This window comes from Rhizobium terrae, from assembly GCF_003425685.1.
Lineage (GTDB): Bacteria > Pseudomonadota > Alphaproteobacteria > Rhizobiales > Rhizobiaceae > Neorhizobium > Neorhizobium terrae.
Map to the genome: position 1 here is coordinate 286,492 of NZ_QJKM01000006.1, position 54,868 is coordinate 341,359.

The 54,868-nt window shown below is 62.1% G+C and carries 56 protein-coding genes, 1 tRNA gene and 1 pseudogene (2 of these 58 running past the window's edge); 33 read left to right on the forward strand and 25 right to left on the reverse strand.

Annotated features, from left to right (window positions below; translation table 11 throughout):
- A protein-coding gene (locus DMO26_RS13350) for an ATP-binding protein (protein ID WP_117192558.1) crosses the window boundary here: on the reverse strand, window positions 1-2,012 show its 5' portion. Its footprint begins 142 nt before the window's first position; only the first 2,012 of its 2,154 coding nucleotides appear in the window; the start codon lies at window positions 2,010-2,012; its stop codon lies beyond the left edge, outside the window.
- A gap of 396 nt (window positions 2,013-2,408) precedes the next feature.
- On the opposite strand from DMO26_RS13350, the gene DMO26_RS13355 reads away from it, so the two are divergent.
- The 3 genes from DMO26_RS13355 to DMO26_RS13365 all read left to right on the forward strand — a co-directional run bounded on the left by DMO26_RS13355 (window position 2,409) and on the right by DMO26_RS13365 (window position 5,898).
- Window positions 2,409-4,202, forward strand: a complete 1,794-nt coding sequence (locus tag DMO26_RS13355; RefSeq protein ID WP_117192559.1) for an acetolactate synthase 3 large subunit — start codon at window positions 2,409-2,411, stop codon at window positions 4,200-4,202.
- A 50-nt stretch (window positions 4,203-4,252) separates the two neighbouring features.
- Window positions 4,253-4,825 carry an acetolactate synthase small subunit gene (gene ilvN / locus DMO26_RS13360; protein WP_117192560.1) on the forward strand — a complete coding sequence of 191 codons (573 nt, stop codon included), beginning with the start codon at window positions 4,253-4,255 and terminating at the stop codon, window positions 4,823-4,825.
- Between the two features lie 65 nt (window positions 4,826-4,890).
- The gene (locus DMO26_RS13365; RefSeq protein WP_117192561.1) at window positions 4,891-5,898 is read left to right on the forward strand and encodes a capsular polysaccharide export protein, LipB/KpsS family; all 1,008 of its coding nucleotides are present in this window, start codon (window positions 4,891-4,893) and stop codon (window positions 5,896-5,898) included.
- 64 nt (window positions 5,899-5,962) lie between these two features.
- On the opposite strand, the gene DMO26_RS13370 is transcribed toward DMO26_RS13365, so the two are convergent.
- Window positions 5,963-6,523 (reverse strand): GNAT family N-acetyltransferase, encoded by a 561-nt coding sequence (locus DMO26_RS13370; protein ID WP_117192562.1) that lies wholly within the window; start codon window positions 6,521-6,523, stop codon window positions 5,963-5,965.
- A gap of 29 nt (window positions 6,524-6,552) precedes the next feature.
- Window positions 6,553-7,395: an aldo/keto reductase gene (locus DMO26_RS13375; protein ID WP_117192563.1), complete on the reverse strand. Its 843-nt coding sequence runs from the start codon at window positions 7,393-7,395 to the stop codon at window positions 6,553-6,555.
- A gap of 173 nt (window positions 7,396-7,568) precedes the next feature.
- Between DMO26_RS13375 and DMO26_RS13380 the strand changes: the two genes are divergently transcribed.
- The 4 genes from DMO26_RS13380 to DMO26_RS13395 are packed head-to-tail and all read left to right on the forward strand — an operon-like array spanning window position 7,569 to window position 9,822.
- A complete protein-coding gene (locus DMO26_RS13380) occupies window positions 7,569-8,162 on the forward strand; it encodes a LysE family translocator (protein ID WP_117192564.1) in 594 nt (197 codons plus the stop codon).
- 10 nt (window positions 8,163-8,172) lie between these two features.
- Window positions 8,173-8,808 (forward strand): nitrile hydratase subunit alpha, encoded by a 636-nt coding sequence (gene nthA, locus DMO26_RS13385; RefSeq protein WP_117192565.1) that lies wholly within the window; start codon window positions 8,173-8,175, stop codon window positions 8,806-8,808.
- A complete protein-coding gene (gene nthB, locus DMO26_RS13390) occupies window positions 8,805-9,464 on the forward strand; it encodes a nitrile hydratase subunit beta (protein WP_117192566.1) in 660 nt (219 codons plus the stop codon). The genes nthA and nthB overlap by 4 nt, the downstream gene beginning before the upstream one ends.
- Window positions 9,451-9,822, forward strand: coding sequence for a nitrile hydratase accessory protein (locus DMO26_RS13395; RefSeq protein WP_117192567.1), 372 nt, complete (start codon window positions 9,451-9,453; stop codon window positions 9,820-9,822). Before nthB ends, DMO26_RS13395 begins: the two co-directional genes overlap by 14 nt.
- Window positions 9,823-10,063: 241 nt before the next feature.
- On the opposite strand, the gene DMO26_RS13400 is transcribed toward DMO26_RS13395, so the two are convergent.
- The 3 genes from DMO26_RS13400 to DMO26_RS13410 are packed head-to-tail and all read right to left on the reverse strand — an operon-like array spanning window position 10,064 to window position 11,770.
- Window positions 10,064-10,849, reverse strand: coding sequence for an anti-sigma factor family protein (locus tag DMO26_RS13400; protein ID WP_117192568.1), 786 nt, complete (start codon window positions 10,847-10,849; stop codon window positions 10,064-10,066).
- Window positions 10,846-11,379, reverse strand: a complete 534-nt coding sequence (locus DMO26_RS13405) for an RNA polymerase sigma factor (RefSeq protein WP_117192569.1) — start codon at window positions 11,377-11,379, stop codon at window positions 10,846-10,848. Before DMO26_RS13405 ends, DMO26_RS13400 begins: the two co-directional genes overlap by 4 nt.
- A 16-nt stretch (window positions 11,380-11,395) precedes the next feature.
- The gene (locus tag DMO26_RS13410; RefSeq protein WP_117192570.1) at window positions 11,396-11,770 is read right to left on the reverse strand and encodes a COG4315 family predicted lipoprotein; all 375 of its coding nucleotides are present in this window, start codon (window positions 11,768-11,770) and stop codon (window positions 11,396-11,398) included.
- Between the two features lie 159 nt (window positions 11,771-11,929).
- Here DMO26_RS13410 and DMO26_RS13415 point away from each other — a divergent pair, with 159 nt between their 5' ends.
- Together DMO26_RS13415 and DMO26_RS13420 are read left to right on the forward strand one after the other, a co-directional pair.
- Window positions 11,930-12,274 (forward strand): ArsR/SmtB family transcription factor, encoded by a 345-nt coding sequence (locus DMO26_RS13415; protein ID WP_117192571.1) that lies wholly within the window; start codon window positions 11,930-11,932, stop codon window positions 12,272-12,274.
- Entirely contained in the window at window positions 12,271-12,747 is a 477-nt protein-coding gene (locus tag DMO26_RS13420) for an SRPBCC family protein (protein ID WP_117192572.1), read from the forward strand. The genes DMO26_RS13415 and DMO26_RS13420 overlap by 4 nt, the downstream gene beginning before the upstream one ends.
- Before the next feature lie 2 nt (window positions 12,748-12,749).
- Here DMO26_RS13420 and DMO26_RS13425 read toward each other — a convergent pair whose 3' ends face one another.
- Together DMO26_RS13425 and DMO26_RS13430 are read right to left on the reverse strand one after the other, a co-directional pair.
- Complete coding sequence (locus DMO26_RS13425) at window positions 12,750-13,229, reverse strand: DUF2269 family protein (RefSeq protein WP_117192573.1); 480 nt, start codon at window positions 13,227-13,229, stop codon at window positions 12,750-12,752.
- A complete protein-coding gene (locus tag DMO26_RS13430; protein WP_117192758.1) occupies window positions 13,229-14,509 on the reverse strand; it encodes an SDR family oxidoreductase in 1,281 nt (426 codons plus the stop codon). The genes DMO26_RS13425 and DMO26_RS13430 overlap by 1 nt, the downstream gene beginning before the upstream one ends.
- Window positions 14,510-14,619: 110 nt before the next feature.
- On the opposite strand from DMO26_RS13430, the gene DMO26_RS13435 reads away from it, so the two are divergent.
- The gene (locus tag DMO26_RS13435; RefSeq protein WP_117192574.1) at window positions 14,620-15,744 is read left to right on the forward strand and encodes an ATP-dependent DNA helicase; all 1,125 of its coding nucleotides are present in this window, start codon (window positions 14,620-14,622) and stop codon (window positions 15,742-15,744) included.
- A 25-nt stretch (window positions 15,745-15,769) separates the two neighbouring features.
- Here the strand turns inward: DMO26_RS13435 and DMO26_RS13440 are convergent, their stop codons facing one another.
- Window positions 15,770-16,444: a MerR family transcriptional regulator gene (locus DMO26_RS13440; protein WP_117192575.1), complete on the reverse strand. Its 675-nt coding sequence runs from the start codon at window positions 16,442-16,444 to the stop codon at window positions 15,770-15,772.
- 350 nt (window positions 16,445-16,794) lie between these two features.
- Between DMO26_RS13440 and DMO26_RS13445 the strand changes: the two genes are divergently transcribed.
- Window positions 16,795-17,547 carry a pyridoxine 5'-phosphate synthase gene (locus DMO26_RS13445; RefSeq protein ID WP_117192576.1) on the forward strand — a complete coding sequence of 251 codons (753 nt, stop codon included), beginning with the start codon at window positions 16,795-16,797 and terminating at the stop codon, window positions 17,545-17,547.
- A gap of 19 nt (window positions 17,548-17,566) precedes the next feature.
- Here DMO26_RS13445 and DMO26_RS13450 read toward each other — a convergent pair whose 3' ends face one another.
- The 3 genes from DMO26_RS13450 to DMO26_RS13460 form a co-directional block, all read right to left on the reverse strand.
- On the reverse strand, window positions 17,567-18,511 hold the full coding sequence (locus DMO26_RS13450) for a bifunctional helix-turn-helix transcriptional regulator/GNAT family N-acetyltransferase (protein WP_117192577.1): 945 nt from the start codon (window positions 18,509-18,511) through the stop codon (window positions 17,567-17,569).
- Between the two features lie 59 nt (window positions 18,512-18,570).
- Entirely contained in the window at window positions 18,571-19,284 is a 714-nt protein-coding gene (locus tag DMO26_RS13455; RefSeq protein ID WP_117192578.1) for an aspartate/glutamate racemase family protein, read from the reverse strand.
- Between the two features lie 79 nt (window positions 19,285-19,363).
- Window positions 19,364-20,248, reverse strand: coding sequence for an SDR family oxidoreductase (locus DMO26_RS13460; protein WP_117192579.1), 885 nt, complete (start codon window positions 20,246-20,248; stop codon window positions 19,364-19,366).
- 166 nt (window positions 20,249-20,414) lie between these two features.
- Here DMO26_RS13460 and DMO26_RS13465 point away from each other — a divergent pair, with 166 nt between their 5' ends.
- On the forward strand, window positions 20,415-20,810 hold the full coding sequence (locus DMO26_RS13465; RefSeq protein WP_226951294.1) for a winged helix-turn-helix transcriptional regulator: 396 nt from the start codon (window positions 20,415-20,417) through the stop codon (window positions 20,808-20,810).
- Between the two features lie 204 nt (window positions 20,811-21,014).
- On the opposite strand, the gene DMO26_RS13470 is transcribed toward DMO26_RS13465, so the two are convergent.
- Window positions 21,015-22,061, reverse strand: a complete 1,047-nt coding sequence (locus tag DMO26_RS13470; protein WP_117192581.1) for an NAD(P)-dependent alcohol dehydrogenase — start codon at window positions 22,059-22,061, stop codon at window positions 21,015-21,017.
- Between the two features lie 205 nt (window positions 22,062-22,266).
- Here DMO26_RS13470 and DMO26_RS13475 point away from each other — a divergent pair, with 205 nt between their 5' ends.
- Complete coding sequence (locus tag DMO26_RS13475) at window positions 22,267-23,172, forward strand: AraC family transcriptional regulator (RefSeq protein ID WP_117192582.1); 906 nt, start codon at window positions 22,267-22,269, stop codon at window positions 23,170-23,172.
- 8 nt (window positions 23,173-23,180) lie between these two features.
- Here DMO26_RS13475 and DMO26_RS13480 read toward each other — a convergent pair whose 3' ends face one another.
- Complete coding sequence (locus tag DMO26_RS13480; protein WP_117192583.1) at window positions 23,181-23,543, reverse strand: DUF4087 domain-containing protein; 363 nt, start codon at window positions 23,541-23,543, stop codon at window positions 23,181-23,183.
- A 163-nt stretch (window positions 23,544-23,706) separates the two neighbouring features.
- Between DMO26_RS13480 and DMO26_RS13485 the strand changes: the two genes are divergently transcribed.
- Both DMO26_RS13485 and ilvC read left to right on the forward strand, forming a co-directional pair.
- A complete protein-coding gene (locus tag DMO26_RS13485; protein WP_117192584.1) occupies window positions 23,707-24,345 on the forward strand; it encodes a TetR/AcrR family transcriptional regulator in 639 nt (212 codons plus the stop codon).
- Window positions 24,342-25,403 carry a ketol-acid reductoisomerase gene (gene ilvC / locus DMO26_RS13490; RefSeq protein WP_226951295.1) on the forward strand — a complete coding sequence of 354 codons (1,062 nt, stop codon included), beginning with the start codon at window positions 24,342-24,344 and terminating at the stop codon, window positions 25,401-25,403. Before DMO26_RS13485 ends, ilvC begins: the two co-directional genes overlap by 4 nt.
- A gap of 113 nt (window positions 25,404-25,516) precedes the next feature.
- Here the strand turns inward: ilvC and DMO26_RS13495 are convergent, their stop codons facing one another.
- Entirely contained in the window at window positions 25,517-25,969 is a 453-nt protein-coding gene (locus DMO26_RS13495) for an RbsD/FucU family protein (protein WP_117192586.1), read from the reverse strand.
- Window positions 25,970-26,155: 186 nt separating this feature from the next.
- Between DMO26_RS13495 and DMO26_RS13500 the strand changes: the two genes are divergently transcribed.
- A complete protein-coding gene (locus DMO26_RS13500; RefSeq protein WP_117192587.1) occupies window positions 26,156-27,385 on the forward strand; it encodes an aminotransferase-like domain-containing protein in 1,230 nt (409 codons plus the stop codon).
- A 23-nt stretch (window positions 27,386-27,408) separates the two neighbouring features.
- On the opposite strand, the gene DMO26_RS13505 is transcribed toward DMO26_RS13500, so the two are convergent.
- Both DMO26_RS13505 and DMO26_RS13510 read right to left on the reverse strand, forming a co-directional pair.
- The gene (locus tag DMO26_RS13505) at window positions 27,409-28,452 is read right to left on the reverse strand and encodes a DUF2278 family protein (RefSeq protein ID WP_117192588.1); all 1,044 of its coding nucleotides are present in this window, start codon (window positions 28,450-28,452) and stop codon (window positions 27,409-27,411) included.
- Window positions 28,453-28,542: 90 nt separating this feature from the next.
- Window positions 28,543-30,444: a CASTOR/POLLUX-related putative ion channel gene (locus DMO26_RS13510; protein WP_117192589.1), complete on the reverse strand. Its 1,902-nt coding sequence runs from the start codon at window positions 30,442-30,444 to the stop codon at window positions 28,543-28,545.
- 236 nt (window positions 30,445-30,680) lie between these two features.
- On the opposite strand from DMO26_RS13510, the gene DMO26_RS13515 reads away from it, so the two are divergent.
- Genes DMO26_RS13515 through DMO26_RS13525 form a run of 3 tightly spaced genes read left to right on the forward strand, consistent with a single transcriptional unit; the run spans window position 30,681 to window position 34,387 of the window.
- Entirely contained in the window at window positions 30,681-31,664 is a 984-nt protein-coding gene (locus DMO26_RS13515; RefSeq protein ID WP_117192590.1) for an ABC transporter substrate-binding protein, read from the forward strand.
- Window positions 31,665-31,676: 12 nt separating this feature from the next.
- Window positions 31,677-33,371, forward strand: coding sequence for an ABC transporter permease (locus tag DMO26_RS13520; protein WP_117192591.1), 1,695 nt, complete (start codon window positions 31,677-31,679; stop codon window positions 33,369-33,371).
- A complete protein-coding gene (locus tag DMO26_RS13525) occupies window positions 33,359-34,387 on the forward strand; it encodes an ABC transporter ATP-binding protein (RefSeq protein WP_117192592.1) in 1,029 nt (342 codons plus the stop codon). Before DMO26_RS13520 ends, DMO26_RS13525 begins: the two co-directional genes overlap by 13 nt.
- Window positions 34,388-34,394: 7 nt before the next feature.
- On the opposite strand, the gene DMO26_RS13530 is transcribed toward DMO26_RS13525, so the two are convergent.
- Complete coding sequence (locus DMO26_RS13530) at window positions 34,395-34,763, reverse strand: DUF4189 domain-containing protein (protein WP_117192593.1); 369 nt, start codon at window positions 34,761-34,763, stop codon at window positions 34,395-34,397.
- A gap of 182 nt (window positions 34,764-34,945) precedes the next feature.
- Between DMO26_RS13530 and DMO26_RS13535 the strand changes: the two genes are divergently transcribed.
- From DMO26_RS13535 to DMO26_RS13560, 7 genes and pseudogenes are all read left to right on the forward strand, one after another.
- Window positions 34,946-36,055 carry an endonuclease/exonuclease/phosphatase family protein gene (locus DMO26_RS13535; protein WP_117192594.1) on the forward strand — a complete coding sequence of 370 codons (1,110 nt, stop codon included), beginning with the start codon at window positions 34,946-34,948 and terminating at the stop codon, window positions 36,053-36,055.
- Window positions 36,052-36,801, forward strand: a complete 750-nt coding sequence (locus DMO26_RS13540) for an NUDIX hydrolase (RefSeq protein WP_117192596.1) — start codon at window positions 36,052-36,054, stop codon at window positions 36,799-36,801. Before DMO26_RS13535 ends, DMO26_RS13540 begins: the two co-directional genes overlap by 4 nt.
- 64 nt (window positions 36,802-36,865) lie before the next feature.
- Complete coding sequence (locus DMO26_RS13545; protein WP_117192598.1) at window positions 36,866-37,783, forward strand: PhzF family phenazine biosynthesis protein; 918 nt, start codon at window positions 36,866-36,868, stop codon at window positions 37,781-37,783.
- 237 nt (window positions 37,784-38,020) lie between these two features.
- A tRNA-Lys gene (locus DMO26_RS13550) sits at window positions 38,021-38,096 on the forward strand.
- Between the two features lie 623 nt (window positions 38,097-38,719).
- Window positions 38,720-38,800: pseudogene (locus tag DMO26_RS35075) on the forward strand (BA14K family protein); the annotation flags it as partial.
- Between the two features lie 18 nt (window positions 38,801-38,818).
- A complete protein-coding gene (locus DMO26_RS35080; protein WP_404947050.1) occupies window positions 38,819-39,106 on the forward strand; it encodes a BA14K family protein in 288 nt (95 codons plus the stop codon).
- Between the two features lie 23 nt (window positions 39,107-39,129).
- Window positions 39,130-39,315: a hypothetical protein gene (locus DMO26_RS13560; protein ID WP_162894851.1), complete on the forward strand. Its 186-nt coding sequence runs from the start codon at window positions 39,130-39,132 to the stop codon at window positions 39,313-39,315.
- Window positions 39,316-39,341: 26 nt separating this feature from the next.
- Here the strand turns inward: DMO26_RS13560 and DMO26_RS13565 are convergent, their stop codons facing one another.
- The gene (locus DMO26_RS13565) at window positions 39,342-40,538 is read right to left on the reverse strand and encodes an MFS transporter (protein ID WP_117192601.1); all 1,197 of its coding nucleotides are present in this window, start codon (window positions 40,536-40,538) and stop codon (window positions 39,342-39,344) included.
- A 44-nt stretch (window positions 40,539-40,582) separates the two neighbouring features.
- Window positions 40,583-41,563, reverse strand: a complete 981-nt coding sequence (locus tag DMO26_RS13570) for a LysR family transcriptional regulator (RefSeq protein WP_117192603.1) — start codon at window positions 41,561-41,563, stop codon at window positions 40,583-40,585.
- 112 nt (window positions 41,564-41,675) lie between these two features.
- On the opposite strand from DMO26_RS13570, the gene DMO26_RS13575 reads away from it, so the two are divergent.
- Window positions 41,676-42,536 carry an NmrA family NAD(P)-binding protein gene (locus DMO26_RS13575; protein ID WP_117192606.1) on the forward strand — a complete coding sequence of 287 codons (861 nt, stop codon included), beginning with the start codon at window positions 41,676-41,678 and terminating at the stop codon, window positions 42,534-42,536.
- On the opposite strand, the gene DMO26_RS13580 is transcribed toward DMO26_RS13575, so the two are convergent.
- Window positions 42,533-43,468 carry a LysR family transcriptional regulator gene (locus tag DMO26_RS13580; RefSeq protein ID WP_117192608.1) on the reverse strand — a complete coding sequence of 312 codons (936 nt, stop codon included), beginning with the start codon at window positions 43,466-43,468 and terminating at the stop codon, window positions 42,533-42,535. The genes DMO26_RS13575 and DMO26_RS13580 overlap by 4 nt on opposite strands.
- A 155-nt stretch (window positions 43,469-43,623) precedes the next feature.
- On the opposite strand from DMO26_RS13580, the gene DMO26_RS13585 reads away from it, so the two are divergent.
- From DMO26_RS13585 to DMO26_RS13595, 3 genes are all read left to right on the forward strand, one after another.
- Window positions 43,624-44,418, forward strand: coding sequence for an alpha/beta hydrolase (locus DMO26_RS13585; protein ID WP_117192610.1), 795 nt, complete (start codon window positions 43,624-43,626; stop codon window positions 44,416-44,418).
- Between the two features lie 61 nt (window positions 44,419-44,479).
- On the forward strand, window positions 44,480-45,664 hold the full coding sequence (locus DMO26_RS13590; protein WP_117192612.1) for an efflux RND transporter periplasmic adaptor subunit: 1,185 nt from the start codon (window positions 44,480-44,482) through the stop codon (window positions 45,662-45,664).
- Between the two features lie 144 nt (window positions 45,665-45,808).
- Window positions 45,809-48,994 (forward strand): efflux RND transporter permease subunit, encoded by a 3,186-nt coding sequence (locus DMO26_RS13595; protein WP_117192614.1) that lies wholly within the window; start codon window positions 45,809-45,811, stop codon window positions 48,992-48,994.
- A 111-nt stretch (window positions 48,995-49,105) separates the two neighbouring features.
- Here the strand turns inward: DMO26_RS13595 and DMO26_RS13600 are convergent, their stop codons facing one another.
- Entirely contained in the window at window positions 49,106-49,876 is a 771-nt protein-coding gene (locus tag DMO26_RS13600) for an SDR family NAD(P)-dependent oxidoreductase (protein WP_117192616.1), read from the reverse strand.
- 162 nt (window positions 49,877-50,038) lie between these two features.
- On the opposite strand from DMO26_RS13600, the gene DMO26_RS13605 reads away from it, so the two are divergent.
- Window positions 50,039-50,716, forward strand: a complete 678-nt coding sequence (locus tag DMO26_RS13605) for an HAD-IA family hydrolase (protein WP_404947048.1) — start codon at window positions 50,039-50,041, stop codon at window positions 50,714-50,716.
- A gap of 3 nt (window positions 50,717-50,719) precedes the next feature.
- On the opposite strand, the gene DMO26_RS13610 is transcribed toward DMO26_RS13605, so the two are convergent.
- Entirely contained in the window at window positions 50,720-52,075 is a 1,356-nt protein-coding gene (locus DMO26_RS13610) for an APC family permease (protein ID WP_117192618.1), read from the reverse strand.
- Window positions 52,076-52,368: 293 nt separating this feature from the next.
- Here DMO26_RS13610 and DMO26_RS13615 point away from each other — a divergent pair, with 293 nt between their 5' ends.
- Both DMO26_RS13615 and DMO26_RS13620 read left to right on the forward strand, forming a co-directional pair.
- Window positions 52,369-53,025 (forward strand): class I SAM-dependent methyltransferase, encoded by a 657-nt coding sequence (locus DMO26_RS13615; protein ID WP_117192620.1) that lies wholly within the window; start codon window positions 52,369-52,371, stop codon window positions 53,023-53,025.
- Complete coding sequence (locus DMO26_RS13620) at window positions 53,018-53,707, forward strand: TetR family transcriptional regulator (protein WP_162894876.1); 690 nt, start codon at window positions 53,018-53,020, stop codon at window positions 53,705-53,707. The genes DMO26_RS13615 and DMO26_RS13620 overlap by 8 nt, the downstream gene beginning before the upstream one ends.
- Here DMO26_RS13620 and DMO26_RS13625 read toward each other — a convergent pair.
- Window positions 53,668-54,105 carry a YqaA family protein gene (locus tag DMO26_RS13625; protein WP_117192763.1) on the reverse strand — a complete coding sequence of 146 codons (438 nt, stop codon included), beginning with the start codon at window positions 54,103-54,105 and terminating at the stop codon, window positions 53,668-53,670. The genes DMO26_RS13620 and DMO26_RS13625 overlap by 40 nt on opposite strands.
- 84 nt (window positions 54,106-54,189) lie before the next feature.
- Window positions 54,190-54,868: the final stretch of a protein translocase subunit SecD gene (secD, locus tag DMO26_RS13630; RefSeq protein WP_117192623.1), read on the reverse strand. The gene runs 1,862 nt beyond the window's last position; the window shows 679 of its 2,541 coding nt (coding positions 1,863-2,541); its start codon lies off the right edge, out of view; it ends in the stop codon at window positions 54,190-54,192.

Sequence of the window (54,868 nt, forward strand, 5' to 3'; positions counted from 1 at the left end):
GGGCGGTCCCGGCGCAGGTCGGCAAATCGATCGGGACGGGGAGCAAGCGGCGGCTCCGGCGCAGGGCTGCGCGGCAGCATATCCGGTCGATAGGGTTCCGGTTGCGGGGCCTGCGAACCCATCGAGGTTGGCGAGGCTTGCGAAGCCGGCGGAGCTTGCGGCGCCTGTGCTGCAGGTCCCGCGTTCAGATTGACATGGCCGGTCGTGCGCAGTTCGCGGTTCCAGCGTTCGAGTTCGGCATCGCTTGCTGGCGGAAAATCGTCGTCGGTTTCGTCATCGGGGGCGGCCGCGTTCTCCGCAAAGCCCGGATTGGACGCGCCATAGCTCTGCTGGAAGGCGGAAATATCCGGTCCGCTGATGGCGCGCATGCGCGCCACGACCGTGCGCAGATCGACGGTATCCGGCGTTTCCTCGGAGCCCTTTTCGGCAACGCCGTTGGCCTTCGGCAGATATTTCTTTTCGACGCGCGCGAATTTCATGCGCATCGGCACGGAAATGGCCTCGCCGAAGGCGATCGCCTCGCCATTGCCGATCGAGGAGAGGAAGCTGGTGGTCGAGATCGACGAGTTGGGGATAGCCGACTTGATGATCTCCTGGTCGCGATCGTTGGACAGGCGCATGGCGAACAGCGTCGAGCACTGTGACAGGATGGTCTGGTCGAGTTCGCCGGGGCGCTGGGTTATGACGCCGAGCGAGACGCCGTATTTTCGGCCTTCCTTGGCGATGCGGGAGATCGCCTGGCGGGTCGGGAAAAAGCCGAGTTCCCGGTCGGCCGGCACGTAGCGATGCGCCTCTTCGCAGACGACCAGCATGTGGATGGCGCCGTTGCTCCACAACGCCAGTTCGAAGGCCATGCGGCACAGGATGGAGGCGACCGAGTTGACGACTTCCGAGGGGATGCCGGCGAGCTGGAAGGTGGAGATCGGCCGGTCGCCGCCCGGGATGCGGAAGATATGCGCGATCGTCTCCATGATCGTGTCGTTGATCGTGTTGTTGGAGAACATGAAATGATAGCGCGGGTCGTTGATCGCCGACATGATGCGCATCTTCAGCGACCGCAGGAACGGCTTTTCGCCGCGCCCCTCCAGACGGCCGATACGTTCGTCGATCAAGGCGAGCAGATCCGCCATTCGGTAGGGAACGGGCGTATCGGCCGTGACCGAGCTTTTTTCCGTCGTGCGGCGCATCAGCGAGGAATCGCTGCCGCGGAAGGCGCGTTTCGCCTCAGGGATGACATCGCGCAGGATATCAAGCTCTTCAGCCACCGCAGGACGGCCACGGAAGACCACTTCGGAAAACTCTTCGAGCCGCATCAGCCAGAAGGGCAGGTCGAGCGTATCCGTATCGATGACGACAGCGTGTTCCGGAAAGGCGGCGGCGAATTCGTTGTGCGGGTCGAGGATAAGCACGCGCAGCTTAGGATCGGCCTCGATCGCCTTGTGGAGAAGCAGCGACACGGCCGTCGACTTGCCGACGCCGGTCGAGCCGACGATGGCGAAATGCTTGGATAGCATGGACGGGATATGGATGGTCGCGTCGATCGACTCGTCCTGGGTCAACTTGCCGATGACGCAGGTGTCGCTCTTGCCGGTATCGTAGATGCGCAGCAGGTCGGCAGCGCGGATGCGATGGGCGACGGCGCCGAGATAAGGATAACGCGAGATGCCGCCGGAAAACGCATCGCGTCCATCGGGGCCTTTATAGACCTCGCCGAGAAGCTCGCACTCGATATGGAAATGGGTGTTTCCGCCTTCGGTCCAGTTCTTTTCGCCCGCCTGCATTGCATAGGCGAGCGCCACGACGCGGTTTTCGCCGACGCTGATCGAGATCAGCCGGCCGACGGACCAGAGTTCGGTGAGGTCGGTATCGCCATTCTCCGCCACGGCCGAGATGGTTGCGTGAGAGCCGTTGCAGGCGACGACCCGGCCAAGCAGACGGTTGCCGGGCTTGTGGAGGTCCCGACGATCCTGTTCTCCTGCGGAAGCGGAACGGTGGAGATCGTTATTCAACAAACTTCGGGCCCCTGTCATTGGGGTGGCGGATCGGGTCGCAAGTTCATCCGTCGGGCGCTACTCCAAACGGTGCGACTATATGCCGGGGGACTTAACAACTGGTGTAGGAAAAGAAGGCTTGTCAGGGCGCCTGAGCGCAACAAAATCAGACGCATGGCGTTTTTTGGTGCAGGACGACGTTGACGGATGCCATTTATGTGGCTAACAATCCGCGCCATGAAAATCTCGATCGCTCTTATTGTGGTGGGAACGCGCATGGGCAGGACGGTGTAACCGTCCGGCGACAGCCACCCATGCGCGGAAAGACAGGCTCCTCGAAGGGGCCTTTTTTTATGCCTTCAATCCGGCTCGGAGGAGCCGCCGGTCAAAAATCCAGCAGCGAATGGAAGAAGCACAATGACGGATGACAGCAACAAGATGCCAGACAACCAGATGACTGGCGCGGAAATCGTTCTGAAAGCGCTGAAGGACAACGGCGTCGAACACATCTTCGGTTATCCGGGCGGTGCAGTCCTGCCAATCTACGACGAGATTTTCCAGCAGGACGAGATCCAGCACATTCTCGTGCGCCACGAGCAGGGCGCCGGCCACGCGGCCGAGGGTTATGCCCGCTCCACCGGCAAGGTCGGCGTCATGCTGGTGACGTCCGGTCCGGGCGCCACCAATGCCGTCACGCCGCTCCAGGATGCGCTGATGGACTCGATTCCGCTGGTCTGCCTGACCGGCCAGGTTCCGACGACGCTGATCGGCTCCGACGCCTTCCAGGAATGCGATACCGTCGGCATTACCCGGCCGTGCACCAAGCACAACTGGCTGGTCAAGGACGTCAACGAGCTCGCCGCCGTCATCCACGAAGCCTTCCGCATCGCCCAGACGGGGCGGCCGGGGCCTGTCGTCGTCGATATTCCGAAAGACGTCCAGTTCGCGACCGGTACCTATACGCCGAAGCCGGAAACGGCCGCCAATGTCAGCTATCAGCCGAAGACGCAGGGCGACATCAACGCCATCCGCGCCGCCGTGGAGCTGATGGCTTCCGCCCGCCGGCCGATCCTCTATACCGGCGGCGGCGTCATCAATTCCGGGCCGGAAGCCTCGAAGCTCTTGCGCGAGCTGGTCAAGCTTACCGATTTCCCGATCACCTCGACGCTGATGGGGCTCGGCGCCTATCCGGCCTCGGGCGAGAACTGGCTCGGCATGCTCGGCATGCACGGTTCCTATGAAGCCAACATGGCGATGCATGATTGCGACGTGATGATCTGCGTCGGCGCACGCTTCGACGACCGCATCACCGGCCGCGTCAACGCGTTTTCGCCGAACTCCCGCAAGGTGCATATCGACATCGACCCGTCCTCGATCAACAAGAACGTGCATGTGGATATCCCAATTCTCGGCGATGTCGGCGCGGTTCTGGAAGACATGGTCCGCCTGTGGCGTGCACTGCCCAACAGGCCGGCCAAGGCGCAGACGGAGGATTGGTGGACGCAGATCCACCGCTGGCGTGCCCGCAAGAGCTTCTCCTACAAGCATTCCAGCGACGTCATCATGCCGCAATACGCGCTGGAGCGTCTCTACGAACTGACCAGAGGCCGCAATACCTACATCACCACGGAGGTCGGCCAGCACCAGATGTGGGCGGCGCAGTTCATCCATTTCGAGGAGCCGAACCGCTGGATGACCTCGGGCGGCCTCGGCACGATGGGATACGGTTTCCCGGCCGCGCTCGGCGTGCAGGTGGCCCATCCGGACGCACTCGTCATCGACGTCGCGGGCGACGCCTCGATCCAGATGTGCATCCAGGAAATGTCGACGGCGATCCAGTACAATCTTCCGGTCAAGATCTTCATCCTGAACAACCAGTATATGGGCATGGTGCGCCAGTGGCAGCAGCTTCTGCACGGCAACCGCCTGTCGAACTCCTATACGGAAGCCATGCCCGACTTCGTGAAGCTGGCGGAAGCCTATGGCGGCGTCGGCATGTATTGCGACGACCCGAAGGAACTCGACCAGAAGATCGAGGAGATGATCGCGGTCAAGAAGCCGGTGATCTTCGACTGCCGCGTCGCCAACCTCGCCAACTGCTTCCCGATGATCCCGTCGGGCAAGGCCCATAACGAGATGCTGCTGCCCGACGAAGCCACCGACGAAGCGGTTGCCAACGCGATCGACGCCAAGGGTCGGCAGCTCGTTTGAGGACGGGTCGCCACTTTTAAACAGAATTCTGAGGAAACGGACCCAAGACCATGAATGCGCATCAGCAGCCGACGGGATCGGCCTATTTCATCGCTCCGGAAACGGCCAAGGCCGAAAGCCATACGCTATCGATCCTCGTCAACAACGAACCGGGCGTGCTGGCCCGGGTGATCGGCCTCTTTTCCGGCCGCGGCTACAATATCGAAAGCCTGACGGTTTCGGAAACGGAGCATGAGGCGCACCTATCCCGCATCACCATCGTGACGCGGGGCACCCCGACGGTGCTCGAACAGATCAAGGCGCAGCTGGAGCGCATCGTGCCCGTGCACCGGGTGGTCGATCTGACGGTTCGCGCCCGCGATCTCGGCCAGGAACGGCCGATCGAGCGTGAGGTGGCGCTGGTCAAGCTCGTCGGGCAGGGCGAACGTCGTGCCGAGACGCTGCGGCTGGCGGATGCTTTCCATGCCAAGGTCGTCGATGCGACGGTCGAACATTTCATCCTGGAAATCACCGGAAAATCCTCCAAGATCGACCAGTTCGTGGCGATCATGAAACCGCTCGGGCTGATCGAGGTCTGCCGTACCGGGATCGCGGCGATGAACCGCGGGCCGCAGGGGATGTAATGCGGCGCGTGTAACGAAGGGAATGCAACGCAGTGTGTTGCCGGGTGAAGGCGAGGGACGAGCGATTGCAGAAGGACTGGCTTCCTCCGCCCGGCGCGCGTCTCGGCGCGACCTTCTACGTGCGGCAATCCCAGCCCTGGCTCAGCCATTATTTCGGCGTCGACAGGCTGGAGGCGACACTTTCGCCGGGCATCGGCGGCGTCATTCTCTGGGGCGGCCGCATTCCGGCGAAGGCGGCCCGGGTCATCGCCCGGATGCGCGGTCTGCCGCGCTGGTTTCTGGAAGACGGCTTTTTGCGATCAGTCGGGCTCGGCAAGGAAAATGCCTTGCCGATCTCGATCCAGATCGACGATCTCGGCATGCCGGTGAAGGCATCGACGCCCTCGCGGCTGGAGCGGCTGATCGCGGGGTCCGTCGACAGGGACGTGGCCTTGTTGGGTGCGGACATCCGCGAGGCGCTCGTCCGGGAAAAACTCACGAAATACAACAACCTGCCGCACAGGGCGCCGAAGCTCGAGCCGACGACGCGGCGGCGTATCCTGCTGATCGACCAGGTGTTTGGCGATGTTTCCGTACCCATGGCGGGAGGATCGCCGGGAAGCTTTGCACGGATGCTGGACGACGCGTTGGCGAGCGGCGCGCAATGCGTGGTGCGCACCCACCCCGACGTGATGGCGGGTTTCCGCAAGGGCTATCTGACAGAGAAAGCGGCGCAGACGCCGGGCGTGATCCTGATGGCGGATGCCATTTCGGTCGCGTCGATTCTCGGCGTCGTCGATGAGGTCTGGACGGTGTCGAGCCAGTTCGGCCTCGATGCGATGCTGCGCGGCATCCCCGTGCGCTGTTATGCCGGGCCGTTTTATGCGGGCTGGGGGCTGACGGACGACCGGCTTGGCGAGCGCTCCAAGGCCATGCTTTCGAGACGGACGGCGCGGCCAAACGTCGATCAGTTGACCGCCGCCGCTTTCAGTCTCTATCCGGTCTATCGGGACACTGCAGGCTGGAACGAAATCGATGTCTTCCAGGCGATCGATAAATTGGTTACCGAACGGAGACAGCTCGATCTCGACTAGGGCCATCCGCTTCCATGGCCCCGCCGTTCGCTCCGGCGTTCCGAGCCGACGTGTCCTGACCGACTTAATTCCTTATCCAATCCTGCCTGTGCAGGCTGGTCAGGACCTCATCTTTCCACGATCCGTCCGCAATGCACCGGCGCCGACGCGGCTCCTCGGCTGTGTGTTTGTAACCAAATCGCTTCTGCAAATCCCATGACGGCTCGTTTCCGACAAAATAGCCGTTGCGAATTTCAAGCAGATTCAACGTGTCAAAAGCGAAACGGATACGTTCGCCGAATGCTTCGCGTCCATAACCTCGACGATGGTAAGCCGCGTTGATCCAGATTCCACCGCCCGCACGACTGCGCCCTGGATCGATGTTGTTCAGGCTGACGCCGCCGATGACTGCGCGGTCGGCTTTCCGCTCGATCGCAAATTCGTAATCAGGATGCTCGCCCTCATCAGGCGAAAGCCGCCGGCAATGTTCAAGCCATTTCAAGCCGTCCGATCGCTGGTATGGGTGCGGGACGAATGCCAGCCAAGGCGAGACCCTGAGGTCATTCAGGCCTTCAATCAGCTGGTCGAGGTCGGCGAGCCTCCAGGGGCGCAGGACGAGTGCCTCGGTTTCCAGTATCGCTTCCATATTCACCTGCGTTTTGGGCTACGAAGAGACTATAACATTTCCAGCGGGCGCTTGCGGTCCGGCGGCGGGAAGGCGGCGTCGAGGGCTGCCCAGTCCTCGTCGCTGAGTTCCAGGTCGGCCGCTTCGGCATTTTCCCCGACGCGATCGGGATGGGCAGATTTCGGAATGGCGATGACACCGTCGCGCTCCAAGAGGAAGGCGAGCGCCACCTGGGCGGGGGTCGCCTGATAGGCCTTGGCGATGCGGATCAGTTCTCCATTGCGCAGGATGCGGCCCTGCTCGATCGGCGAATAGGCCATGATCGGGATACCGCGCTGCTGGCACCAGGGCAGGAGATCGTATTCGATGCCGCGGCGGGAGAGATTGTAGAGCACCTGATTGGCGGCGCAGTTCTGCCCGTTCGGTACGTCCAACAACTCCTGCATGTCGTCGAGATCGAAGTTCGAAACGCCCCAGGCGCCGATCCTGCCGGCGCGGCGCAGCTCTTCGAACCCGGCGACGGTTTCGGAAAGCGGGTGTTCGCCGCGCCAATGCAAGAGGTAGAGATCGAGGCGGTCGGTCCCGAGACGCTGCAGGCTGCGTTCGCAGGCATCGATCACGCCGCGGCGGCTGGCATTCCAGGGATAGACCTTGCTGACCAGAAACACCTCGTCGCGGCGGCCGGAGATCGCTTCGCCGGTGATTCTCTCGGCGCCGCCCTCGGCATACATTTCCGCCGTATCGATCAGCGTCATGCCGAGGTCGAGGCCGCATTTCAGGCTCTCGACCTCGATTGCCGCCTTGCGGGCGTCCTCGCCCATGTTCCAGGTTCCGAGGCCGAGCGAGGGCACGGAAATGCCCGAGGGCAGGGTGACTGTCGGGATATCGGGCATGGTCGACCTCGATCGTCGCATCGGGAAGGGCATGGCCATAGACATATGGCTTTTATCGAAGGTTCCAAGTTCTGCTTGAAGATCGTCCACAACGATCCTATCACCGAAGGACAAGCCGTCCGCGACACGAGACGGCAGGCACAATGGGGTGGTTTGGCATCCGGGGAGATCACATGCCGCTGGAAACATTTCTGGCCCTCGTCCTGTTCGCCTTCACGACCTCGATCACGCCGGGGCCGAACAACATGATGCTTTTTGCGTCTGGCGTGAATTTCGGCTTCACCCGCACCATTCCGCACATGCTCGGCATCGGCGTCGGTTTTTTCACGTTGCTGCTCGCGGTCGGGCTCGGGCTTGGCGCGCTGCTGCATACCGTACCGCTCGTCTATACGATCCTGAAATTCGCCGGCGGCGCCTATCTCGTGTGGATCGCCTGGAAGATCGGCATGTCCCGCAGCCTCTCGGACGGCAAGACGGGCGCACGGCCGATGACCTTTCTCGGTGCCGCCGCCTTCCAATGGGTCAATCCGAAGGCCTGGATCATGGCTGTGACGGCGATGGCCACATATACGAACCCCGAATATTACCTGGCGACCGTGCTTTTGGTCGGAATGGCGTTTGCGCTCGTCAACGTGCCGAGCGTTTCCACCTGGGCCGGCTTCGGTTCGGCGCTGCGCGAATGGCTGTCCGTGCCGGCGCGGCTCAAGTGGTTCAACATCACCATGGCCGTCCTGCTTGTCGCAAGCCTCTGGCCGATGTTGAAGTAAGGAGACCGCCATGTCCGAAGACCATCATCACGATCACCACCATGGCCACGACCATCACCACGACAACCGTTACAGCGACATGCAGGCGCGAGTGAGGGCGCTGGAGACCGTGCTGACGGAGAAGGGACTGATCGATCCCGGCGCGATCGACGCGATCGTCGAGACCTACGAGACGAAGATCGGGCCGCGCAACGGCGCGCACGTGGTGGCGAAGGCCTGGAGCGATCCGGAATTTGCGGACTGGCTGAAGCGCGATGCGACGGCGGCGATTGCGAGCCTCGGTTACAGCGGCCGGCAGGGCGAGCATATGCGGGCGGTCTTCAATACGCCCGATACCCATAACCTCGTCGTCTGCACGCTCTGCTCCTGTTATCCCTGGTCGGTGCTCGGCCTGCCGCCCGTTTGGTACAAGGCGCCGGCCTATCGCTCGCGAGCCGTCATCGATCCGCGTGGAGTGCTTGCCGAATTCGGCCTGACATTGCCTCACGACAAGAAGATCCGGGTGTGGGATTCCACGGCGGAGCTGCGTTATCTCGTCATTCCCGAGCGGCCGGAAGGCACGGGCGGGATGGGCGAGGAGGAGCTTGCAAATCTCGTCAGCCGTGATGCGATGATCGGCACGGCGGTTGCGGGAGTTCAGCCATGAACGGGCCGCACGATCTCGGGGGGCAGATGGGGTTCGGCCCGGTGGCACCTGAAAAGGACGAGCCGTATTTCCATGCGGAATGGGAAAAGCGGGTGCTCGGGATCACGCTTTCCTGCGGCGCCTTCGGCGCCTGGACGATCGACGAGAGCCGGCATGCCCGGGAGAATATTCCGCCTGCCGATTATCTCGCGGCGAGCTACTACGAAATCTGGACACGCGCCCTGGAAGTGCTGCTCGAACGGCATGGGTTCGCGACCAAGGCCGAGGTCGATGCCGGCGCCCGGCAGATGGCGCCGGCGACGCCGAAACGCGTCCTGAAGGCGGACATGGTGGCGGATGTGCTTGCCCGTGGCGGTCCTTGCGACCGGCCGGTGGAGACTGAGCCGCTGTTCCAGCCGGGCGACAGAGTGAGGACGCGGAATTTCAATCCGGAGACCCATACGCGGCTGCCGCGCTACGCCCGTGCGAAGACGGGCGTGGTCGAGGCGGTGCAGGGCTCCTACGTCTTTCCGGACGACAATGCGCATGACAAAGGCGAGAACCCGCAATGGGTCTACACGGTGGTCTTCGATGCGGCGGAGATCTGGGGCGAGGGCGCCGATCCGACGCTGACAGTCTCGATCGACGCGTGGGAGAGTTATCTTGAGCGCGTGTGAGCTTCCGTCGCCGCTGGCGTCGTCGGTCGGCCTGCCGAAGTCCCCGGAGGGTGACCCGGTGTTTCCGGAACCTTGGGCGGCGGAAGCCTTTGCGATGACGGTGCATCTGCACGAGAAGGGCCTGTTTACCTGGAGCGAATGGGCCGAAGCGCTGTCGCGGGAAGTGCATCGGGAAGGTCGTGCGGAGGACGGCAGCGACTATTTCGACTGCTGGGTGACGGCGCTTTCCAGCCTATTGGTGGAAAAGGGCGTGGCGGATGCGGATGCGATCCTGGCGCTGCAGCAAAGCTGGCAGAGGGCGGCGGAGGCGACGCCGCATGGCAAGGCGATCGAGTTGGCGAATGATCCGCTACGGTGAAGATTTGCTGCGGCCTCTGTGGGCCGCCATGCTTGGAAATGTTCCTCATCCGGCTTCGTCCTGCGGACCCTTTTTCCCCGTTCTGACGGGAAAAGGGATATGTCGCACCGGTCTGTCTCATCTCCGAGGTTTACTGCCTTCGGTGACTGGAAATCGGAACTTGCAGCTTGCGTCCTTCTGCCGGCGTGCCGGGACAAGGTAACGTGAGCCGGACGAGAGGCGGCTAAGCAGGTGAACTCCGTCACGACGGAAACTGCCGGTAACATTCCTCGGCGATCTTCTGCAGCAGGTCGCGGGAGATTTCGCCGGTGACAGCGTAACCCAGTTCGCCGTCGATCCAATAGAAGGTTTCCACCTTGCTGGCGGAAGCGAAACGGAAGCTCGTCGTGCGGTTTTCCTTGTTGCGGCCGACCATGACGGTAATGCGCTGGCCGGTCTGGTCCTCGTACATGAACATCGCCCCCGGTTTGCCGGCAACGGGGAGCAGGCGACCGCCGACCAGCTTGAAGCCGAGCGTCTGCAGGTTCGGCACTTTCAGGTCGGCGATCGACAGGCGCTTGCCGAGCCAGGTAGCGAGATGCGCTTCCTCGTTGGCGAAGACCTCGACCGGATGGCGCACCTCGCCGGCATAGACGAGGAAGGCGGTGCGCGCCTCGCGCGGGAGGATTTCCGTGTAAGCGAGCTGGATATCCGGGCGCTGGAAAAGCGGCGGGACATAATGGCCGCCTGCGGCGCCCAGTGCGAAGATAACGACGGCGGCAGCGGCAAGCGCAACGCGGCGCTGCGGCCGGACGCGAGGGTGCCGGGAGGCGCCGGCAAGAAGCTGGATGTCACCGAGTTTCGACTTTTCGTAGCCGGCGAAGGCGCTGCGAATCTCGTCGTTCTGCGCCTGCCAGTCGGAGACCATGTCTGCGGCTTCGGGGTTTTCGGCCAGGAAACGTTCCACGCGGATACGATCGACCTCGCCGAGCAGGCCGTCGGCATAGGCGTGCAGGTCCGCTTCCGAAACGGAACGGGCTTCGGTCATCGGGGTCTCCGCAATTGAATGACGTTTTCCTCCCGCATCTTTTCCCGCAAGGACCGGCGCGCCCTGGAGAGCCGCGACATGACGGTGCCGAGCGGCACGTCCAGCATGTCGGCGACGTCCTGATAGCTGTGGCCCTCCACGACCACCAGCATCAGGACGGCGCGCGCCTCTTTCGGCAGCGTTTCCAGCGCCCCGACGAGACGTCTCTTTTCCAGCGGATCGTCGGAAACCGGGCTTTCGGCCAGATTTTCCGCCTCCTCGATCCCGACGGAAGGCCGGCGCGCGATCGAACGGCGCGCGTTGAGGTGAAGATTGGTCATGATCCTGTAGGCCCAGGATTTGAAATTCGAGCCGCGCCACTGGCTGCGGTTTATCAGCGCCTTCTCGACGCAGTCCTGCAGCAGATCCTCGCATTCCGAATCCGACCGCGTCAGGCTGCGCGAATAACGCCTGAGCTGGGGCAGGAGGGCGAGGATCTGCGCCTCGAAGGAGAGCGGCGCGGGAGCCTGTGCCTCGCGCGCCGTTTCCATCGGGGAGCCTGTCTGATCAGGGTTTTGCAAGGTCCCAAACACCGTTCACGCCGTCGCCGGTGATGTCGCCTTCCTTGGTGTCCTTGACCCAGTAATAGAGCGGCATGCCGTCCTTGGCCCACTGCTTCGACCCGTCCTTGCGGGTGACGAGCGAGTATGCACCATCGGCCTTAGCATCGGAAGCGGCCATGACGGGCGGCCAGTTCTTGGCGCAATTGTCGTAGCAATTGGAGGTGCCGGGCTTGTCGTTCTTGAAGGTGTAGAGGGTCATGCCCTTTTCGCCGGCAAGCACGTCGCCCTTGGCGGTCTTGACGGTCTTGAACGGACCGGCGGCGAAGGCAATACCGGTCATCGCTGCGAACGCGATCGACGCGAGAATGAGCTTTTTCATGGATCGTCTCCCTGGTTGACGGCCTCCCGGAACTCTCCCCCGGGGTTACCAAAGCCAAGACACCGGAGGATGCGGATTTATTCCGTCGTCTTCGGAAGATTCTTCAAAAAATCGATAGTTATCTCTTGAGCTAAGTGTTTGCAGATGATACTTAGCCTTATGGAAAACTATTCGGAACAGCTGGACGGGCTGTTCCAGGCGCTGGCGGATCCGACCCGCAGGGCGGTCCTGGTACGGCTCGGCACGGGACCGGCGAGCATCAGCGATCTCGCGGCACCTTTCGACATGGCGCTGCCTTCCTTCATGAAGCACATCCGCTTCCTGGAGGAGAGCGGTCTCATCCGCACGGAAAAGGAGGGACGGGTCAGGACCTGTTCTCTCCAGCGATCGAGGTTTGCGATGGTCGAGGGCTGGCTTTCCGAACAGCGGGCCATCTGGGACGGCCGCACCGACAGGCTCGAACAATTCGTTCTGGCGAAACAGGACAGGGAGAAAGGCAAATGATGCAGGGTTTCAATCCGGATCTCGACCTCACTATCTCGCGGGTCATCAAGGCGCCGCGTTCGGCGATCTGGAATGCCTGGACGGACAAGGCGAGTTTCGAACAATGGTGGATTCCCGCACCGGCACTCTGCCGCGTCGTGGCGATGGACATCCGGCCGGGCGGCGCCTTCGAGACGCAGATGAGCGAGAACGGCGGAGAATTCGGGCCGCACCTGAACGCCTGTTTTCTGGCTGTCGAGGAGGGGCGCAGAATCGTCTTCACGAATGCCCTGACCGGCGGCTGGCGGCCGGCGGAGCAGCCGTTCATGACGGCGATCGTTTCCTTCAACGATCATGCCGAGGGAACGGAATATCTGGCGCATGTCATGCACAAGAGCCCGGACGACCGGAAGATGCATGACGAATTGGGATTTTTCGACGGCTGGGGCACGGTGATTAGCCAACTGGCGAAGATGGTCGAAAGCAGGCAGTAGCGCTAGACCAGCCGGATGTCCGGCTTCGTCAGCATCAGCCAGAAGATGCCGATAACGGCGAAGAAGGCCGGGAAACCGCAGGCGAACCAGATGCGGTAGAGCCTAAACCATTCTGGCGGCAGGGGCGATGCATTCGCCTGGGCCGTGCGGGCGATATCTCGCAGGCGGATCTGGATCCAGACGACTGGCAGCCAGAAGAGGCCGGTCATCACATAGAGAATCAACGAAAGCACGATCCAGCCGTCCGTCAGCGACCAGCCGGTGGTCCTTGCCATCAGATAACCGGTGACCGGCTGCAGCACCACGGCGGTGGCGGTGAAGATCGTGTCGGCGAGCACCACCGTATTGGCGGTATGGGCTATGAGCTTCGGGTCTTCGGTGCGGCGGGCGATCACCATGAAGAAGGCGATGCCGGCGCCGGTTCCCAAAAGCACGGTGGCGCCGATGACATGCAGAAGGCGAAGGATGCTTTCAACTTCCATCAGCGTTCGTCCAGCGTGGCAAGCGCCGTCAGGGTGAGGGCGAGTGACGGCAGGACCTTGACCATTGGCCCGAGCGGATCAAGCCAGAGCTGAGGTTCCATTATGCTGCCGCCGGCGAGATATGCGAGGCTGACGGCGATCATGCCGAGGAACGCTTTTCTCGCTGCCGGACGCAGGAGAACGGCAAGGCCAAGCAGGATATCGACGAAGCAGGTGCCGATCGTTACAGCCGTTGCGGCCGGAATCGGCATGAAGGGCAGGAAATGTGCGGCTGCGGCGTCGAGGCTCATGAGCGGGATCAGGCCGGACAGGAGCCAGAAAAGGGAGAGCGTTAGGATGATCACAGGCTTCAGCAGATAGAGGCGGGCGAACCAGAGGTCCTGCACGCCGCTCGGATATCCGGCGAGCGTGGCGGCGGCATCAGCGAGGTAGAGGCCGGCGGGCGTGGGCCGCGTGCTCAGGACGCCTTCGGACATGGCGGTTATTGCCGTCGAACGGAGCGGCGAACGCCAGCCGAGGTTTCCCGCGAGATCGGCGGCCCAGGCAACGGGTTTTGCCAAAACAGGCGGCAGCAGGACTAGAGCCGCTGCATCGAGGCCGAGCCACGCGCGGTGCAGCCGCACCAGATCGGCGAGCGTGGTGGTTCTTTCCGACGCGAGATCGAGATCGTTTGCCGGCGGAATGGAGCCGTCCACCGCACGCGACACAGCCTCGGCGACATCATCGACCGAAACCGTGGCGACCGGGCTTTCCGCATGGATGAGTGGCAGGACGCCGGGAAAACTTGCCAGAGATCGCAGAAGCGCCGTGCCGCCATGGGCATTCCGGCCGATCACGAGGGCCGGCCGCAGGATGACGAAGGGAAGGCCGCTTGCCGCGAGCGCCTCGTCCGCCCGGCGTTTGGTGGCGAGGAAGGCGAGCGTGCCGGCTACGCCGTCGGTACGGGCTGAAATCTGGACGATTAGCCTGCCGCAAGCCAATTTCGCAGCTTCATAGAGCGCCAGCATGGCGTTCTGTTGGGTGGCAAGAAGATCATCAGACAAACCGTCCTGCAGTGCACCGGCGCAATTGACGATGACGTCCTGGTCCTCGATCAGGGGCCGCCAGCCGGCAACCGACAGTGTCGCAAGATCGGCGTTGAGCCATCGGGCGGTCGGCCATTTCAGGCGGGCCTTTTCCGGGCTGCGACCAAGGCCGGTGACCGCATGTCCATCGGCGACGAGCCTTTGCAGGATCGCCGAACCGATAAAACCCGTTGCGCCGAGAATCAGAATCTTCATGATTCGAGCATAGGCGCTGCGCGTGACGAGAGAACAGCCTCCCCGGTTTTGATTCATCTTTCGTTCTTTTTCTGTTGCGCTTGCCATTCGAATCCTGCCAAGTCGCGGCCATGCAATTTGCACCGCAACAGGATGAGGCCCTGAAGGCCGTTTCGAACTGGCTGAAAGAGGGCCGCAGCCAGGTTTTCCGGCTGTTCGGTTATGCCGGCACCGGCAAGACGACGCTTGCGAAATATTTCGCCGAACATGTGGACGGCGATGTGCTGTTTGCAGCTTTCACCGGCAAGGCGGCGCAGGTGCTTCGCTCGCGCGGCGCGCGCAACGCCAAGACGATCCACTCGCTGATCTACCGGCCGCGCGGCGAGGAGGCGGTCGAGGACGAGGAAACCGGCAAGACCTCGATCGCGCCGATGTTTTCCATCAACCGGCAGAGCCCGGTCGCCAAGGCGGCGCTGATCATCATCGACGAATGCTCGATGGTGGACGAGGCGCTCGGCAAGGACCTGATGAGCTTCGGGACGCCGATCCTGGTGCTCGGCGATCCCGGCCAGTTGCCGCCGGTCTCAGGCGGCGGGTTCTTCACCGAGCAGGAACCGGATTACCTGTTGACGGAAATCCATCGCCAGGCCCGCGACAACCCGATCATCAAACTTGCCATGGACGTGCGCGAGGGCAAGGAGATCATGTACGGAGACTACGGCACCGCCCAGGTGATTTCCCGGAACGAGGTGACCCAGCCGCTGGTGCTGGAGGCCGACCAAGTCCTGGTCGGCACCAACAAGACCCGCAAGCGCTACAATCAGCGGCTTCGGGAGCTCAAAGGGTTCACGGCGGAATATCCGCAATCCGGCGACAAGCTTGTCTGCCTCCGGAACGACCCCGCCAAGGGCCTGCTCAACGGTTCGCTGTGGCAGGTGATGAGTTCGTCGCGAGAGACCGTGAAACCCGGCATCAACCTGATGATCAAGCCGGAAGACGACGACATGGATCGTGGCGCGGCCAAGATCAAGCTTCTGAAGCAGGTTTTCGAGACCGAGGAGGAAATCCCCTGGTCGACGCGCAAGCGCTACGACGAGTTCGACTACGGTTATGCGCTGACCGTGCACAAGGCTCAAGGTTCGCAGTGGAACCGGGTCGTGCTGTTCGACGAGAGCTGGGCCTTTCGCGACACGCGCGAACGCTGGCTTTATACGGCGATCACCCGCGCCGCCGAGACGCTGACGATCGTCCGCTGATTTCTTGCAGTACAGTTCGGCAGGATCAGTTCGGCACGATGCCGAGCAGAACCGCCTTGGCGACTGCCTGAAAACGGTTGGTGGCCTGGAATTTGCGGATGATGCCGTCTTCCATCTGCCGCAGGTCTTCGAATTCGAGGTTGAGCGTGCGGGCAAGGCGCGGGGCGGAATAACCTTCCGCCATCAGGGCGAGACACTGCTTTTCCCGATCCGTCAGAACAAGCTGCATCGGCCTCGCCGTTTCGGGACCGTCATCCGTTTCTTCGCCCGTCAGCAGGTTTTCGATCTGCTGCATCTGCCGGCGGATATTGGAAATGTCGGAGGTCAGTTCGCGCTTGCGCCGGGCAAGCATGGCGTGGAACAATTCATCGGCTTCTTCCTGGCTGCTGGCGCCGGCGAGCTCCTCCATCAGATCCTGGATGGCGGCGACGGAAATTCCGATCTCGCGGCAGGCGTTGATGACCGCCATCTGCTGGATATTCTCGCTGTTGTAGACCCGCATCGTCCCGGAGCGCTTGGCCGTGATCAGGCCCTTTTCCTCATAGAAGTGCAGCGTGCGATGGGTAACGCCGAACATGTCCGCCATCTCGGCGATCGCGACCGGCTGTTCGGGAATTTCGAATGGCAGGGTGATCTGGGGGAGGAAACTGAATGGTCCGGGGCTCCCAATGGGAGTGTCGCCTCCGGTTATCCTATGCATTACATCGCTCCGCATCGGGTCTCCTGCGAAATGGCGTGTCAGTCACGCTACATCCTGGGGTTGCTATTTCGGCAAGACCCCCAATGGATTGTCCTCGGTACGGAAAATGCGGATCCGATCGACTAGGTGGCAGAATTCACCGTCCAGGCCCTAATTTCCGCCGCCTTGGACCCTTCCGGCGAATTCTGTTAGCAATACGTTACGTAAAATTTTAGAAAATGGTAGCCCCGCCTCCCCCGTGAATTCTTGTCCATCAAAACTCTTTATGAGTGCAATTTTCCAAGGCTGGTGGCCTTCCGGCAGCGCATGGCCTAAAAGCAGGGCGATTTCTTCGAGCCCTGGGATTTGCCATGCCGACCAAGCTTTCCGTCAATCTCAATGCCGTCGCCATGCTGCGCAACCGACGCGATCTTCCCTGGCCGAGCGTCGAAGCGCTGGGGCGTATCGCGCTTCAGGCCGGCGCTGCCGGTCTTACCGTGCATCCGCGGCCCGACCAGCGGCATATCCGCTTTTCCGACCTGCCGGTGATCCGGGCGCTGATCGATGATGAATTCCCGCATGCCGAGTTCAATATCGAAGGTTATCCGAGCGAGGATTTTCTGGCGCTTTGCGAGAGGACCGAACCCGAGCAGGTGACGTTGGTTCCGGACGATCCTGCCCAGGCGACCTCGGACCACGGTTTCGACTTCCGGGCGAGCGGAGAATGGCTGAAGCCGATCGTGGCGCGGCTCAAGAAAGGCGGCATGCGGGTTTCGCTGTTTGCCGATGGCGACGGCGACGTGGAAGCGGTGAAGCTGGCCAAAGCAACGGGCGCCGACCGGATCGAACTTTATACCGGGCCTTATGGCGGCTGTTTCGATAATCCAGAGCTTGGCACCGAGATCCTCGAAAAACTCGGCCGGACGGCAGATGCCGCCTTCCGCGAAGGGCTGGACGTCAATGCGGGCCACGACCTGACGGTCGCCAACCTGCCGGCGCTGGTGAAGCGCATTCCGAGGCTCGCCGAGGTCTCGATCGGTCACGGACTGACGGCGGATGCGCTGGAATACGGCATGGCGGAGACGGTTCGCCGCTTCCGGCGCGCCTGCGGGCAAGCGGTGTGATTGCGGCCCGACCTCGCTCTCAGGCCGCCGAAAGCTTCGCTTCGCCGAGGTCGAGTTCCCAGGTCTGCCCGACGCATTCCGGCCCGAACATCGCATGTCTCTCCTCGGAGACGAGCCGGAAGCCGGCGGTCGTGTAGATCCTGAGCGCCGCCGTCAGGCAATCATTGGTCCACAATGACAGCTTTCTGTAGCCGACTAAGGTCGAGAACTTGATGCACTGGTCGACGAGCGTGCGACCAAGACCGAGGCCGCGCGCGGCGGGATCGAGATAGAGAAGCCGCAGCTTGGCGGTGTCGCCGCCGCCATCGGCCACAACCACCGAGCCAACCCGCCGGCCGTCGCGTTCGGCAATCCAGCAGCGCTCCCGCTCCGGGTTGAAATTGGCGATGAACCTGCCGGCGACCTCGGCGACGAGGCCTTCGAATTTTTCATTCCAGCCGTATTCGCGCGTGTAGGCGACCGCCTGGGTCTCGATGAGCCAGCCCATGTCGCCGATGCGGTGCGGACGGATGACGAGCGGCGCCCGGGCCGCCTGACCCGGATCGAGAAGGGCGCGGATGGTCTGCATCGAACCGATCAGGTTTTCGCGGCCGGCTTCGTCCACATGCTGCAATTCCTCGGTCAGCTGCCGGCGGGAGAGGGCGCCGAGCATTTCGTATTCCGCTTGTCCCTTGTCGGTGACAACCAGAATCTGGCTGCGTCCGTCGACGGGATCGGGTTCGCCGTCTATGAAGCCCGCCTCCCGGAATTTCTTGAGGAGCCGGCTGAGATAGGCAGGGTCGAGACCGAGATCCCGGTTGAGCTCGGTCGCCGAGACGCGCTGCCTTGCGCCCATCTCGTAAAGGATGCGCGCTTCGGTCAGCGTGTAAGGGGTTTCGAGGTAGCTCTTGGAAAGCAGTCCGAGCTTGTTGGTGTAGAAACGGTTGAAGGCGCGGACGGTATCGAGAAAGGCGGGGTCGGTCATGAGCTGAATCTCCTGTGGGGAGATTCAGTCCACTATTTATTGGACTGAGTCAAATAAAATTATGCCGCCTGAACTGCCACATGACCGGCAAGTGCGAAATCGACGGCAGCCTCGGCATGGACCGCGGTGGAATCGACGCCGGGAAGCGGCAGGTTTGCGGGATCGAGCAGAAGGCAGATTTCGGTGCATCCGAGGATGATGCTGTCGGCGCCTGCCGCCTTGGCCTTCTCGATCATCGCGATGGCGCGTCTGCGGGAGGCATCGAGCACGGTGCCGGCGCAAAGTTCGTTGAAGATGATGTTGTGGATGTCGGTGCGATCGTCCGCCTCCGGCACGACGACATCGATGCCGAGCGCCTTCATGTGTTCCGCATAAAAGCCATGTTCCATCGTGTAGCGGGTGGCGAGCAGGAGGGGGCGTTTCAAGCCCTGCGCCTTGAGCGCCCCAGCCGTTTCATCGATGATGTGGACGAGCGGAACGTCGACGGCCGCCTGCACCTCGCGCGCGATGAGATGCATGGTGTTGGTGCAGATCAGCACACATTCGGCACCGGCTTTTTTCAGGTTTTCGGCACTTGCTGCCAGATGTGCGGCCGCCAGATCCCAGCGGCCGGCCTTCTGCATTTCGACGATCTCGGCGAAGTTGACCGAGTGGAGGAGAATATCGGCGGAAGCGAGCCCGCCGAGGCGATCACGGACCATTTCGTTGATGAGCCGATAATACACCGCAGTGCTTTCGAAACTCATGCCACCAATCAATCCGATCCTGCGCATTTTTTCTCCAAATAAGACAGAATTTAGCAACTCCATCTCAATATCGTGAAATTTGGAGATTTGCAATCCTTCTTGAATCTCAGCCGGCGAGGGCAGCCTTCTGCTCTTCGAAATAGCTGGCGAGCGATTGCGGTTTCCGACCGGTCAGGGCTTCGAAATCGCCCGTGACCAGATCAAAATTGCCGGCGCGCATGTTGGCATCGGCCGAGACCAGCATCTTGACCACGAAATCGGGCAGGCCGGCGCCCGTCAGGCCCTGGCCAAGCTGTTCGTCGGTGACGTGTACGACGTCCAGCGGCTTTCCGGCGGCGGCGGAAACACGGGCGGCGATTTCCTCGGCGGTCAGCGATTCCTGACCGGTCAGCGTCAGCACCTGGCTGCCGGCCGGAGGGTTGGAGAGCGCGGATGCGGCGGCACGGGCGCAGTCGTCACGGCTGATATTGCTGAGCTTGCCGGCGCCCATGGCAGTATACCATTTGCCGGCCTGCAGGTTGTGCGGCATGCCCAACAGGTAATTGTCGTGGTACCAGGAATTGCGCAGGATCGTGTAAGGGATGCCACTCGCCTTGATCGCCTCCTCGGTGCCAAGATGATCGGGAGCGAAGCTGACCAGCGATCTGTCCGGGTTGGGCATGGAGGTGTAGACGAGATGCTTGACGCCCGCCTTCATCGCGGCAGCGACCGCCGTCTTATGCTGCTTCAGCCGACCACCCGGTGTGGCGAGGTCGTCGGTGGAGATGATCAGGACACGATCTGCGCCGGCAAAGGCTTTTGCGAGGCCCTCCTCGTCCTTGAAATCGGCGGCGCGGGTCTCAACACCCCTGGCGGCGATGTCGGCGAGCCTGCCCGGGTCGCGGCTTGCGGCGATCAGATCGCCGGGCGCGACCTTCTGGGTTTCGAGCAGGTGGTGGAGCACCGCGCGGCCGAGTTGTCCGGCAGCACCGGTGACGAGAAGTCTGGTCATGTCCTATCCCTTTCCTTGGGGCATGCTCGCACACTTGCCTGTGGCGAGATGGTTGTTGGTCTCAAAAAGAGACTAGCACTAGAATAAGAATTGACTTCGTGCTGTAAAGGAGGCAGTTTTGAGGGAGATCGTTACCTCCAAGGAACCACCCATGGCCATTTACCTGATGGAAAAGCGCATGCTGAACGGTCAGGAATGCGACACGCAAACCTGGGACATGGGCAATTGCCCGGTGCGCGACGTTCTCGACCGGATTGCCGGCAAGTGGTCGACGCTGCTGCTCGAAGCGCTGGCGCACAAGCCTTATCGCTTCGGCGAACTGCGTCGGCTGGTGCCGGACATTTCCCAGCGCATGCTGACCCAGACGCTGCGCGACCTGCAGCGCGATGGTTATATCGAGCGCGAGGTTTTCCCAACCAAGCCGCCGAGTGTCGAATACCGTATGACCGATCTCGGCCGCTCGCTGTTCGAGCCGCTGTCGAAAGTACTCTTATGGGCGGGGGAGAACCATGCCTCGGTGAAGGCGGCGCGGGTGAAGTTTGACGAAAGCGAACTCGCCTGATTGCGCCGAAGACGCAGGCCGGTACGGAGCAGGGCCTGTCCGGCACGTTGATTGCGGGATCCCCATGTCGGCAAGAGCACTCTGAGATAGTGCGGCGTTGTTCATCGTGGCGTTCGGCCAGATTCCAGGCTTTGGCAGCAAGGCTCGAACCGTAAAAGGGCGGCACGCAGGCCGCCCTTTCCCTTTGACGGATCGAAAGCGGTGTCAGGCCTTCAGGGATGCCATGTCGATCACGAAGCGGTAGCGCACATCGCTTTTCACCACCCGTTCGAATGCATCGTTGATGTTCTGGATGTCGATCTTCTCGATCTCCGAGACGATGCCGTGCTCGCCGCAGAAATCCAACATTTCCTGGGTCTCCTTGATCGAGCCGATCATCGAGCCGGAAAGGCTCCGGCGGCCGGGGATGAGCGAGAACGCGTGGACCGGCACGGCGTGCTCCGGAACGCCGACAAGGACCATGGAGCCGTTGACTTTCAGAAGGCCGAGATAGGCGTTCCAGTCGATCGCGACGCCGACCGTGCAGATGATCAGGTCGAATGTGCCGGCGAGCTTGGCGAAGGTCTCCGCATCGCTTGTGGCGTAATATTCCCTGGCGCCGAGCTTCAGCCCGTCTTCCTTCTTGGACAGCGTCTGGGAAAGCACGGTGACATCCGCACCCATGGCGGCGCCGAGCTTGACACCCATATGGCCGAGGCCGCCCATGCCGACGATCGCGACCTTCTTACCGGGGCCGGCATTCCAGTGCCTGAGTGGCGAATAAAGCGTGATGCCGGCGCAAAGCAGCGGGGCTGCTGCGTCCAGCGGCAGATTGTCTGGGATCGACAGGACGTAACCTTCCTTGACGACGATCGAGTCGGAATAACCGCCATGGGTCGGCGTCTTGCCATCGGCTTCGACGTCGTTATAGGTCTGCACCAGGCCCGGCATATACTGTTCGTTGTCGAGGTCGCGGGTGGCGCAGCCAACGCAACTGTCGACGAAGCAGCCGACGCCGACCTTGTCGCCGACCTTGAATTTCGTCACGGAAGAGCCGACGGCCGATACCGTGCCGACGATTTCGTGGCCGGGCACCATCGGGTATTTCGAAAAGCCCCATTCGTTGCGGGCCTGGTGGATGTCGGAATGGCAGACGCCGCAATATTCGATCGAGATGACGACGTCGTCGGCATTCGGTGCGCGGCGCTCGAAGGTAAAGGGCGTCAAGGGTTGCGACGCGTCGGTCGCGGCATAGCCTCTGGCAATGGCCATGAAGAGCTCCATTCAGCTGATGGTTGGGAGGGAATTGAACGGGGCGGACTATGCCGGCAAAGAACGCAAGGGCGTTAGACCGATCCTGTCAGCTTTTTGCACGATCCTGCAAAAGTCCGTCGTCGGGGCCTTTGCCGGAGGCCGAACGCATTCTAGATAAGGCTCATCGAGCCCCGGGCCTGTTTCTCATTCGAAAGCCATCTGCATGACGCTGCCGTTCAATCGCTATCAGGAGATTGCCTCGATCGCCGCCCGCTTTGCGCCGGACGAGGGCGAATTCCAGACGGGGATCGAGGGCCTGGCGATCAGCCGTCGCTCGACGCCGAGCGCCCCGTGTCACGGCAGCTATCGCCCCTGTTTCGCAATGGTCATCCAGGGGCAGAAATGCGTGCAGTTGGGCTCAGATACGATCAATTACGGTCCGGGTTCCTATCTCCTGACCTCGCTCGATCTGCCGGTAACCTGGCGCGTGGTCGAGGCTAGTCCCGAATCTCCGCATTTCTGCGTGACGCTTGCCATCAACAGCGAAAAGCTTCTCGACCTGCTCAACCGCATCGACATGCGCAAGCCGGTGATGACTGGCATTGCCCAGCGCGGCATCGTCGTCAACGATGCGACGCCGGAGCTTTTCGACGCGGCGCTGAGGTTTTTCCGTTTGCTCGATAATCCGAACGACATTGCCGCCATGGCGCCATTGATCGAGCAGGAACTCCTCTACCGGATTCTGACCGGACCTGCCGGAGACCAGCTGATCAGCATCGCGATCGCCGACAGCCACGGCAACCGGATATCCCGTGCCATCGCCTGGCTGCGGGAGAATTTCGCGCGGACACTGCGGATCGAAGACCTCGCCGAACACGTCAACATGAGCGTGTCCTCGTTCCACCATCACTTCAAGGCGATCACCGCGATGACGCCCGTCCAATATCAGAAGCAGTTGCGCCTGCACGAGGCGCGGCGGCTGATGCTGTTCGAGCGGCTGGATGCCGGGATGGCCGGCCACCGTGTCGGTTACCAGAGCCAGTCGCAGTTCAGCCGCGAATACAGCCGTCTTTACGGCATGTCGCCGGCGCGGGATGTCGAAACCCTGCTGGAAGCGGCTGCCGAATAAGCCGACCGTCAGCCCTTGGATAGCGACTTGTCGTTACGGCATTGGGAAAGCTTGAGCTGTTTGAAGGAGAGGATCCTGGTGATCCGTTCCTCGCCATCCGTTTCGACCGACAGGCAGGCGCAGGCATAACCATAGTAGCCGTTGGTCTTGACGAATTCCTTTTCCGAAATGTCAGGGATGAGATCCATGCCTTCCGGCTCCTCGTCGTCAGGCCCCTGCGTCATGATCGTCCAGGTATTGTCGCGGTCTTCCAGCCACCAGTTGCGCGGCGTCGGATTCTGAATCCAGCCGCAGCGGGTTTCCGCAGCCTGGGCAAAAGCCGGAAGAGCGGCGAGGACAAGCGCGGCCGGCAGGCCGGATATGCGTTTCATGGTTGATTCCCCCAACACGGTGTGCATCCAGAATAGCCGTATTTCTTGAAAGGACCATGATTTCGAAACCGGCTTGACGGCTGCGACGAATGGTTTATACGAACGGAACCGTACCGTACGGTACGCAATAAGGATTAAAACCGTGAGACCCGACGCGACCGACATGCCGGAATTTTCGCCCCGCCAGAACACCGTTCTGGAACAGGCGCTTCGGCTGCTCGTGGAAGGTGGCGAAAAGGCGCTGACGACATCCGGCCTGGCGCGTGCCGCCAACTGTTCGAAGGAAAGTCTCTACAAGTGGTTCGGCGACCGCGAAGGTCTGCTTGCCGCGATGATCGCCCACCAGGCGGCCAAGGTGCGCACCCATGAACGTTCCGGCGAACGGCTGACGGCGGATCTGCTGCGCGATCACCTGGAGCTTTTTGCGCGCGATCTGCTCGAAGTGCTGGCCGGCGACGTGTCGCTGGCGCTCAACCGGCTTGCCATCGGCCAGTCGCATCGCGACGGTTCGAAGCTCGGCAAGCTTCTGCTCGAACACGGCCGCCGGCAGATCGACCGCCGCGCCATGGCGCTGATCGACCAGGGGAAGAGGGCAGGGCTGCTGCGTTTCGACAGCGCGGATGCGGCCTATCACACGCTTTACGGCCTGATCGTCTCCGACCTGCATGTGCGCATGCTGCTTGGCGAACCGGGCCTCAAGGACAATGCGCGCCAGGCGCAGAAGGCGGTCGAAGCCTTCCTGATCCTGCACGGCACGCAGAAACAATCGGCGGATGCGCATCGCGCTTCCGCAGGACGATAACCAACACCTACGAACACACGCATAGGGAAGGAAAAACGATGCGCGTCTATTACGATCGGGATGCCGATATCAACCTCATCAAGGCCAAGAACGTCGCCATCATCGGCTACGGCTCCCAGGGTCGCGCGCACGCGCTGAACCTGAAGGATTCGGGCGCCAAGAACGTCGCGATCGCGCTCAAGGCCGGTTCGCCGACCGTCAAGAAGGCCGAGGCCGACGGTTTCAAGGTGATGACCGTCGCCGAAGCCGCCAAGTGGGCGGATCTCATGATGATGGCGACCCCGGATGAACTGCAGGCCGACATCTACAAGTCGGACATCGCTCCGAATATCCGCGACGGCGCGGCGATCGCCTTCGCACACGGCCTCAACGTCCATTTCGGCCTGATCGAGCCGAAGGCTTCGGTCGACGTCGTGATGATCGCGCCGAAGGGCCCGGGACACACCGTCCGCGGCGAATATCAGAAGGGCGGCGGCGTTCCCTGCCTCGTCGCCGTTCACCAGAACGCTTCCGGCAATGCGCTTGAGCTCGCGCTTTCCTACGCCTGCGGCGTCGGCGGCGGTCGTTCGGGCATCATCGAGACCAATTTCAAGGAAGAGTGCGAAACTGATCTCTTCGGCGAACAGGTCGTTCTGTGCGGCGGTCTCGTCGAACTCATCCGCGCCGGCTTCGAAACGCTGGTCGAAGGCGGCTATGCGCCGGAAATGGCGTATTTCGAATGCCTGCACGAAGTGAAGCTGATCGTCGACCTGATCTATGAAGGCGGTATCGCCAACATGAACTACTCGATCTCCAACACGGCCGAGTGGGGCGAATACGTCACCGGTCCGCGCATCATCACCGACGAGACCAAGGCCGAGATGAAGCGTGTGCTCAAGGACATCCAGACCGGCAAGTTCACCTCGGAATGGATGCAGGAATACCGTTCCGGCATGGCCCGCTTCAAGGGCATCCGCCGCATGAACGACAGCCACCAGATCGAAGAAGTCGGCGCCAAGCTGCGCGGCATGATGCCCTGGATCGGCAAGAACAAGCTGGTCGACAAGAGCGTCAACTAAGTCTCAAATATACAGCGAAATGAAAAGGCTCGGGTGAATTCCCGGGCCTTTTTACGTATGTCGTGTTTGTCGGACTTAATTGGTATGGCGGTTTTTTGGCCGCTGGACATCGGTCATGTTTCCGGGGATATCACGCCCTTGGTGAGGAGGAAGCAGCCGTAGAAGCGGGTTTCCCCCGTTGCGATGACGCAATAGGCCTTCTTTGCCTTTTCGTAGAAGGCAAAGCGCTCGATGCCGTACATCGGCGCCGATTTTCCTTCGACGGCGTCGATCTCAGCCTGAACTTCCTGTTGGGTGAGGGGGATTTCTTCCGGATTCCCCATGACTTCCATCCGGCCGACGGAAGGCTGAAGAGGCGTGTCGAGGGGCAGTACGGACAGGATTGCGCGCATCGCCCGCGCCGCGGAGATATTGTCCGTCCTCAGCAGTTTGCCGAGCACCGTCTGTCGGGCAACCGCATCGGCCGGAAAATTGGTGTCTACGAGCGCCAAGGTATCGCCGTGGCCCATGGAGCGCAGGGCATGAAGCACGTCGGCGTTTAATATCGGGTCGATGTTCTTGAGCATACTGTTCTCCTCAGGCGCACTCCGTCGCTTCGTGCCGAACCTGTCTTTTCTTCGGTCTTCTGGCAAGCCTGTCCGGGTGGTGCTAAACAAATGAAATCAGAAAAAACACGATAGGTCAGCCTTGCTGACCTATCGATCGTTGTGTAAAGATGGCTCATACAAAATTGAAATAAGAGGAAACATCCCGTGCTTGATTGGGAACAAATCTTCGCGACACGCTCCAGCCGCATGCGCGCCTCGGAAATCCGCGAACTGCTGAAACTGCTCGACCAGCCCGACATCATCTCTTTCGCAGGGGGGATTCCGGATCCGGCGCTGTTTCCGGATGCGGCCTTCAAGGAAGCCTATTCGGACATCTTTTCGAGTGCGCAGGTGGGATCGGCGCTGCAGTATTCGGTCAGCGAAGGTTACAAGCCGCTGCGCGAATGGATCGCCCGCGACGTTGCCAAGATCGGCATCGACTGCACGCCCGACAACGTCTTCATCACGTCGGGTTCGCAGCAGGCGCTCGATTATCTCGGCAAGCTCTTCCTGTCGCCGAAGGATACGGCGCTCGTTACCTGGCCGACCTATCTCGGCGCGCTCTCGGCCTTCAACGCATACGAGCCGAGCTACGACAAGCTGTCGCTCAACGGCAACCGTACGCCGGAAGCCTATCGCGAGACGGCCGCCAAGGCCGGCGGCAGCGTCAAGTTCGCCTATCTGTCGTCGGACTTTTCCAACCCGACCGGCGAAACCGTCGACCGCGCCGGCCGTGAAAAGCTGCTGCAACTGGCCGACGAACTGGATATCGCTATCCTCGAGGACGCGGCCTATCAGCACCTGCGTTATGACGGCGAGGCGATCCCACCGATCATGGCGCTCGACATCGCCCGCAACGGCGGTGACATCGAGAAGACCCGAACGATCTACAGCGGCAGTTTCTCCAAGACGCTGGCACCCGGCCTGCGCGTCGGTTTCGTGATCGCCGCCATGCCGGTGATCCGCAAGCTCGTTCTCATGAAACAGGCCGCCGACCTGCATTCCTCGACGATCAACCAGATTGCCATCGAGCATGTCGCCTCGCGCGGCTTCGACGCGCAGGTCGCGAAAATCCGGTCCGTCTACAGCAAGCGTCGAGACGCCATGCTGGCGGCTATGGACAGGTACATGCCTAAAAATGCCAGCTGGACACGCCCCGAAGGCGGCATGTTCGTCTGGGTCACGCTGCCGGAGGGCATCGACGGCGCCGAACTGCTCGCCAAGTCGATCGCCACCGAGAAGGTCGCCTTCGTGCCGGGCAAGGCCTTCTATGCGGACGGCAGCAATGCCAACACGCTGCGCATGAGCTTCTCGTGCGCCAGCGAGGCGATGATCGAGGAAGGCATCAAGCGGCTCGGCCGCCTGATCGCCAACGCCATTCCGGCTGCGGCCTGAGTGTGACCGGGTGAGGGCGACGATCAGAAGATCGTCGTCCAGCCTTCGTTTGCCGTCTCGCTCTTGCCGTAGCCGACACGGTCGGCCACGGCGCCATCCGCCGTCAGCAGAATGATGTCGCCGCCCTTGTTGGCAAGCTGCGGCCCGCCGTTTTCCGGGTCGAGCGGGAAGGTGCGCAACTCGCCCGCCGCAAGCGAACCCGACAGGATCTGGCCGCGGCCTTCGCCATCCTGGATCTTCCAGCCGTCAAGGGTCACCGCTGCGTCCGAACGATTGATCAGCGTCACCGTCTCGTCCTCCGTTCGGTCGGCGCGGTTCACCGGATTGATCATCGCGGCAAGGATGCGCAGCGACGAGGTGATCGCGGTCTGCGGCCGGCGGGTGCCTTCGCCGCGGCCTTGGCCGCCGCGGTTTTCGCCGATCGGGTGGCCGGTCGCGGCGTCCGTATTCCAGTTCTGGGACTGGAAGGCGAGGAAGATCGCCAGCCATTCATCCGTGTCGGTGAAATGGACCAGCAGCGCGCCGTCCTGGTTCGGGCCGTTGGTCTGGCGGAAGTCGCCGGTATTGCCCTGGTTCATGTGGATGTCGTGGATGCCGTTGCCGGGCTCGAAATCGAAATACTGGTCCGGCTTGTTGTGTTCCGGTCCCCATGCCTCGCCGAAGGCATAAAAATGGATCTCGTCGTTTTCCATTCCTTCCTGCACCAGAGGCTCGATGAAGTCGCGCAGGTCGTTTTTCGGGCCGGTCATCTGGAAGGGAGCGACGCTCATGTCCTCGCGCTCGATGAAGCCGCCGCGCACGTAGTCGAGGGCGAGATCGGGGCGATCCTTGCGCAGATCGGTCAGACCCATGGGCAGGGCTGCAAGTTCTGCGGTCAGCGTCGGGTCGCGGAAGTCGACGACATTGGCGTAGAGCAGGTCGTGCGGCGAAACCTTGGAACGGACATTGACGGCGATGCGATAACTGACGCCGGCGGCTTCGATACGGATTTCGATATGCGGATCTTCGTCCTCGTCGAGTGTCAGATCCGACGCTATCCCTTTGAGTACCTTGTAATTGCGGAGCATGCCAAACCCTCGTCCGGTTACGGAGCCACTGCCATATCACGGTTTTGCAACCACCTTTGTGACGGGTCTTCGGCCTGCTCTCGCCTTATATCAGTCGACCGCGAGCACGATCACCATGTCCTTTTCGCTGTAGGTGACCGTCTCCTTTCGGGGCGGATTGACCACTACGCCGCCGAGATTGCGGATATCTGCGTCGTCTTCCCGCTGGCGGCGATGGCCGAGCGCGATTTCGCCGCGACGCAGTGCCGCGAGCGAGACGGTGAAGAAGTTCAGCGGCTTTGAGATATCCACGTAGTCGCTCATCGGCCGCATGTAGATTTCGGAACCCGCCTCGTCGAGCAGTTCGTCGAAGATGGCCGCCATGGATTCGTTTTCGGACGCCTGGGCGAGCATGAGGCTGACCAGCTTGTTGCTGACGACGAAATCCTCCGCGCGGGTGACTTCAGCAAGCTCACGGTTGCGCACGTCGATCATCTCGCTGACGACGCTGATGTGCTTGCCGGCCTTTTCACCGATCTTGCGGATCTGCAGAAGCGTGATCAGGGTGCGCGTATCGGCCGTCTGAGCCGCCATGTGGTCGCTGTAGCCGAGCACCAGAACATGGTCGAAAGAGGGGATATCGAGCGCGTCGAGAGCCGGCCGGCTGCTGGTATCGATGATTTGGTGTTCCACGCGGAGCGTGGCGGCGTCGAGGCCGAGTGCTGTGACCTCCTGCTCGAATTCGGGCGTATCTGCGGCGATCGTCAACCTGGAGCCTGGCGCGACGTAGCGGGCGAGTTCCTTGACGATGATCGGGCCGCGGCGGTTCCAGCCGAGGATCAGCGTGCGTTCTGCAGTCTTGCCGCGCTTGAGGATCGGCTTGATGGCACTTTTGTCGATGCCCATGTCGCCGTTCCAGGTTTTGATCGCTCCGTCGTCCTCGGAGATGATCACGGCGCGGTCGCCGGCAACGATCACCTGGTTGGGGTTCGGATTGAGATGGATCTTGCCATCCTTGTCGCAGAGGCCGATCAGCGTGCTGTTCTCATAGGCGAGCACGGCATTGCCGAAGGATTTCCCGATGAGATCGGGCTGTTCGATCGTGTAGATTTCGCAGCCGTCGAAATCGAGGAGCTCCGAATAGACGGCGCTGAGGCCCGCCTGACGGCTGGTATGCACGACGATGCGGGCAATAAGATCGTCGGCGAGGATGAGCTGCATTTCGCCGCCGCCGACGATCCTTGCCACGTCGGCATTGTCAGCATCGCGGATTTCGGCGGCGATCATGTATTTTTCCGGGCGGCGGTTCGGATCGTTGACAAGAGCGAGCACGGTCTTGATGACCTGACTGTCCGCGTCGTCACCGTCCGGAGACAGAACGATGATCGACCGCGAGGTCTGCGGATTGACGATGCCGAGGTCGTAGAGATCGGTCGGATCGCCACTGCGGCAAATGATCTTGGTGTTCTTGAGGTCGCCGACCTTGGCGGCGATCTCGTCTTCCATCTCCACCTTGTCCTTGTTCGCCATGATGACGATGCGCGGCGTCTTGCGGCTCTGGTTGGCGATGACCAGTTCGGAGATGACGTCGAAGATCGACGGGGACCAGTTGAGAATGATCGTGTGTTCAGTTTCGAGAACACGCGAACGGCCCTTGCGCAGCTCGTCGAGCTTCTCTTCCAGGCCGGAGGAAATAACGCCGATCAAGGCGGAAAAGACGAAGATGCCGGCCAGCGTCACCAGCAACATGACGATGCGGAAGCTCCAGCCCTGGTCGGCGCCCATCGTGCCGGCATCGAACGTGCGCATCAGCGATTCCCAGGTGCCTTCGATGAAGCCCATCGGTTCGGCGCCTTCGGGCGCGATGCCGGTAACCGACAATATCGCGCCGGCAATCATGATGACGATCAGCGATATCAGCGCCAGCCAGCCGATCAGCGCGATCGCGCCGCCCGCCATGCTCTTGTCGAATGCGTAACGCAGGCGCGAGCCCAAGTTTTCCCGGCTTTTCATCTTAGTCCCCGAAATATATCCCCATCCATCTCATTGCAGGATTTGTTCGCATTTACAATTGATTGCCGAACCGCAACGGGCCGTTCACCATGGAAAACTCGCGGTAAAGTAAATTTCGGCGCACGTTGCGCGATGCTAAGCCGGATAAAGATAACCGGCGCGAACGGCGACTTGTCACATGGCTGTCAAGCAGGAATGCTTATCGTCCGCAGCTTATCTCGAACAGGGACACTCCGATGACGAAGCTTCTCTCCGCCTTCACCGCCCTCGTGGCCTTCGGCATGATTGCCGGTGCAGCCCATGGCGCCGATCTCGTGCTCTATACCAGCCAGCCGAACGAGGATGCGCAGGCGACCGTGGACGGGTTCAAGGCCGCCAATCCGGGCCTCGACGTGCAGTGGGTGCGCGACGGAACGCCACAGATCATGGCAAAGCTCAATGCCGAGATCCAGGCCGGGAACCCCGCCGCCGACGTGCTGCTGATCGCCGACATCGTGACGCTCGAGCGCATGAAGCAGGCCGGCCAGCTGATGGCCTACAAGTCGCCGGAAGCCGCCAACTACGACAAGACGCTCTACGACGCCGACGGCTACTATTACTCGACCAAGCTGATCACCACCGGCATCATGTACAATACCCAGGCCGCCATGAAGCCGACGGGCTGGGCGGACCTCGCCAAGCCGGAAGCCAAGGGCCTTGTGACCATGCCGAGCCCGCTCGCCTCGGGCGCCGCACTGATCCACACCCAGACGCTTGCAGGCGTTTCCGGCCTCGGCTGGGACTACTACAAGAACCTCAAGGCCAACGGCGCGGTTGCCGCCGGCGGCAACGGCGCGATCCTGAAATCGGTCGCCACCGGTGAGAAGGCTTACGGTTTCGTCGTCGATTACCTGCCGATCCGCGAAAAGGCCAAGGGTGCCCCGGTCGAGTTCGTCTTTCCGAAGGAAGGCGTTTCCGCCGTCACCGAACCGGCTGCGATCCTCGCATCCACCAAGCATGCGGACGCCGCCAAGAAGTTCATCGACTACGTGCTTTCCCAGAAGGGGCAGGAAGGTTTCCTGAAGCTCGGCTACATCCCGGCGAGAAACGGCATGGCGGTCCCTCCGGGTTTTCCGGCCCGCGAGACGATCAAGGTCCTGCCGATCAATGCTTCCGAAGCGCTCAAGAATTCCGAGAAGGACGTCAAGGCCTTCGCGGATATCTTCGGCATCAAAGGCTGATATAAGCGCCTGATGACGCGGTCTCGGAATCGGGGAAACAGCCAGCCACGCTGGCTGTTTCCTTTTGTCGTAACGGTGATCTTCTTTTTGAGCGTGCTGCCCCTCGGGCGGCTCGCGGTGACCGGCATTTCGTCGGCGCTGCAGGGACGTACGGCCGAGCTGCTTGCGGATGCGGCAGTCTGGCGGGCGGTCTACGATACGCTGACGACCTCATTTTTCGGCATGATCGCCGCGGTCGTGCTCGGCGGCGGCTTCGCGCTGCTGCTGACGCTGTTCGATATCCGCGGCAAAACGGCGCTCGGCTTCCTGTTCATGCTGCCGACGATGATCCCGCCGCAGGTGACGGCACTTTCGTGGATCGGCATGACCGGACCGTCGAGTGCGCTTTTGAAGGCGCTTGGACTGGCGCCGCCGCTGGGCTCCCCCCAGCCGCTCTATTCGGTCAGCGGCATCGCGTTGCTCTATGGCGTCCAGAACGCGCCGCTCGTCTATCTTTCGCTGCGTGCGGGGCTGCTTGCCCTGCCGCGGGATGGGGTGGAGGCGGCAAGGCTTGCCGGCGCCTCCTCCTGGCAGGTGCTGAAGGATGTCATCCTGCCGCTTTCCCTCCCGGGTTTCGCGGCCGGAGCGGCGATCGCTTTCGTCTCCTGCGTCGGCAATTTCGGCATTCCGGCGATATTGGGCATTCCCGCCTCGATCTATACGCTGCCGACGCTGATCTATGCCAAGTTCGCGACGTTCAATTCCGGCACGTTCGGAGACGTCTCCGTCCTGTCGGCGATGATCGCCATTCTGTCTATCGTCGGGCTGACCGTGGAGGAGCGGGTTCTGCGCGGGCGGGACTATCGGGTCATCGGCCTTTCCGGGCAGGTGGCGGTCTTCCGGCTGCGGAACTGGCGGTGGCTGGCCGAATGTACGCTGTCGCTTACCATTTTCCTGATCCTCGTCATGCCGCTGACGGCGCTCGTCGCAAGTTCGCTGGCGCCGGCCTATGGCGTGCCGCTGAGCCTTTCGACGGTGACCTTTCACGCCTATGAGGAAATCTTGTTCCGGCAGGCGACCACTCGCACCGCCTTCACCAACTCGATCGCGCTTTCGATTGGTACCGCGCTTGGTCTCCTGGTGGTGACAGTATTGACCGGTTATTTCATCGTGCGCGGCAAAAGCCGGTTTGCGCCGCTCATCTCGGCACTGACCGAGATACCCTATGCCCTGCCGGGCATCGTCCTGGCGGTCGCCTTCATCCTGCTTTTCGCCGCGCCCATTCCGATCGTCGGCGTGTCGATCTACGGAACGATCTGGATCATCCTGATCGCCTATTTCTCCAGTTTCTTCGCCGTCAGCCTCAAGCCGGTCGTGAGCGCCTTCAGGCAGCTCGACCCGTCGCTGGAAGAGGCAGCCAGGCTTTCGGGCGCCCGTTTCGGACGGCGGCTTGCGGATATCGTCGTACCGCTGGTGGCGCCGGCGGCGGGGGCCTCGGTAATCCTCGTTTTCCTGATCGCCTGCAACGAGTTGACGGTTTCGGCGCTGCTTTGGTCGGCCGGTACCCAGACGCTCGGAGTGGCGATCTACAATCTCGATGACAGCGGCAGTTTCAATCTCGCCTCGGCGCTGTCGGTGCTGGTGGTCGTGATGGTGGTGGCGATGATGCTGGTGCTGGAACTGATGGCGAAACGACTGCCGAAAGGTGTGGTGCCGTGGCGAAGCTGATCCTCAACCGCTTATCCAAGACATTCGATACTGGTGGCCGGCCGGCGGTTCACGACGTTTCGCTGACGGTGCGGGAAGGCGGCTTTCTTGCGCTGCTCGGCCCTTCCGGCTGCGGCAAGACGACCGTGCTTCGTATGATTGCCGGCTTCGAGCAGCCGACCGACGGTTCGATCCTGCTCGGCGAACGGGTGCTGGCGGATGCCAACGATATGGTGCCGCCGGAAAGTCGCAATATGGCGATGGTTTTCCAGTCCTATGCGCTCTGGCCGCATATGAGCGTGGCGGACAATGTCGGTTATCCGCTGAAGGTGCGCGGCATTTCTGGCGAGAAACGACAGGCGAAAATCAGGGAGGCGCTGGCGGCAGTGCGGCTGGGGGCCTATGCGGAGCGGCGGCCGGCCGATCTTTCCGGCGGTCAGCGTCAGCGCGTGGCGCTCGCCCGCTGCCTCGTCACCGAACCGGACGTCGTGTTGCTCGACGAGCCGCTCGCCAATCTCGACCGGCATCTGCGCCAGGAGATGGAAGAGACGTTTCGCGAATTCCATGCCCGCTCCGGCGCAACGATGATCTATGTCACCCACGACCAGGCAGAGGCGATGGCGCTGGCGACCGATGTCGCGGTGATGTCCGAGGGCCGGCTTCTGCAGATCGCGACGCCGGAGGAGATCTACGCGCGTCCGGAAGGTCGGCTGGTCGGCGGGCTGGTGGGGCTGGGCGCTATTCTGTCACTTCCGTCTCCGGCCGGTGACATGCGCGTTCTCGACTGGCAGGCCATGCTGGCGGCACTTGCCGCTGGTTCCGAAGGCCCGAAAGCCGATATTCTGGTTCGCCCGCAGGATGTCGAGATCGCGCCGGAGGGAGCACCCGCCACCGTCCGTTCGGTTCTTTTCGAGGGTGAACGTTATGCCCTGCGGCTGGCGCTGCCGGACGGGCAGGCGTTGCGGGCGTTCAGCCGCCATCCGGTGAAAGTCGGCGCCGACGTGGGCGTCGTCATCCGCTCAGCCTGGCGGCTGTAGACACGTGTCAGAGCCCGGAGCACTGCCAGCGGACGACCCTGCAGCGGGTCGTATGCTGACGGCATGCCTGCAGCGCGAGATATTCGGCAGGGCCACGATCGGCGCCCCAATCGGCACCCCAGCCGCCGCCATCGCCGCGGGCGACGGCGCCGCAGCCGTTCTTGAACCATATTGCGATGCGGCAATCATTAGCGTTCTGAAAACAACCGTCTTGCGCGGTGCGTTCCGCGCTCCGGCGGGAGCCATGGTCGTAGGACCAGCCCGTCGCGCCGGTGCTCGGCGAATAGGAGATAGCGCCGAAACTGTCCGCCAGAGCGCCGCCAGCGCTAAAAAACACAGCGCATAGCGTGGCGGTTCTTAGCAATGAACGTCTCATGAAATTCCCCGTCGATCGTCTATCTCGTCCCAAATTAAGCCACCGAAATGAGCATGGCACTGCTGCCATGCCGTTTCAATCGGCCTTGCATCATCGGAGCTGACCATTTTTAAGTTTATCGATTCGTTCATTTTTCCTGCAGGTTACGGCAGATAAGATGGCGCTCTCGAAAGGGTGGATGGATGTCTCTGCGGCTTGGCACGTTCAATATCGAAAACCTAATGACTCGTTTCGATTTTTCCGGCTGGCGTAACCGGCTCCGGCAGGACCGCGTCCTGCAGCTTTACGACGTGCAGGACAAGGCCGTCTACCAGCAGCTCGAACAGGCCCGCATGATCGCCGAGACGGACGACACGCGCCAGCTTTCGGCGCTCGCCATCGCCGAAGCCGACGCGGACATCCTCTGCCTGCAGGAGGTCGACAACATGCCGGCGCTGCAGGCCTTCGAATACGGCTATCTCTACCGGATGGTGGGCAACGGCTACCGCCAGAAGTATCTGGTCGAAGGCAATGACGGCCGCGGCATCGATGTCGCCGTTCTGCTGCGCGAAGAGACCCGCGGCGGCGAAAGGATAGAGGTCGTCGACGTGCGCAGCCACGCGATGCTGACCTATCAGGATCTCGACCTCTTCAACGAGGAACTGGCGCTCAGCAACCGGCCGTATGACAAGATCTTCAAGCGCGATTGCCTGGAACTGGAGTTGAAGATCGGTAGCAAGCCGCTCTTACTCTACGTCGTACATTTCAAATCGATGGGCAATGCGCGCGAGGGTACGGACGGGCGTACGGGCACGATGGCAATCCGGATGGCCGAGGCGAGGGCTGTGCGCCGGATCGTCGAGCGCCGTTTCGGTGAAGGCCAGACGGCGGACAGGAATTTCGCCATCTGCGGCGACATGAACGATTATCAGGAAAAGGTCCAGGTGATCGGCAACCGGCGCGAAGGTTATCGGTTCGAGCCCCGGCGCGAGGAGAAGAGCGCACTCGACGTCTTCAGCGATGACGCCTTTGTCGTGAACCCCGTCACACGCAGGGATGTGATGGACCGCTGGACCCTCTATCACGCCCGCGGGCCGGAAGAGCAGCATCTTTGCCAGCTCGACTACATCTGGCTGTCGCCCGCGCTTGCCGCGCACAATGCAGGGTCCGTTCCGGAGATCATCCGCGGAGGCCAGCCCTATCGTACGATATTTCCGCCGGTCCAGGAGGTGGAGCGGTTTCCAAGGATCGGCTGGGACCGTCCTAAGGCATCGGATCATTGCCCCGTCGTGATGTCGCTGGAGATCGCATGACAGTCGAACCTCACCAGGACCTTTCCGGATTGCCCGGGGAGAGGGTGGTCTTCCATGTGCCGACGGTCCGGATGGACATCCTGTCCGGGGACCATCCGTTCTACGTCTCCGAGCGCAAGGCGATCGACGCGAACTGGCAGGAGGAGATTGCCGCCAATCCGGCGCTTTTCGACGGGCGTATGGTGCTTCAGAGGCGTGTGTCGCTGACGGCGGATGGCCTTGTCGGCGAAGGACACATCATTCCATTCCGTGCCTTTCTCTGGTGGCGCAAGCAGAAGACGCGGGCCGGCGGCCTGCATATCCACGCTTATCCGGTGCTCGAATCCTCGGACGGAGCGTTGATCGCGATCCGCATGGGGGCGCATACGGCGAATGCCGGCCTGGTCTACTTCGCCTGCGGGTCCTTCGAAGCTCAGGACGTCTTCGACGGGGTGTGCGACGTGGAATACAACATGCAGCGGGAGGTGATGGAGGAAACCGGTCTCGACCTCGGCGACGCGAAAACCCATTCAGGATATTGGGTCGCACATTTCCACCGGGCGGTGACGCTGTTCCGGCTCTTCCGGTTCGATCTGACGGCTGATGACATCATCACCCGGATAGAGCGGCACATGAAGGTGGCCGAAGACAAGGAAATCGCAGGCGCGGTGGCGATCCGTTCCGCCGACCATTCGGCGCAAAATTATCATGTCGGCATGCTGCCGGTCCTGGACTGGTATTTCGCCGACGCGCCAAAAGCGCGCTGAACGGGGTTGCGCCGGGCGGATCGCTCGGGCAGTTTGGCGCCATCGAAACACGGGGGAGGTGCCGTTGGCCCGTCGCTACTGCATCTATGACGTCTTCACCGACAAACGACTTTTCGGCAATCCGCTGGCGGTGATCCTGGATGGCGACGATCTCGGCGACAGCGCGATGCAGGCGATCGCCCGGGAGATGAATCTTTCCGAAACGGTCTTCGTCCAGACGTCCGGCAATGCCGCCTATGCGGCGCGGTTGCGCATCTTCACACCCGGCAGGGAACTGCCCTTCGCAGGCCATCCGACCGTCGGCACGGCGGTGGCGCTGGCCGAGCGCAATCACGGGATCGGCGCGCTCGACAAGGACCTCGTCTGCGTCTTGGAGGAAAATGTCGGGCCGGTGCGCTGTGCGGTGCGATTGCGGCACGGGGAGGCAGGTTTTGCGGAGTTCGACCTGCCGCGCAAGCCCCTACGGATCGAACTTGCGCTCGACCGGCAGGGGCTTGCCGATGCGCTGAGCGTCAAATCCACGGATATCGGCTTCGAAAATCACGTCGCGTCGATCTGGAGCGCCGGCGTACCCTTCGTGATGGTGCCGCTGCACAATCTGGCTGCCGTGCAGAGCCTGGAATTCGATACGACTTTCTGGGAAAAGATCGCGCCCTTCGTCGAAGGTGCGCTGACTTCGGCCTATATCTATTGCCGGGGCGGCGTGCATCACCAGGCGAAGTTCCACGCGCGCATGTTTTCTCCCGACATGGGAATTCCGGAAGATCCGGCCACAGGCGCAGCAGTCGCCGCGCTGGCCGGCGCTATCCGCCATTTCGATGCGCTGCCGGATGGCCATCATCCGATCCTCGTTGAGCAGGGGGTCGAGATGGGGCGGCCCTCGTTCATCCACCTGCATATCGATGTGAAGGACGCGGAAATCTTCAAGGCGCGCATTGGCGGTCAGGCCGTGAAGGTGGCGGAAGGTACGCTCGATCTGTGATTCTTCGGCTGTTGCGATCAGGATTGCGATATTGTGACGCACTAAATCGTTGAAATTTCTCTACTATGTGGCGTCTTCACGGTTAGGGCAGGATATTTGGGACCGTCCGGATTTACCATCCCGATTTTTTTGATGCTTCAGGCAGATAATTTTCGGAGAGACGCTGGACAAGCCGGACGATCCCCTTTATACGCCCCTCACACCGCTGGCGAGCACGCCTTGCACCAGACGGTTCTTGGGTGATTAGCTCAGTTGGTAGAGCAGCTGACTCTTAATCAGCGGGTCGTAGGTTCGAGCCCTACATCACCCACCATCTTCTCTTGATGACAAGATGCTTTTGCCGGTGAATGTCGGCTTGTTATCACCCGTGAATTAAAAGTGAGCCGCTTTTGGATTTCTTCGGGAACTTCATCCCGTGAATCGGCATTGGACCGCAAATGGATTTGGAGTGCGGTCGTGAAACCTGTCCTCATGCTTTTGGCGAGTTTTGTGCTGCTGGTTCTGGTCTTCCTGAGCGGAGTGATCATTACCGCAAATGTCATTGCCGAGCCGGAACCCCACAAGTTCGCCCACATGGATACGCCGGATCTGTGGACATCTCATCCGGAAGCTGTCGATCCGGGCAAACAGGCTTATCAGCGCGTCCCGGCGGCGACCTCCTCCGATTCCGACACGATCGCTGCAACGAAGCCCGCCGATCCGGCGGCCGCCAGCGACTCCGCCGCCTCGACGACCCAAACGGCGGCGGTTGGCGGTCCCGCCGGCATATCCGAGGCGAATGCAGACAACGGGGCGATCGACGCGACGACGACGGCGTCCATCGCCCCGGGGTCGAATGTTCCTCCGGCCATCAATCCGCTGACCGGGCAACCGGCGTTAGAACCGGAAAACCAAGCGCAGCCGCAACCGATGGTCACTGCAGCGCAGGCACAGTGGTGTTATGCCCGCTATCGCTCCTACCGGGTCGAAGACAACAGCTATCAGCCCTATGACGGCGGTCCGCGCCGTCAGTGCCAGGCTCCGGGAACCATTGCCGTGCAATCGGCCGCACCGATATCTCGGGATGTCGCCGCAGCCCCGCGGGAGCAGATGGTGCCACCGGATGACGCCCAGCCTGTCCGGGAACAGCCACTCCCCGAGGAAGAGCCGGTTTATGGCGCGCAGGCCGATTATGCCAATTCCGAAGCCGTCGACAACGGTGTTCCCGTCGGCGCCCACGAGGAGTGGTGTTTTGCCCGGTATCGCTCCTACCGGGCCGAGGACAACAGCTATCGGCCGTTCGAAGGCGGCCCTCGTCGGACGTGCCGGTCTCCCTATGGATGATAAGCCGCGAACAGCAGCGACCCTTGCTGGGCATCAGGCAGCCGAAGCGGTCATCGCCGATCGGCTGGAACGAGTCGGGTGGCGAGGTGAACGGCGCGCCGCACGAGCCGCTCGCACCTTTCGGCGGCTTCAAGCAACCGGGGACCGGTCGCGAATACGGCGTCTTTGGGCTGGATGCCCTGTTGGAGCCCCGCGTGGTGCCGATCTGAAAAGCGAGGCGGCAGCGCCGCCGTTCTCACACTGCCTTGGGATGGGCTGCCGCGATGCGGCGTTCCGTCTGACGCAGGCATAACGCCAGGACGATTCCCAGTCCGCCCATGGCCGCGATATAAAGGGATGCGCCCGACCAGCCGGATGTAGCAACGATCGATGCGAGCAGCATCGGTCCGAAGACCTGGCCGATATTGGAGCCCTGCATGACGAAGCCGCTGAATGTGCCGACCAGATCGCGGCGCGGTGCATAGACCGGCAGCGAGCCCATGATGGTTGCGGGCAGGACGCCGCCGCAGACGGCGTAGAGGACCGAGGAGGCGTAACGCATCCAGAGCGGAAAACCGTGGCCGAAGACCAGGTAGGAGGTCAGCGCCAGCATGACGCAGGGGCCGGCGATCAGCACCCAGCGCGGCGCACCCCAGCGGGCGAAAACACCGCCGAGCACGTTGCCGGTGCCGTTCATCAGCACGGCAAGCGCGGTCATGACGGAGGCTGCCGTCAGGCCGATCCCCATTTCCTCGATCAGCAGCGTCGGCAGGAAACCGAAGATAGCCATGAAACTCGCGCTGTAGGCGAGGAAAATGGCTGAAAGGATCCAGGAGACCTGACGCGAGGCAGTGAGCTTGACGGCGGTCAGCAGCGACGTCGAGCGGTGGCCGGACGCCTGCGGTTTTTGAACCTTCATCACCACGAGCGCAATCAGCGGAATGAGGCTGAGGGCGGCCGCGAACACCCAGGAGCCCTGCCAGCCGAAGCTCGGCAGCAGGAAGGGCGAGATCATCATCATAACGGAGACGCCGACCGGCATCCAGACGCCCCAGAGTGCGAAGGCAAGGCCGGTGTCGCGCGGGTCGATCGACGACGCGATCAGGCCGGGCGCGGCGACGGAGACCATGATCAATCCAACGCTTTCGAGTGCGCGGCTGGCGAAGAGAACCATTTCGACATGGGTGGCGGCGCCGATCAAGCTGCCGGCGATCAACAGGGCGAGGCCGAGGATCATGGCGCGGCGATGGGTGAGATAGTCGGTGAAACGGCCAATGACGAAACCGCAGGCGGCGCCGAGCGCGCTCGCCAATCCCATCAGCCAGCCGGCCGCCACAAGATCCATGCCGAGTTCGGAGCGCAGGAGGGGAATGGCGGGCGGTACCTTTCCAACATGCAATGCGGCTGCGATGCCGCCCAGCACGGCGATTGCGACATGTCCCCAACGTGTCATGCTCAGCGTATTCCAGTCTTGAACAAGCAAACTCTTACGAATCCTTACCACCCCCGCATCAGTCGAGGCATAAATTCCGTCGCCGATGGCATGATTTCTTGGTCGGCGAGTTCGGCGGCCTCCGGCGTGAGCCGTGCCGCAACAAAATCTATAAAGGCGCGCACCTTGGCAGGCGGCAGATGGCGCGACGGAAAGAGAGCATAAAGCGGGAAAGTTTCCCCCTGCCAGTCTGGCAATACTTCCATCAGCGCGCCCCGGTCGAGCAGGTGCTGCACGCCGATCGCCTTGACGCGGGCGATGCCGACGCCTTCGAGACACGCGCCAAGCATGCTGCCCCATTCCGCAACCATCAGCCGGCCGGAAATCCGGACTTCCGCCACTTCGCCGCCGCGCCGGAACTGCCAGTCCTCGATCGGCTGGCCGGTGAGTGAGTCCCGCACCAGGATGCAGGAATGGCTCTTCAGATCCTTGGGTGAGGCAGGAAGGCCGCGCGCCTGGAGGTAGGAAGGCGAGGCGACTGTGATCGTCCGCGTTTCGAGGAGTTTTCTGGCGACCAGCGATGAGGTCGGCGGGGTTCCGAACCTTACGGCGATATCGAAACCTTCGCCAACGAGATCGCCGAGCTGATCGCGGGCGACCAGCTCTAGTGACAGTTCCGGATAGAGCGAGAGGAACTCGCCGACATGCGGCGTCAAGAGAAGCCGTGAGAAGAAGGCATCGACATTGACGCGCAACCTGCCGCGCACTGCGACGGATGCGCCGGAGGCGAGGCTGACGGCATCCTCGATGCCACTCAGAAGAGGGGCCACTTCGGAATAGAGCCGGCGACCTTCGTCGGTGAGCGCTATTACGCGGGTCGTCCGGTCCAGAAGCCGTACGCCGACCTGCGTTTCGAGCCTCGTGACGGCACGGCTGACACCGGAGCGGGTAAGGCCGAGCGCTTCCCCGGCGCGGGCGAAGCTGCCGGTTTCGGCGATCGCGGCCAGCACGCCGATATTCGAGACGACACGGGCATCGAAGGTCATCTTCAATCCTTTGGTGATTTTTCGTCATCAGTCATATGATTTTTTGGCGCTCACGGCAACGTCTGCCGATGCGGTAAGCCTATTCTGTCTTCAGAAGCGAAAGGACAGGATCATGTATGCAATTACCGGGATCACCGGAAAGGTGGGCGGGGAAGCAGCAAAAGCGCTGCTTTCCCGAGGTCACAAGGTGCGCGCCGTCATGCGCGATGCCGGCAAGGCGGCGCAATGGGCCCGGCAGGGATGCGAGATCGCCATCGCCGAGATGAACGATGCCGCGGCTTTGGCGGAGGCATTTCGCAAAACGGCGGGTGTCTTCATTCTGCCCCCACCGGTCTTCGATCCGGAACCGGGTTACCCGGAAGCGCGGAATGTGGCGCAAGCCGTCGCCAAGGCCCTGGAGGATGCGGGGCCGGCGAAGGTGGTGCATCTCTCGACGATCGGCGGCGATGCGACCGAAGACAATCTGCTGTCGCAGCAGACGATCGTGGAGAAGGCGCTGGCGGAAATCGATCTTCCGGTCACCACGCTGCGCGCCGGCTGGTTCATGGACAATGCTGCGTGGGACGTGCCGTCCGCGCGCGAAGGGGTGCTCTACAGTTTCCTGCAGCCGCCGGAAAAGGCGTTTGCTATGGTGGCGTCACAGGATGTCGGCCGCACCGTTGCGGAGCTGCTTCAGAACGATTGGGCGGGCCATCGTCTCGTCGAGCTTGAAGGCCCGCGCCGGGTCTCGCCGAACGATCTGGCGGAAGCTTTCGCAGCGGCGCTGGGCAAGCCGGTCAAGATCGAGACCATCGCCCGGGGGACCTGGGAGGAGCTTTTCCGCTCGCAGGGCATGAAGAACCCGATGCCGCGTATCCGCATGCTCGACGGCTTCAACGACGGCTGGATCGCTTTCCGGGACGATGGTGCGCATGCCCGCAAGGCGTCGACCGACATCCGCCAGGTGATCGCCTCGCTGGTTGCGAACGCCTAACCGACCTTGCGGATCTGCTCGCGATTGTCCTCAACCTTGAGGTTCTGGACGAGTTTAGCGAGCCAGTCGACGAAGACCCGCACCTTGTTCGAAAGGTGGCGGGTCTGCGGATAGACGATGTAAAGGGGCAGGCTTTCGCAGCGCCAGTCCGGCATGACCTCGGCGAGTTCGCCCTTCTCCAGCGCATCGCGCACCATGAAGCGCGGCGACTGCACGACGCCCATGCCGGCGATCGCCGCGTTGACATAGGAGCGGGCGTCGTTCATCGAGACCACGTAGCGCGGGTTGATCTCGATCGTTTCCTCTTCACGTTTGAATTCGATCGGCATGACGCGGCCGGCCGTGGCGTTCAGATACCCTACCGAGAAATGGTCGTTTTCCAGGTCCTGCGGATGGGTGGGCGCGCCGAAATTGCGGAGGTAGAGCGGAGCCGCATAGGCCTGCATGCTCAATTCGCCGACCTTGCGGGCAATCAGCGACTGGTCCGTGGGCGTGCCGCCGCGTAAAGCGCAATCGACGTTTTCGGCGATGTAATCCACCAGCCGGTCGCCGACGCCGATATCGAGCCTGATCTGGGGGTATCGGTTGTGGAAGTCGCAAAGGTTCGGAATGACCAGCATATCCGCAAAAGCGCCGGCCATTTCCACCCGCAGTCGCCCCGAAGGCTGGGTCTGCGAATTCGAGAGGCTGCCGTCGAGTTCGTCGAGCTCGGATATGATCTGCTGGGCCCGCTCGTAATAAAGCGCGCCGTCGGTCGTCACCATCACGCGCCGCGTCGTGCGGTTGAGCAGCGTCGTGCGCAGATGGCCTTCAAGGCTTTGCACCAGATTGGTCACCGTCGTCTTCGGCATGTTGAGCGTTGCGGCGGCCCGGGTGAAATTCCCGGTTTCCACCACGCGAACGAAAACGCGCATCGCTGAAAGCTGGTCCATCTTAGCGTCCCCTACTGCGTTGCAGCATTATCCCGGAATTTGGAATAGTGTTGTCATATGTCGCGAACTTGTGTGATTGCGTCCGAACAATAATATCAGGTTCGAAGTTGACGGCAAGTACCTCCTTCACTAGGGGTCGGCCAGAGGATTTTTCAATGTCGGTGCAATGGGAAAATATCAAGTTCGACCAGGTGGCGAAGCCGCCGGTCCCCATGCGCCTTTATGAAGGCGCCGCCAAGAGCAAGGCTCCGCCGCTGGTGCTCTACCTGCGCGGCGGTGCTTTCCTCAATGAAGGCCGGAACGAACCGGAGCGACCGATCGGCAAGGCGCTCGCCGAAGCTGGTGCGGTCGTGCTCGAGGCGGATTATTCCAGCGTCTCGCGCAATCTCTTCCCCCAGACGATGGAATGTGCCTTCATGGCGCTTCATTGCCTGGCCGGCCGGCGCAAGCAGTTCGGCAGCGCCAAGTCGCGGATCTTCGTCGCGGGCGACGAAGCCGGCGGCAATATCGCGGCGGGCATTGCGCTGAAGGCACGCGATCAGATGCCGGGCGAGCTTTCCGGCCAGATCCTTCTGTCGCCGATGATCGACCCGATGATGGCGACCGCTTCCTTCCGCAAGGCGGACAAGATCGGCATGGGCGAGCGCTGGGCGGAGGGCTGGAGCCATTATCTGGGCTCCCATTGCGGTTTTCAGCATCCTTATGCGGCGCCGTGTCTCTGTTCGCGGCTTTCGGGTGTCGCGCCGGCTCTCGTCGTGACATCCGAGGACGATCCGTTGCACGACGAAGCGGTTGCCTATGCCGAACGGCTGGCGGCATCCGGCGTAAGGGTGACGCAGAAAATTTTCCCGGCCGGCTGCGGCTGGACGGGCATTTACAAGGACGGCGGCGGCAAGTGGATGGACGCACTCTGTGCAGAATTCACCGGCTTCGTCGGAAAGTTGAATTAGTAGCATGATGTATTTGAAGGCAAATAGCGGCCTGCTCCCGAGGCCGTAAGGAGAATATCGAATGATATCGAAGATCAAAAACTGGGCCCTGTGGGGCACCGGACTGAGCACGGCCGCGTTGATTGTCGGCGCTTCCGTCTATCTGGATCTGCCGCAGGGCGCCAATGCCGCGCCTGCGACGGCGGCTGCACCGGCACCGGCCGTTCCGGTCACGGTCGCGACCGTCAATCCGCGCAATGTCACCACCTGGCAGGAGTTTTCCGGCCGGCTGGAAGCCGTCGACCGCGTGCAGATCCGCCCGCGGGTCACCGGCATCATTCAGTCGGTGCATTTCCGCGAAGGCGGACTGGTGAAGGCGGGCGACCTGCTCGTCACCATCGATCCGGAGCCTTACAAGGCGGCGGTGGCACAGGCGGAAGGTCAGGTGGCTTCGGCCGAGGCCAAGGTCGAGCTCGCCAGCACCGAGCTCGAGCGCGGCAAGACCTTGGCATCCAAGAACACCATCTCGCAAAGCGATCTGACCCAGCGTCAGAGCGCCCAGAGCGAGGCGCTCGCCAATCTGCAATCCGCCAAGGCGGCGCTGAGAACGGCACAGCTGAATCTCGATTATACCGAGATCCGCGCGCCGATCGCCGGCCGGGTCGGCAAGCTGGAAATCACCGTCGGCAATCTCGTGGCGGCAGGTTCCGCGTCCGCTCCGTTGACGACGCTGGTCTCCAGCGATCCGATCTATGCGAGCTTTGATGCCAGCGAAGAGCTGGTGACCCAGATCCTTGCCGATCTTCCGGTCGAAAACGGCCTGCCGGCCATCCAACAGGTTCCGGTGGAGGTAAGCACGCTCGCCGCCGGCGGCACGCCGATCCGTGGCAAGCTGCAGCTGATCGACAACGAGGTGAATGCCGCGAGCGGCACGATCCGCGTCCGCGCCGTGTTCGGCAATCCGGGCGGCAAGCTGATTCCGGGCCAGTTCGTGCGGATCCGCATGGGCCAGCCGAAGGCTACCGACCATCTGATGGTCAGCGAAAGGGCCGTTGGCGCCGATCTCGACAAGAAGTTCGTCTTCGTGGTCGATGCCAACAATACCGTCGGATACCGGCAGGTGGAGCTGGGGTCTGCGGTCGACGGTCTCCGGATCGTCGAGAAGGGCCTGAACCCGGGCGACCGGGTGGTCGTGAACGGCCTGCAGCGCATTCGTCCCGGCGCGGTGGTTGCGCCCGAGGAAGAGGCCACGCTCGCCAACAAGTGATCACGTGAAATGACTGCATGACCGGCGGCAAGTCCTGCCGGTCACCCCCAACCATTCCAGTTCCGGTTTCTTGGAGCTTGCGGCCGATCGGCTGCGAGCCGGGACCGCTTCGCTTCTTGTTAACCCCGGAGAGAGGGCTTTGACATGAATATTTCTCGCTTCTTCATCGACAGGCCCGTCTTCGCGGCCGTGCTGTCGATCCTCATCCTGATCGCCGGCCTGATCGGTCTGCGCTCGCTGCCGATTTCCGAATATCCCAATGTGGTTCCGCCTTCGATCGTCGTGCGCGCCACCTATCCCGGCGCCAACCCGACGGTTATCGCCGAGACGGTCGCGACACCGCTCGAAGAGCAGATCAACGGCGTCGAAGACATGCTCTACATGTCCAGCCAGGCGACGTCCGATGGTGTTCTGAACGTCACTGTCACGTTCAAGCTCGGCACTGATCCCGACAAGGCGCAGCAGCTCGTGCAGAACCGCGTGAGCCAGGCCGAACCCCGCCTGCCGGAGGAAGTGCGCGCTCTGGGTCTGACGACGGTCAAGAGCTCGCCGGACTTCATCATGGTGGTCAATCTCGTTTCCGATACCGACCGCTATGACATCACTTATCTGCGCAACTATGCGACGCTGAACGTCAAGGACCGGCTGAACCGTATTCAGGGCGTCGGTCAGGTGCAGGTTTTCGGCGCCGGCGACTATTCCATGCGCGTCTGGATCGACCCGCAGAAGGCGGCCGAACACTCGCTCGCGGCAAGCGACATCTCGAATGCGATCCGTTCGCAGAACGTTCAGGCCGCGGCCGGTATCATCGGCGCTTCGCCGAGCCAGCCGGGCGTCAACCTGCAGCTCAATGTCAATGCGCAGGGGCGTCTACGCACCCCGGAGGAGTTCGGCAACATCATCGTCAAGAGCGGTGAGAACGGCGAAATTACCCGGCTGCGCGACGTCGCCCGCGTCGAACTCGGCGCTGCCGACTATACGCTGCGCTCGCTCCTCGATGGACGCCCGGCGGTTGCCGTCGCGGTTCTCCAGGCGCCCGGTTCGAACGCCATCGAGATTGCTGACAACGTCAAATCGACGATGGACGAACTGCAGAAGGCTATGCCGGAAGGCGTGAAGTACGAGATCGTCTACGACACGACCAAGTTCGTGCGCTCCTCGATCGAAAAGGTCGTCGATACGCTGCTCGAAGCGATCGCGCTCGTCGTGCTCGTCGTAATCCTCTTCCTGCAGACGTGGCGCGCCTCGATCATCCCGCTGATCGCCGTTCCCGTCTCGATCATCGGCACATTCGCGGTGATGTATGCCTTCGGCTTCTCGATCAACGCGCTGACGCTTTTCGGCCTCGTCTTGGCGATCGGCATCGTCGTGGACGACGCGATCGTCGTGGTGGAAAACGTCGAACGCAATATCGAGAACGGCCTCAGCCCCAGAGCTGCGACCTACAAGGCCATGAAGGAAGTCTCCGGCCCGATCATCGCGATCGCGCTGGTGCTGGTCGCAGTCTTCGTGCCGCTCGCCTTCATCAGCGGCCTGTCCGGCCAATTCTACCGGCAGTTCGCGCTGACGATCGCGATCTCGACCGTCATCTCGGCGATCAATTCGCTCACCCTGTCGCCGGCGCTCGCCGCGCTGCTGCTGAAGGATCATCATGCCAAGAAGGACTGGCTGACCCGGTTCATGGATGCGATCTTCGGCTGGTTCTTCCGCGGCTTCAACCGCGCCTTCGGGGCGGCTTCGAACGGCTATGGCCGCACGGTCGGCGGCCTGCTTTCCCGCAAGAGCCTGGTGATGATCATCTACCTCGCTCTCGTCGGCGCGACGTACAGCATGTTCAATGCGGTTCCCGGCGGCTTCGTGCCGGCGCAGGACAAACAGTATCTGATTGGCTTCGCACAGCTTCCGGACGGCGCAACACTCGACCGCACGGAGGATGTGATCAAGCGGATGAGCGACATCACCATGCAGCAGCCCGGTGTAGAACACGCCATTGCCTTCCCGGGCCTGTCGATCAACGGCTTCACGATCGGCTCGAATGCCGGTATCGTCTTCGCGGTTCTCGACGATTTCGAAAACCGCAAGACGCCGGAGCTTTCGGGCGGCGCCATCGCCATGCAGCTGAACCAGAAGTTCGGCGCCATCCAGGATGCGTTCATCGCCATGTTCCCGCCGCCGCCGGTCAACGGTCTCGGCACGACAGGCGGTTTCAAGCTGCAGATCGAGGATCGCGCCGGCCTCGGTAACCAGACGCTCGACGAGGCCACCAAGGCAGTTCTCGCCAAGGCCTACCAGACGCCTGAGCTTGCCGGCATATTCTCGAGCTTCCAGATCAACGTGCCGCAGCTCTACGCCGATCTCGACCGCGCCAAGGCCGAACAGCTCGGCGTCTCGGTGACCGACGTCTTCGAAACGCTGCAGATCTATCTGGGCTCGCTCTACGTGAACGACTTCAATTCGTTCGGACGCACCTACAGCGTCCGGGTCCAGGCGGATGCGAAATTCCGCGCCAAGCCCGAGGATATCGGCCAGCTGAAGGTACGTTCGCAGTCGGGCCAGATGATTCCGCTCTCGGCGCTTCTCAAGGTAGAGGCGCAGACTGGTCCGGAACGCGCGACCCGCTATAACGGCTTCCTGTCCGCCGACATCAACGGCGGTCCGGCACCGGGCTTCTCGTCCGGCCAGGCGCAGGCCGCGATCGAGAAGATCGTCAAGGAAACGTTGCCGTCCGGCATCGATTTCGAATGGACGGATTTGACCTACCAGCAGATCCTTGCCGGCAATTCCAGCATCGTCGTCTTTCCGCTCGCCCTGCTGCTCGTCTATCTGGTACTGGCCGCCCAGTACGAGAGCCTCTTCCTGCCGCTCGCGATCATCATGATCGTGCCGATGGGTGTCCTAGCCGCCTTGACCGGTGTGTGGCTGACCGGCGGAGACAACAACATCTTCACCCAGATCGGGCTTGTGGTCCTCGTGGGGCTGTCGGCGAAGAACGCGATCCTGATCGTGGAATTCGCCCGCGAACTGGAATTCGAAGGCCGCACGCCGTTCCAGGCGGCGGTGGAGGCAAGCCGGCTGCGTCTGCGTCCGATCCTGATGACCTCGATGGCCTTCATCATGGGCGTCGTGCCGCTCGTCTTCTCCACGGGTGCGGGTGCCGAAATGCGCGTCGCCATGGGCATTGCGGTGTTCTCCGGCATGATCGGCGTGACCTTCTTCGGCATCTTCATGACGCCGGTCTTCTACATGCTGGCCCGCTTGGTTACCGGCAGCCGTCCTCTGCGGCAGCACGGTACGGAGGAGGCGGCTCCCGCTCTCTCTCCAGCGGAGTAAGGTCTACCTCCGGGGCCGCGCGGGCTCTTTCCACCGGGAGCCCGCGCGGCAATTCTTTGCTTCCTTGTTTTGCGCAATTCCAGGAAAACCTCTCCAGGTTTCTTGGAATTGCTAAAGAGCACCGCCGTCGATGACGACCGTCTGGGCCGTCATGGCGGCGGACGCGTTTGAAGCGAGAAAGAGGCAAGGACCGACGAGGTCTTCCGCCACGAGTACGCGCTTCAGGGCCTGACGGGCGACCATTGCAGCGATGCTATCCTCGTTGAGCCACAGCTTCTTCTGCCGTTCGGTGACGATCATGCCGGGCAGGATGGCGTTGACGCGGATATTCTCCGGCCCGAGTTTGCCCGCAAGGCTCTTCGTGAGGCCGATGATGCCGGCCTTGGCGGTCGCATAGGCCGGCAGGCCACCCATGTTGAGCAGGTAGGCGATCGAAGAGAAATTGACGATCGCGCCGCCGCCGGCCTTGCGCAGATGCGGGACGGCGGCCTGCGAGACGAAGAAGATCTGCTTCAGGTTTATCGCCTGGCTTTCGTCCCAATATTTTTCCGTCACCGCTTCCAGCTCGTGCCGGTCGTCCCAGCCGGCATTGTTGACGAGCACCGACAGCGAGCCGAGCTTTTCCGCCGCCTCGCTCACTGCCGCCTGGGTCTCGGCGACGTTTCGGAGATCGGTTTTCAGATAGAGAACGGGGTGAGGGGATTTCTCATTCACGCGTTCGGCAAGTTCACGGCTCGGCGCCTCGGCAATGTCGAGGAAGGCGACCTTGGCGCCCTGCGCAGCAAAGCCCTCGACGAGTGCCGCGCCGATGCCCGAGCCACCGCCGGTGATCAGCACGCCGCGGCCGGCAAGATCTTGATGACGGACGGATAGTTCAGCCAAGACGTCCTCCCTCCATGGCTCGGTCAGCCAGTTCTAAGCTTGCGGCAAGAGAAGACAAGGATGGCCGCGAATTTCTTTCAATCGATTTGCATCGGAATGCAGGACGGGTTAGTCGAAAGCCCGTTGCCAGCCATCCTCCCACCAATCCCGAAGGACCTGACCTTGTCTTCCTCCGCCGAGATCATCCTGCCTAAAAACACCTATGCGGCCTTCCTGTTCGACATGGACGGCACGATCCTCAATTCGATTGCCGCCGCCGAGCGTGTCTGGGGCCGGTGGGCCGCGGGCATGGGCCTCGACGTGGAGGAATTCCTGCCGACCATGCATGGCAAGCGCGGCATCGACACGATCGGCGGTCTGAACCTGCCGGGCGTCGAGCCGGTCGTCGAAGCCGAAAAGATCCTGCGCGGCGAGATCGAAGACGTGGAAGGCGTGGTGCCCATCCCGGGGGCGGTGGAATTTCTCTCCGCACTGCCGCCGGAGCGCTGGGCGATCGTCACCTCGTCGCCGATCGAGCTTGCAAAGGTAAGATTAGCAGCGGCCGGCATCCCACAGCCGCTCTACATGGTGACGGCAGAGGATGTGACGATCGGCAAGCCCAATCCTCAGGGCTATATCCTGGGGTCCGAGCGGCTCGGCGTCAGCCCATCGGACGTGCTGGTGTTCGAGGACGTGCTTGCAGGCATCCAGGCGGGTGAGAATGCCGGAGCGGATGTGATGGTGATTACCGCCACCCATTCCCATCCAGTCGAAACCGGGCATCCGAAAATACCCGGTTATCTCGATGTCGTGCCGCATATCGGTGATGACGGGCGGCTGTCGGTGCGCCGGAAGGGCTGACGGTCAGGCCGTTGCGGTCTTCATGATCCTGACGGTCGCGAGCCACAGCACGACGCCGAGGCCGATCAGGCAGGCGGCGATCAGATACTGCACCGGGTTGCGACCGGTCCAGGGGCCGGCGAGGAAGGTGCAGGAAATGGCGCCGAGCACCGGCAGGATGGTCGGCGTGCGGAAATGCTTGTGCTCGACCTTGTCCCTGCGGAGTACCAGCACCGCCACGTTGACGATCGCGAAGACGCAGAGGAGCAGCAGTGCCGTGGTGCCGCCGAGCGCCGGCACGCCGCCGGCGAAAAGGATCAAGGCAACCGCGAGAAGCGAAGTGAAGCCGATCGCGACATAGGGCGTGCGGCGGTCGGCATGCACCTTGCCCAGCACGTCAGGCAGCACGCCTTCGCGGCTCATGCCGTAGATCAGGCGGCTTGCCATCATCATGTTGATCAGTGCGGAATTGGCGACCGCGAACATGGTGATGATCGCGAATATGCCGATCGGGAAGGCGGGCGCGCCTGCCTGCACAACCTTCAGAAGCGGCGTCTCGCCCTGACCGAGTTCATTGGCCGGAACCAGCGTGATGGCCGAGATCGCCACGAGCACGTAGATCGCGCCGGTGATCGCGAGTCCTGTCAGCAGCACCTTGGGGAACATGCGGCTCGGCTCCTTGCATTCCTCGGCCATATTGACCGAATCTTCGAAGCCGACCATGGCGAAGAAGGCGAGGGTCGTCGCCGCGATCACCGGCCAAAAGACGCCGCTGCCTTCCGGCGTCGCGAAAGTCCAGGCGCGCGAGACGTCGCCCTGGCCGCCGGCGATCGCCCAGAAGCCGATGCCGATGATAATGAGGAGGCCGGTCAGTTCGACGACGGTCAGCAGCACGTTCATCTTGACGCTCTCGCCAACGCCGCGGAAATTGATCGCACCCACCAGCGCGATGAAGCCGACAGCGATTAGCGGTACGCTCCAGGCGCCGAGTTCAAGCCCGAGGGAGGCGGAAAAATTCGAGGCGAAGGCGCGCGAAGCGGTGGCAGCCGAGGTGATGCCCGAGGACATGACGGCGAACGCCACCAGGAAGGTGAAGAAATGCACGCCGAAAGCCTTGTGCGTATAGAGTGCAGCACCCGCGGCGCGCGGATATTTGGTGACCAGTTCGAGATAGCTGCAGGCCGTCAGGAGCGCGACGACGAAGGCGATCAGAAAAGGCAGCCATACGACGCCGCCCACCTGGGCAGCTACCTGACCGGTCAGGGCATAGATGCCGGTGCCGAGGATATCCCCGATGATGAAGAGGAGCAGCAGGCCAGGCCCCATGACTCGATGCAGTTCCGTTTTTTCGTCTCCCGCCTCCGGGACCGCTTTTTCCATGACTTCCTCCTCCTAAAATGTTCCAGGCAATCCCATCAATGGCAATCGATGCCGGGTGGTTCCCGGAAAACCCGTACGCCGTTGACCTCTATCCGCGTCTGCACACATTTTTGTGATAATGTTGCACTTGATGCAAATATTCACTAAATGCGAACCCGTCGAAAGCGCGGTGAATAGGGCATCTCGGCCCGTTTTTTTCTGCAATGGAGGTTTTCATGCCTTGGAATTGCCATGCGGGCTGTGAAGCTCGGCGGAATACTCGATCGCATTTTCAAACCGGTGAGTCTCTAACCATGACCACAGAAGCCGCATTTTCCGATTTCCTGCATTTCTTCCGTTCCTGGATGAGCAACCCGCTGCGTGTTGCATCCGTCGCGCCCTCCGGCGAGTCGCTGGCAAAGCTGATGACCCAGGAGATCGCGGCGCTTGATGGTCCGGTGATCGAGCTCGGTCCAGGCACGGGCGTTTTTACCCGCGCCCTGCTTGCCCGCGGCGTTGCCGAGTCCGATCTGACGCTGATCGAATACGGGCCTGAATTCGTGCCAGGCCTGCAGCGGCGTTTTCCGCAGGCGCGGGTGCTGCAAATGGATGCGGCGAAGCTGGTCCAGAACGAGCTTTTCGACGGCGAACCGGTCGGTGCGGTGGTCAGCGGCCTGCCGCTGCTGTCCATGTCGCCTCGCAAGGTGACGGCGATCCTCGGTGGCGCTTTTGCCTATATGCGTCCGGGCGGTGCTTTTTATCAGTTCACCTATGGGCCGCGTTGCCCGGTGCCGCGGCCGATCCTCGACAGGCTCGGGCTGAAGGCCGTGCATATCGGCCATACCGTTCGCAATCTGCCGCCGGCCGCCGTCTACCGGATTTCCCGCCGCAAGCCGCTGGAGCTTGCGCGGCATCGTTCGAGCGCGGAAGCGGCAAACCAGAACGTGGATATCGATCACGCGGATGGCTGAAGAGAAGCCGGAAGGAATGGGAAGAACCAGCGACGGCCACACGGAGGGCCGGCGTGAGCGCAAGCGCCGCCAGACCCGCGAACGCATCGAGCAGGCGGCAATGAGCCTCTTCCTCGAACGCGGTTTCGACGCAACCACGATCGAGGACATCGCAGCGCGCGCCGATGTCTCCAAGCGCAGTTTCTTTGATTATTTTCCCAGCAAGGAAGAGGTCGTCTTCGCCTGGCAGGACGGCTTTGCCGACCGAATGATGACGGCGATCGCCGCACGTCCGGCCGACGAGCCGGCGGTCAAGGCGGTGCAACATGGTCTCATCAGCGCCATCGTTCTGGCGGCGGACGAGAGGGCCATGGCGCTCGGCGAATTGGTCCGCAACACGCCGACTTTGAGGGCTCGCGACCAGCTTAAATATGCCAAGCTCGAAGGCAAGCTCACCGAGGCATTGCGGCTGCGGGCACGCAGCGAGGAAGAGCGCAGGCGCATGCGGCTTCTGGCCGCCGTTGTGATGAGCGCTTTGCGCGTCGGCGGCGAGGTGTGGAACCAGGAACCGCCCGGCACCTCGCTTGAAGCCTTTGCTCACCGGTTCTTCGGGAGTTTCTGGAAATCGCTCGGCGAATTCAGCGACGAAGCCGAAAAAACTGATCAGAAGATCCCGAGCGTGATGGCGGAAAGCGCAAGATAGCGGCTTGCCTTGCCGATAAAGACGAGGATCAGGAATATCCACAGCGGTTCCCGCATCACGCCGGCGGCGACCGTCACGGCATCGCCGCCGACCGGCAGCCAGGCGAGCAGCAGCGACCATTTTCCGTATTTCCGGTACCAGGCCTGCGCCTTTTCAAGCTTCTCGGGCGTTACCGGGAACCAGCGGCTGTCGCGAAAGCGTTCGACGCCGCGGCCGAGGGCCCAGTTGACGGCGGCACCCAGCGTGTTGCCGACCGACGCCACCAGCAGCAGGCCGGCGAGTGGATAACGATCGCTGAGGATCAGTCCGACAAGGATTGCCTCCGACTGCATCGGAAAGATCGTCGCGGCGATGAAGGCGGCGGAAAAGAGCCCCGCATAGGCGGCGAAATCGAGCATGAGCGTCAACGGTCACAGGCAATGGAAAAGGGCGGATTTTCATCCGCCCTCCGGTTTCCGGCCAAGGGTTTGACCGGCGAAGGTTCACGCCTTGCCGAGGCGTTCGGCATCGTCCGAGGCGGCTTCGGCTGCCGCTTCCGCCTGGTGGGCGCGGTGGCGCGTGCGCCAGTCGCCGAGGAAGAGCAGGATCGGAGCTGCGATGAAGACGGAGGAGAGCGCCGCGACCGCGATGCCGAATACCATCGGCACAGCGAAGCTTTCCACCGCGCTGCCGCCCCAGATCGCCATCGGCAGCAGCGACAGAAAGGCCGTTGCGGAGGTATAGAGGCTTCGGGCGAGCGTTTCGTTGATCGATAGGTCGATCACGTCTCGCAGCGGCATCTTCTTGTAGAGACGCATGTTTTCTCGCATGCGGTCGTAGACGACGACCTTGTCGTTGACGGAGTAGCCGACGAGCGTCAGCAGCGCCGCGATGGCGGTCAGGTTGAAGTCCAGCCCGGTGATGGCGAAGAAGCCGATCGTCTTCGTGACGTCGAGAACGAGCGTGGCGATCGCACCCACGGCGAAGGGCCATTCGAACCGCGCCCAGATGTAGATCATCATGGCGATCGAGGCGAGGAAGACCGACAGGAAGCCGGCGGTCGCCAGTTCCCCCGAAACCTTCGGGCCGACCACTTCGGTGCGTTCCACCTTGGCGGTGTTATCGATCTTGACGACTTCGGCCTTCAGCTTTTCGACCGCATCGGTTTGGGCCTGTTCGCCG

Excerpts from the sequence above, each read along its gene's own strand:
- DMO26_RS13355 (WP_117192559.1), top strand. The coding sequence starts at position 2,409 with ATGACGGATGACAGCAACAAGATGCCAGACAACCAGATGACTGGCGCG.
- DMO26_RS13585 (WP_117192610.1), top strand. The coding sequence starts at position 43,624 with ATGTCGGTGCAATGGGAAAATATCAAGTTCGACCAGGTGGCGAAGCCG.
- DMO26_RS13530 (WP_117192593.1), bottom strand. The coding sequence starts at position 34,763 with ATGAGACGTTCATTGCTAAGAACCGCCACGCTATGCGCTGTGTTTTTT.
- DMO26_RS13570 (WP_117192603.1), bottom strand. The coding sequence starts at position 41,563 with ATGACCTTCGATGCCCGTGTCGTCTCGAATATCGGCGTGCTGGCCGCG.
- DMO26_RS13380 (WP_117192564.1), top strand. The coding sequence starts at position 7,569 with ATGCCGCTGGAAACATTTCTGGCCCTCGTCCTGTTCGCCTTCACGACC.
- DMO26_RS13375 (WP_117192563.1), bottom strand. The coding sequence starts at position 7,395 with ATGCCCGATATCCCGACAGTCACCCTGCCCTCGGGCATTTCCGTGCCC.
- DMO26_RS13405 (WP_117192569.1), bottom strand. The coding sequence starts at position 11,379 with ATGGAAACGGCGCGCGAGGCACAGGCTCCCGCGCCGCTCTCCTTCGAG.
- ilvN (WP_117192560.1), top strand. The coding sequence starts at position 4,253 with ATGAATGCGCATCAGCAGCCGACGGGATCGGCCTATTTCATCGCTCCG.
- DMO26_RS13505 (WP_117192588.1), bottom strand. The coding sequence starts at position 28,452 with ATGCTCCGCAATTACAAGGTACTCAAAGGGATAGCGTCGGATCTGACA.
- DMO26_RS13430 (WP_117192758.1), bottom strand. The coding sequence starts at position 14,509 with ATGAAGATTCTGATTCTCGGCGCAACGGGTTTTATCGGTTCGGCGATC.
- DMO26_RS13580 (WP_117192608.1), bottom strand. The coding sequence starts at position 43,468 with ATGGACCAGCTTTCAGCGATGCGCGTTTTCGTTCGCGTGGTGGAAACC.
- DMO26_RS13415 (WP_117192571.1), top strand. The coding sequence starts at position 11,930 with ATGGAAAACTATTCGGAACAGCTGGACGGGCTGTTCCAGGCGCTGGCG.
- DMO26_RS13370 (WP_117192562.1), bottom strand. The coding sequence starts at position 6,523 with ATGGAAGCGATACTGGAAACCGAGGCACTCGTCCTGCGCCCCTGGAGG.
- DMO26_RS13400 (WP_117192568.1), bottom strand. The coding sequence starts at position 10,849 with ATGACCGAAGCCCGTTCCGTTTCGGAAGCGGACCTGCACGCCTATGCC.
- DMO26_RS13620 (WP_162894876.1), top strand. The coding sequence starts at position 53,018 with ATGGCTGAAGAGAAGCCGGAAGGAATGGGAAGAACCAGCGACGGCCAC.
- DMO26_RS13435 (WP_117192574.1), top strand. The coding sequence starts at position 14,620 with ATGCAATTTGCACCGCAACAGGATGAGGCCCTGAAGGCCGTTTCGAAC.
- DMO26_RS13540 (WP_117192596.1), top strand. The coding sequence starts at position 36,052 with ATGACAGTCGAACCTCACCAGGACCTTTCCGGATTGCCCGGGGAGAGG.
- DMO26_RS13595 (WP_117192614.1), top strand. The coding sequence starts at position 45,809 with ATGAATATTTCTCGCTTCTTCATCGACAGGCCCGTCTTCGCGGCCGTG.
- DMO26_RS13475 (WP_117192582.1), top strand. The coding sequence starts at position 22,267 with ATGACGCTGCCGTTCAATCGCTATCAGGAGATTGCCTCGATCGCCGCC.
- DMO26_RS13575 (WP_117192606.1), top strand. The coding sequence starts at position 41,676 with ATGTATGCAATTACCGGGATCACCGGAAAGGTGGGCGGGGAAGCAGCA.
- DMO26_RS13450 (WP_117192577.1), bottom strand. The coding sequence starts at position 18,511 with ATGACCGACCCCGCCTTTCTCGATACCGTCCGCGCCTTCAACCGTTTC.
- DMO26_RS13510 (WP_117192589.1), bottom strand. The coding sequence starts at position 30,444 with ATGAAAAGCCGGGAAAACTTGGGCTCGCGCCTGCGTTACGCATTCGAC.
- DMO26_RS13495 (WP_117192586.1), bottom strand. The coding sequence starts at position 25,969 with ATGCTCAAGAACATCGACCCGATATTAAACGCCGACGTGCTTCATGCC.
- DMO26_RS13610 (WP_117192618.1), bottom strand. The coding sequence starts at position 52,075 with ATGGAAAAAGCGGTCCCGGAGGCGGGAGACGAAAAAACGGAACTGCAT.
- DMO26_RS13485 (WP_117192584.1), top strand. The coding sequence starts at position 23,707 with ATGCCGGAATTTTCGCCCCGCCAGAACACCGTTCTGGAACAGGCGCTT.
- DMO26_RS13460 (WP_117192579.1), bottom strand. The coding sequence starts at position 20,248 with ATGACCAGACTTCTCGTCACCGGTGCTGCCGGACAACTCGGCCGCGCG.
- DMO26_RS13420 (WP_117192572.1), top strand. The coding sequence starts at position 12,271 with ATGATGCAGGGTTTCAATCCGGATCTCGACCTCACTATCTCGCGGGTC.
- DMO26_RS13480 (WP_117192583.1), bottom strand. The coding sequence starts at position 23,543 with ATGAAACGCATATCCGGCCTGCCGGCCGCGCTTGTCCTCGCCGCTCTT.
- DMO26_RS13515 (WP_117192590.1), top strand. The coding sequence starts at position 30,681 with ATGACGAAGCTTCTCTCCGCCTTCACCGCCCTCGTGGCCTTCGGCATG.
- DMO26_RS13625 (WP_117192763.1), bottom strand. The coding sequence starts at position 54,105 with ATGCTCGATTTCGCCGCCTATGCGGGGCTCTTTTCCGCCGCCTTCATC.
- DMO26_RS13425 (WP_117192573.1), bottom strand. The coding sequence starts at position 13,229 with ATGGAAGTTGAAAGCATCCTTCGCCTTCTGCATGTCATCGGCGCCACC.
- DMO26_RS13520 (WP_117192591.1), top strand. The coding sequence starts at position 31,677 with ATGACGCGGTCTCGGAATCGGGGAAACAGCCAGCCACGCTGGCTGTTT.
- DMO26_RS13615 (WP_117192620.1), top strand. The coding sequence starts at position 52,369 with ATGACCACAGAAGCCGCATTTTCCGATTTCCTGCATTTCTTCCGTTCC.
- DMO26_RS13470 (WP_117192581.1), bottom strand. The coding sequence starts at position 22,061 with ATGGCCATTGCCAGAGGCTATGCCGCGACCGACGCGTCGCAACCCTTG.
- DMO26_RS13590 (WP_117192612.1), top strand. The coding sequence starts at position 44,480 with ATGATATCGAAGATCAAAAACTGGGCCCTGTGGGGCACCGGACTGAGC.
- DMO26_RS13455 (WP_117192578.1), bottom strand. The coding sequence starts at position 19,284 with ATGCGCAGGATCGGATTGATTGGTGGCATGAGTTTCGAAAGCACTGCG.
- DMO26_RS13535 (WP_117192594.1), top strand. The coding sequence starts at position 34,946 with ATGTCTCTGCGGCTTGGCACGTTCAATATCGAAAACCTAATGACTCGT.
- DMO26_RS13465 (WP_226951294.1), top strand. The coding sequence starts at position 20,415 with ATGGAAAAGCGCATGCTGAACGGTCAGGAATGCGACACGCAAACCTGG.
- nthA (WP_117192565.1), top strand. The coding sequence starts at position 8,173 with ATGTCCGAAGACCATCATCACGATCACCACCATGGCCACGACCATCAC.
- nthB (WP_117192566.1), top strand. The coding sequence starts at position 8,805 with ATGAACGGGCCGCACGATCTCGGGGGGCAGATGGGGTTCGGCCCGGTG.
- DMO26_RS13445 (WP_117192576.1), top strand. The coding sequence starts at position 16,795 with ATGCCGACCAAGCTTTCCGTCAATCTCAATGCCGTCGCCATGCTGCGC.
- DMO26_RS13565 (WP_117192601.1), bottom strand. The coding sequence starts at position 40,538 with ATGACACGTTGGGGACATGTCGCAATCGCCGTGCTGGGCGGCATCGCA.
- DMO26_RS13440 (WP_117192575.1), bottom strand. The coding sequence starts at position 16,444 with ATGCATAGGATAACCGGAGGCGACACTCCCATTGGGAGCCCCGGACCA.
- DMO26_RS13410 (WP_117192570.1), bottom strand. The coding sequence starts at position 11,770 with ATGAAAAAGCTCATTCTCGCGTCGATCGCGTTCGCAGCGATGACCGGT.